Genomic DNA, 57,671 nt, shown 5'->3' on the forward strand with positions numbered 1-57,671 from the left:
GGCACTGAAGCCGCGCGCAAGCGTATCGAGCGCGTACTGTGGAATGACCCGGGCACCGGCGTCATGCGCCACGCCGATGCGGGTTATGACATCGCCAAAGATTGTGCAAACGAGCAGGGCCTCGACCTGCCGATGCTGAAATAGGAGCGGACTCTTTCCGCGATTGCTGTGTCAGATCCGTCCTCGAATCCTCATGTATCACCTATACACTGTGGTTCTCCGGGCGGATCTTCCTTGCACTCGCGAAAATATCCTCGCTCCTTCAGAGAGAAAGCTGAATTGAGCGCAGCCAATTGCTGCAGCTACAAGAAACAAGCAAGATAGTACGAGAACGGAAAGATGTTCAAACTAGAAATCAACCCGGGCCAGCTGAGCCTCGCCGACCTGCGCCGCGTTGCACGCGAGCCGGTGCACCTGACCCTGGCCCAATCTGCAGTGGCGGATATCGAAGCCTCCGCCCGCACCGTGTCCCGCGTATTGGAAGAAGGCCGCACGGTCTACGGTATCAACACCGGTTTTGGCCTGCTCGCCAATACCCGTATCGAGCAGAAAGACCTGGAAACGCTGCAGCGCGCCATCGTGCTATCGCATGCGGCCGGTACCGGCAATTTTATGGACGAAGCCAGCGCACGCCTGCTGATGGTGCTCAAGATCAACTCCCTCGCGCGCGGCTATTCGGGTATCCGTCTGGAGGTCATCGAGGCACTGATGGCGCTGGTCAACGCAGAGGTCTACCCGGCTATTCCGGAAAAAGGTTCCGTCGGCGCTTCCGGTGACCTGGCGCCGCTGGCGCACATGAGTGTGGTACTGCTGGGCGAAGGTGAGGTGATCATCAAGGGCCAGCGCAAGCCGGCCAAGCAGGGCCTCGCCATGGCGGGCCTGTCGCCCATCACCCTGGCACCCAAGGAAGGCCTGGCGCTGCTCAACGGTACCCAGTGCTCCACCGCGTTCGCACTGATGGGCCTGTTCGGGGCCGAAGACCTGTTCTCCGCAGCGCTGGTCACCGGTGCCTTCTCCGTGGAAGCCGCCAAGGGTTCGCGCCGGCCGTTCGACGACCGCATCCATTTTGTGCGCGGCCATTCCGAGCAGCGCGAAGTCGCCAGCGTTTATCGCGACCTGCTGGGCGAGAGTGAAATCGGCGCGTCGCACGTGGAATGCGTCAAGGTGCAGGACCCCTACTCGCTGCGCTGCCAGCCGCAGGTGATGGGTGCCTGCCTGCAACAGATCCGCCACGCGGCCAGGGTCCTCGAAACCGAAGCCAACGGTGTGTCCGACAACCCGCTGGTTTTCGCCGAAGACAACGACATCATTTCCGGCGGCAACTTCCATGCGGAGCCGGTGGCCATGGTGGCGGACAACCTGGCGATTGCGATTGCGGAAATCGGTTCATTGTCCGAACGTCGCATGGCACTGCTGATCGACAACAACCTGTCCGGCCTGCCACCGTTCCTCGTGGATAATGGCGGGGTCAACTCCGGCTTTATGATTGCGCAGGTGACCTCCGCGGCCCTCGCCAGCGAAAACAAGACGTTTGCGCATCCGGCCTCGGTGGATTCACTGCCGACCTCCGCCAACCAGGAAGACCATGTTTCCATGGCGACTTTCGCGGCAAGACGCCTGCGCGACATGAACGACAACACCTGCGGCATCCTCGCGGTGGAGATGCTGGCAGCCTGCCAGGGCCTCGACTTCCGCGCACCGCTGCAGACTTCGGAAAAATTGGAAAAGGCCAAGGCGCAGCTGCGCGAGCTGGTGCCCTTCTACGATAAGGACCGCTACTTCGCGCCGGACATCGAGGCTGCCAAGTCACTACTGGAGCGCGGCGCCTACAATTCCTGGATGCCAGAAACCCTGTTGCCGAGTTTCTAAAAGCCTCGTGTTATCATCCCGCCTTTCATGCCCACCTGAAGAGTGACGCATAGCGAGGCGGCATGACCGGCTCCGCATTTCAAAACCGTCGCGCACATGGACGTGCGCGCCGGAGCGACAGGGATGTCTTTATGCGTTTTTGAAATGCGGAACCGGTTATCGCTGCCGTGTTTCGAAGACTGGAAGTAAACCCTCGCGATGGACCTCACTACCACCCAGATATTACTCGCCGCTTCGGCCGTTGCGCTTGGCGCGCTGGTGCAGAGCCTGGTGGGCTTCGGCCAGGCGCTGGTGGCGGCACCGCTGCTGTTTCTGGTGCACCCGCAACTGGTACCGGGCCCGATTCTTGCATCTTCACTGGTCGTGGCCATGCTCAACACCTGGTACAACCGCAGCGGCCTGCGCTTTCGCGAGCTGGGTGCCGCGATTATTGGCATGGTGCCGGGCAGTATCGTGGGTGCGCTGTTACTGAAATTGCTGCCGCAACAGGCGTTATCGATTTTTTTCGCGGGCACCATCCTGCTGGCAGTGGCGATCAGTATCAGCCATCTGCATATCACGCCCACGCGCAACAAAATGTTCGCCGCCGGTTGCGTGGCCGGCATCATGGGCACCACCTCGGCCATCAATGGTCCGCCCATGGCACTGATGCTGCAGCATGAGCAGGCCGGCCGGCTGCGCGCCAACCTGGCCGGTTTCTTTACCGCGGCGAATATCGTCGGCCTGACAACTTTGAGCAGTAGTGGCCTGATGCAGGCGGAGCACTGGCAGGCCGGTGGCTATATGGCGCTCGGTGGCATTATCGGCTTCACCGCGGCTTACAAACTGCGCGGGCATTTCCGGCCGGAGTGGCTGCGCCCGGCCCTTTTGTTCCTGTGCAGCATGGCGGCTTGCGTGGTGCTGCTCCGGGCATTCTCTGCCTGAGCCCTCCCTACCGGGACAGGCCCGGACTGGCGCAAATCTTCGCACGCGGCACGCTTTTCAACTACCCTGAGTACAGAACAACACAAGGGGTAAACGCAGTGCGAAAGTTGATTTGCATTTTGCACATTGCGGCCTTGGTAACAGGAGTTACCGCCTGTTCCACAACGGCAACAAGCGCGCCGGAGGGAGACTCACGAATTCCGGAAAGTATCACTTACAATGGCCACCAGTTCCGCTGTATTTCCCAGGAACTGGAGACCAAGACGCTGGTGCGCTGCGTACGCGCGGACCTGGTGGGGGCAGCGGCTAGCGGACCCTGACAAACTGGGCTCGTGAGCAGCCTGGTGAAGAATAATTTCGAATGGCTTTGCGCCCCGCGCCGCCTGAGAAATTATTTATCACCAGGCTGCCTGAGTAATCGCTCGACACAAGGACATTCAAAATTACTGTGCGCCCGACAAAGAGAATCCACCAAGCGCGGGCCGCAAAGCCACCTTCGAAGTTATCGGACCTGAACCACGCGCAGTGTATCCGTGCTGCCACCAATGTCCTGGTTGTATCCACGTGAGACCAGCACATAGTCGCCGCGCTCTATCACACCCTGCTCCTTGAGTATCGCAATCGCGCGCTCGTCCCGCTCAACTCCGCTTAGCCTTTCATTCTGGAAGAGTACCGGGCCGACGCCGCGGTACAACGCCACCCGGCCGCAGGTGCGTGCGTGCCTGGCAAACGCATAGATTGGCATGCCCGAACGTACCCGCGACATCAACAATGCGGTGTTACCAGTTTCGGTCTGGCAGATGATCGCGCGTACCCGCGGAAAATGATTGGCGACATACATCGCGGCCATGGCGATGGACTCGTCGCCCGCTTCGAAATCCGAATTGATGCGGTGGGTGGACTTCTTCGCGATATGATGTTTTTCCGCACCGGTAATCACGTCAGCCATGCTGCGTACTGTTTCCACCGGGTAGCGGCCCGCTGCAGTTTCCGCAGACAACATGACGGCGTCGGTGCCATCGAGCACGGCGTTGGCGACATCGCAGACTTCGGCGCGGGTGGGCACCGGACTCTCGATCATTGACTCCATCATCTGGGTCGCGGTGATCACGACCCGGTTGAGGGAGCGAGCGCGCTTGATCAGGTCTTTCTGCACCCCCATGAGGGCGGCATCGCCGATCTCCACGGCGAGGTCGCCGCGTGCAACCATGATCACGTCAGAGGCGAGGATCAGTTCATTCAGGTGATCCGGATCTGCCACGGCTTCGGCGCGCTCTACTTTTGCCACCAGGTGCGCATTGCCGCCGGCCTGTTGCAACAATGCGCGAGCACACTGCATATCAGCCGCGTCGCGGGGAAAGGAAACCGCGAGATAATCGAGGTCCAGTTCCGCCGCAAGCTTGATGTCCTGCAGGTCCTTGTCCGTCAGTGCGGGCGCGGTAAGGCCGCCACCGAGGCGGTTGATGCCCTTGTTGTTGGACAGACGCCCGCCCACCAGCACCCGCGTATGCAGCGCGCGCCCCTGTATGGATTCCACGCTGAGGCGCAGGCGCCCGTCGTCCAGCAAAAGCGTGTCGCCGGGGCGACAGTCGCGGTACAGGTCCTTGTAATCCACCGAAACCTGATGCTCATCACCCTGTCCCGGCACCGCCTCCGGGTCCAGAACAAAATCCTCTCCCTCCTGCAGTTGCACCGCGCCTTCAAGGAATTTCCCCACCCGGATCTTGGGCCCCTGCAGGTCGCCGAGTATTGCGACATAACGACCCGCCTTGGCAGCGGCGCTGCGCACGGCAACCGCGCGCTGGCGGTGGTCGTCGGGCGTACCGTGGGAAAAGTTCAGGCGCACCACATCGACACCGGCCTCGATCAGTTTGTCGAGAATATCGGGTCTGTCCGAGGCCGGGCCGAGAGTCGCAACAATCTTGGTTCTTCGCATCATGCTCGCTGGATCCAGGTACCGCGGGAAAAACCCTCCCGCCTCCTCTGAGCCTAGCCAGCAGACAGCACAACAACCGACAGATACGCGCCACATAGACGGCGCTTCAATCAGCTTGGCGCCGCGCTCGACACTGCAACGAGTTGTGCGTCTAGGCTTTACAGCAGGGCGCATGACTTGTCCGAGAGTCGCGCCGTATCGCATTTACCGATGTTGGTCAGGGAGGATTCGGCCATGGTAAACCCCCGCATTCTGATACTACCGCTACTGGCAGCCTGGCTTGGTGGCTGTTCAACTAACGGGCCAGCCGATGCATTCGTCAACCAGCTGCCCGGCAGCAATACCGAAGTGTGCGGGCAAAAGTGGGCACTGGACCTGCTGCGCGTCGATGGCGACGCCATCAAACCGGAGCAACCCGGCAGCTTCACATTCCTGTGCAACGACGAGGGTCTCGCCATGGGCAAGAGCGGTCTCAACAGTTACCGCGGCAATCTCGAGCTCACCCCCAGTGGCCAGGTGCTGTGGAATACCGACAGCTTTGTTTCGACCAAGATGGCAGGGCCGCCGCAGCTGATGGACCAGGAGAGCGCCTACCTGCGGGCCCTGGCACGCACGCAGGAGGCTTACCTCAAGGCGAATGGCGGGCGCCTGGTGCTCCGGGACGCATCCGGCAACAACTATATTGAATACATCCGCTCGCCCTGAAACGGGCGGGCAAATTTCGCGCACCCTGCCGCAGGCGCCTGTTCCTCTGGGTCACAGGCGTTTTACTATGGGTTATCCACAGGTTCATCCACCGTTTTGGTGGGTAACCCGGGGCGGCTGGCAGGGAGCCCCGATGAACACAGTTACCGCATCCCGGCTTGAAGACCCGAAGGCAGACCGATTGTACATTTGGCCAATTCTGAAATCGCCCCGGCAAATCTGTGCGCTGTTGCTTATTGTCACGCTCGGGGGCTGTGGCACACAGGGTGGCACGGCGACGCAGGCGCGTCCGGCCACACTGGCGGATGTCTGTGAACGACACTGGCTGCTCGAGGACCTGAGCCTCCCGGATCACGAATTGCGCCTTGGCTGGCGTAAGCTGATGCGCGACAGGCCGCATTTCTACTGCAACAGCAAGGGCCAGGTGAAAGGCAGTGATGGTGCCAGCCCGATTGTGGGCAAGCTGGCAATACCCGCCAGTGGCACCCTGGAATGGCTGGCGCTGCCCAAAGCAAGCCGTATCAGCGGGGATGAAACCGACGGCAAGCTGCCACGCAGTTTTCGCCACCAGCTGGGCGCCAGCACCATTGTCAGTATCAGCGGGGAAAAGCTGGTTTTACACAGCCGCGATGGGCATCAGCTGGTGTTCCGCGCACGCAAGGACTAGCTGCGCAAATTTGGAGCGACTTTCTACAGCCCCCAGCGGGCGCGGCTTCGGCGGCACTTTCAACCTGTTATCCACAAGCTAATCCACGGCATCGGTGGGTAACCCTGCACAGTGGATAAGTCCGCGTTCACTTCAGGCGTTTCTGGTGACGCTCCAGGGTTTCCAGCTTCTTCTTGTCACTCTTGCGCAACAGCACGTAGGTCGCACCCATGCCGCCATGCTGTTTCTGCGCAGAATGGAATGCCAGCACTTCTTCCAGCTGCGGCAGCCAGTGGTTGATACAGCTCTTGAGGAGCGCCGGGTTCTGCCTGCCCTCGCCCTTGCCGTGGGTGATCAGGGCGCAGCGGATATCCGCATCCAGGCAATCCCGCACAAACTCGAACAGTGCTTTACGCGCGCGGTCGACGCTGTGGTTGTGCAGGTCGAGGCGCGCATCGACGGTGTACTTGCCAAGGCGCAGGTTGCGGTAGACACCGTTCTGTACGCCATCGCGCTTGAATTCGATTGGGTCGCGCGGGTCCACCTGCTCAACGAATTCACCGGATAGCGGGTTGAGCTCCTGCTCGGTCATGGCGGTGGCGGCCTCGCGCCTGGCCTTGAGGCTCGCTTTTTCCGGTGCCTCTTTTTTGAGGTCGACACGGCGCTCCGGGCGAATGCGCTTTACGCCCCCCATTTCGCCCATGGCGGCCTTGAACAGATCGGATTCGTTGTCACTCACTTCCTCTACCTCTTATTTGCGAGCGTTTCATTATCCCTGCGCATGTACTTGTTTCCGGCCAGTCCCTGCAGCCTTGAGCGCGGTGGCGGGGAGTCAATGTCAAAACATTTGCCGGTGGGCCATCATGCCAGACGCACAGCGGCCCTAGAGGCAGTTTTGACATTGACAACCGGCGACCGCGTGCGCAGCTATGGATAATCCTTGATCACTCATCCAGAAACAGGTCGATCGCCAGCTTGTCAGCGTTGTCCGGGTTGTGGGCATAACCCCGGAAATCGGTGACACCGGCCTGCTTCAGCACTGCCTCATCGATCAGCTGCTGCCCGGTCAGGGCGCGCGCATCGCTGCTCAATACCTCATAGGCAGCATCCGCCATCACCGGTGGCTTGCGGCTCTGCTCGAATAGCTCGCGGCCGCCAACTGCAAACTCTATGGCGGCGGTGGCAACAATCGTCTGCGGCCACAGGGTATTCACTGCGATGCCCGCCTCGCGAAACTCCTCCGCCATGCCCATGGACAGGATCGTCATACCGAACTTTGACAACGCGTAAGGCGCGAACGGGCCCAGCCACTTGGGCTGCAGGTTGATCGGCGGCGACAGGCTGAGGATGTGGGGGTTGGCGGCCTCGCGCAGGTAGGGCAGTGCCAGGTGTGCCGTCAGGTAGACTGCACGACTGTTGATATCCTGCATCAGGTCGTAGCGCTTTGGCGGGGTGGCCTCCACACTGGTGAGGCTGATGGCGCCGGCATTGTTGACCACTGCATCGATGCCGCCGAATGTCTGCGCAGCCTTCTCCAGGGCCGCCCGCACCTGTTCCTCATCGCGTACGTCCACCTGCAACGGCAATGCCTTGCCGCCGGCGGCCTCTACTTCCTCCGCCACACTGAATATCGTGCCCGGTAGCTTCGGATGCGGCTCTGCCGACTTGGCGGCAATCACGATGTTGGCACCATCATGCGCACACTTGAGGGCAATGGCGCGGCCGATACCGCGGCTGGCGCCGGTAATGAAGACGGTCTTGCCCTCGAGGGCACCGCTATTGGCTGTCTGGGTATCGTTCATTGGTCACTCCGCTGCGGCGGCGGGATGATCCGCGACCGCCGGCTGGTAGATATCCACAAATCGCTGCGGCATGCGCCGTGGGCGCCCGCTGGACAATTCTATACACACGAGATCCCATTGCCCGCGCAATACCGTAACGGCATCTTCCGCACGGATGATCTGGAAGCGCCGACGGATATTGAGGCGGCCATCACAGTGCACCAGCCAGGTGCCCAGCAACAGCCTGTCCCCCGCCCGGGTGGCCTGCAGATAGTCATACTCGCCGCGACGAATAGCCATGCCCCGGTCACGCGCCTGATATTCCTCGACATCAATTCCCAGTGCCACCGAGTGGCCCCAGCCAACCTGCTGGCACCAGCGCACATATTCGGCGTTATTGGTGTGCTGCAAACCGTCGACATGCTGCGGCTCCACCACCACCGTTTCTATATAAGGGGACGGCAGGTCCCAGGCAAATTCCACGCTGGACAATAAATCACCCGTTTTTGTGTGTTCCGAGCGGAAATTATCACAATTTGGCCATTCAGGTGCATCCGGATCGGGAGGCTGGCGCGTCATAGGAGGTAAGCAAACTCTTCCAGGCAGGATTGACGGAATACAACTATGTGGAAAACCACCGCTCTCGCCCTCTCTCTGGCAGGCGCCCTGGCAACGGCGCCGGCAGCCATGGCGCACCCGAACGACATCAGTATCAATGGCGAGTCCTGCGAGATCGATATCAAGTACGCAGTAGAGATCGGCCCCGACTTCGCAACCGTGTCTGACGGTGCACTGGAGCTGTACGCAATCCAGCCCGGCAGCGAGCTGGTGGTAGATGGCCGACCGGTCGCGCTTACCGAGCGCCAGCAGATCCAGCTCGAGCGCTTCCGCCGCGCCCTGCACAAGGGCAGTCGCGAGCTGGTGGAAATTGCCCTGGACGCCGTGGATGTGGCCATAGCGGGCGTCGCCATTGCGCTGGCGATCCTCTCAGACGACGAATCCATCGCCAAAGACATGCAGGCCGCCGCGGACCGGATCAACCTGCAGGCCAAGGCGCGCTTCTACGGCAACAATGAGGTCTACCGCTTCAGCGACGCCGGTATCGAGGACTTTATCGAAGAGCATGTCGAAGGTGATTTCGAGAAAGAAGTTGAGAAACTGGCCATGCGCGCCGCAGGTGACATGAGCTGGGAAATCCTGAAAGCGATCTTCACCGGCGGGCGCAATATCGAGCGTCGTGCAGAAAAGCTGGAAAGGGAGCTGGAGCGCGATGTGGAAGAACGCGCAGAAGTGCTTGAAGAGCGGGCAGATGGCTTGTGTGAGCAGCTGGAACAGATCAACGAACTGGAAACCAAGCTACACCAGTCGATCCCCCAACTGGCCAAGTATGACCTGCTCATCGTAAGGAATTGATCCTCTAGATCGATATCCCCCCACGGAAAAAACCGGCCCGAAAGGGCCGGTGGATTCCCGCTTCGCGCATCAATCCTCTGCCGTTTGCGGCCCGATGACCCCGCTGACTTTGACAATCTTGTCTGCCGGGAACCCGCCCATCTTCGCGTGCTTCGCGATGATTTCCTTGTTGGGCGCAGTGTAAACACAATAGAACTTGCCTTCGGTGACATAGCTCTGCTGCCATTGAATCTCAGGGCCGAGCGATTCCAAGATAGCCCGCGATTTCTGCGAGATCGCTTTCAGTTCAGCAGGCGTCATTTTCTCTGCGCCTGGAATATTGCGCTCAATAATGTACTGGCTCGCTGGTTCCGCGAACGCAAGGCCTGAAGTCATCATCAGAGCCAGAATCAAGGTTACGGTACGCATGTCTTTTTTCTCCCAATCCGGTGAATGCACGAGCGATTGCCCGCGTCGCAACCAATAAAGGACAGAATGCATGGATCGGGCAATGAACCGGGGCTGATCTTTACCTGAACAGGAGAATCGTTTTAAATCAGGAAGTTAGGACGAGACCTGAACTGCGCTCGAGGTACCTGCAGACAGCCCCACTCCACCTGCGGACCCGGAAATGGCCATACTGCGTTTCGATGAATTCGAACTCGATACAGATACACCTACCCTGAAGCGCCGGGGAAAGCCCACGCACGCACAGGACTTACCGTTGCGCCTGCTGATCCTGCTCGCCTCCCAACCCGGACAGCTACTGACACGGGAAGCACTGTTCGAGCAGTTCTGGCCACAAGACCAGACCGGTATTCTGGACGACAACCTGAATACGCTGGTCCGAAAACTGCGTGCCCTGCTGAATGATGACGCACGCAACCCCCGCTTTATCGCCACAGTGCCCCGCCGCGGCTATCGCTTTATCGCACCCGTCATGACGGATGATACTGCGGCGCCACCCGCCCCTGATGACACGACGTCAGCCCGGCAACCGGCCCGAAGGCTGACCGGCGCGCTGGGCACGATCGCCTTCGCTACGCTCAGCGCAATCCTGGCTGCGTTGCTCTGGCAGTATCTTCCCGACAACCGCACCAACCAGAGAATCACCGTTGCGGTGCTGCCCTTCAACAACGCGCAGGGCAGCAATACCCGGGACTACTTCAGCGACGGGCTTGCGGAAGACATACTGGACCGCCTGTCCGGTTTCCAGGGCCTGCGGGTGGTCTCCAGAACCTCGTCTTTTTCTGCCGCCGGCACCCAACAGGATGCGAAGGCAATCGGCCAGCTGCTGGGTGCCGCGACCCTGGTGGAGGGCAGCGTCCGTCGCAACCAGGACCGGGTGACGATCAATGTGCGCCTCATAGAGACCACCAACGGCTTCCAGACCTGGTCACGACAATACCAGCGCCAGCTCAGCGACCTCAGTGCGGTGCAGGAACAGGTTGCACTGGAGATTGCCTCCGCGCTCGCCGATGAAATCACCCCCCGGCAGCCAGCCGTCAGCGCAACAGTTGCGATAGATCCCGCTGCCTACGATGCCTACCTGAAGGGGCGCTTTTTCTGGCACAAGCGCTCTGAGCAGGACCTGAAAATGGCCGCAGAGTTGTTTGAGCAGGCCATCGAACTGACCCCGGACTATGCCCCGGCCTGGGCCGGCCTGGCTGATGCGCTCGCGGTACTGGGCTTTTACGACTATCTCCCGCCCAAGGAAGCGTTTACGCGCGCCAAGGGTGCGGCCACCCGCGCCCTGCAGCTGGACCCGAAAAGCGCTTCCGCAGAGGCAAACCTGGGCTATGTCACCCTCTACTACGACTGGGATTTCGAACAGGCTGAAGCGCACTTCAGGCAGTCGATCGAGCTGAGCCCGGATTACTCCAAAGCCCACCAGTGGTATGCGAACCTGCTGGTTGCGGCCGGGCGCTTCGAGGAGGCCGAACGGGAGATGCGGATCGCCTCCCAACTCGACCCCCTTTCGCTGATCGCCAATGCTGCGCTCGGCTGGGTGCAGTACCACGCTGGTCGCACCGACGATGCCCTGGCGCAATTCCGCCTGACCGAGGAACTGGATCCGGAATTCGAGCTTCTCTATTTGTGGCGTGGCCTGACGAGGGAGTCGCGGGGGGAATATGACCGCGCAATCGAAGACTTGAACCGGGCAGCAACACTCTCCGGTCGCAGTGCAATCAGCGTTGCCGCGCTGGCTCGCGTACAGGCACTGACAGGGCATCACAGTGAAGCCGACGCATTACTGGCGGAACTGCAGCAGAGCGGGGGATACCTGCCTGCCTACGAAATTGCCAAGGCGCATTTCGCACTGGGCCGCACGCCGGACGGGCTGCAATGGCTTGAACGCGCCCTCTCCGAGCGCTCGCACTCGATGGTCTTTATCCGGGTGGACCCGCAGCTGAGCGATAGCCGCCAGAGCGGGGAATTCGAGGCATTAGTGACACAGGTCTTCGATGCGGAGTAATCCTTAATAGGTATAATCGGGCACTGATGACAATAACTGCGCCGACCCCACAGGTACGGATTGCAACACAGAGGGTTTAAAACATGTCACAAGCACAGAAATATTCATTGCCAATGCGCGTCATGCACTGGCTTATTGCGGCCATGATCCTCAGCCTGATCGCCGTCGGCTGGTATATGGAAGGACTGGATCGTTCCGTCGAGGCCAAGTTTGCCGTGTTCTACCCGTTGCACAAATCATTTGGCGCACTGGTGTTGCTGCTGGTGCTGGCGCGGGTGGTGATCAAGGTGTTTTCTGCCAAGCCGGTTTTACCTGACTATGTGGAAGGGCTCGCGCGGAAGGCCGCGGTAGCCTCACATCACCTGATGTACATGCTGATGCTCGCCATCCCGCTGTCCGGTTACCTGATGTCCAACGCCGGCGGACGCGCGGTCAAGATGTTCGGCCTGGAGCTCCCGACCCTGGTTGAAAAGAACAAGGAACTGGGGGGCCTGATGCACGAGATTCACGTGACCATCCCCTATGTACTGCTGGCACTCATCGCCGTGCACATTGGTGCCGCCATCAAGCACCACTGGTTCGACGACAGCAAGCGCAGCTTTATCAAGCGCATGGCCTGAAGCCTTAGCACACTAGGTTGAATTGCAAAAAAGCCGGGCAATGCCCGGCTTTTTTTCCTGCGTCAAAAATACAGATCATTTATTGGCGCGATGCTCAATCAGGGTATCCACCACTGACGGATCCGCCAGAGTGGAAGTATCTCCGAGATTGTCGAGTTCGTTGCAGGCAATCTTCCTCAGGATACGACGCATGATCTTGCCGGAGCGCGTCTTCGGCAGACCGGGCGCCCATTGGATCACATCCGGCTTGGCAATCGGCCCTATCTCCGTATTGCACATGGCGATAAGTTCCTTGCGCAGCTCCTCGCTCGGCTCGAAACCTTCCTTCAGCATCACATAACAGTAGATACCCTGGCCCTTGATATCGTGCGGGTACCCGACTACAGCGGCCTCGGCGGTTGCCGGGTGCAGTACGATCGCGCTTTCGATTTCCGCCGTGCCCAGGCGATGGCCGGAAACATTCAATACGTCATCGATACGCCCGGTGATCCAGTAGTCACCATCGGCATCGCGGCGCGCGCCGTCACCGGTGAAGTAATAGCCCTTGAAGGTGGAGAAGTAGGTATCCACCATGCGCTGGTGGTCACCGTAGACGCTGCGGATCATGCTCGGCCAGCTCGCCTTCATCGCCAGCGCGCCCTCACCGGCGCCCTCAATTTCCTCGCCCTTTTCGTCCAGCAGCACTGGCTGCACACCAAAGAACGGCTTGGTGGCACAACCCGGCTTCAGGTTGTGTGCCCCCGGCAGCGGCGTGATCATGTGTGCACCGGTTTCTGTCTGCCACCAGGTATCGACAATCGGGCAGCGCCCATCACCAACCACCGAGTAATACCACTCCCACGCCTCCGGGTTGATCGGCTCGCCCACACTGCCCAGCAGCTTCAGTGAGCTGCGATCGGAATTGGTCACGTGGTGGTCGCCCATGCCCATCAGTGCGCGAATCGCGGTGGGGGCCGTATAGAAAGTGTTTACCTGGTGCTTGTCGATCACCTGCCAGCAGCGCGATGCATCGGGGTAGGTTGGCACGCCCTCGAACATCAGGGTGACAGCGCCATTGGCCAGCGGGCCGTAAACAATATAGCTGTGCCCGGTTACCCAGCCCACGTCTGCGGTACACCAGAAAATATCGCCTTCCTTGTAGTCGAAGGTGTACTTGAAGCTCATGGCTGCCATCAGCAGGTAGCCGCCGGTGGTGTGCAGCACACCCTTGGGCTTGCCGGTGGAGCCGGAGGTGTAGAGGATAAACAGCGGATCCTCTGCGCCCATGGATTCCGGGGCGCACTCAGTAGACTGCTTGTCTACCAGCTCGTGATACCAGATATCGCGGTCTGCGTGCCAGCCGATATCGCCGCCGGTACGCTTGACCACCAGCACACTGTGCACGTTCGGGCAGGTCGCCAGCGCCTTGTCGACATTCTGCTTCAGGGGAATGGTGCGGCCGCCGCGCACGCCCTCATCGGCGGTAATCACCAGGGTGCAGTCAGAATCCAGGATGCGGTTATTCAGCGCGTCCGGTGAAAAGCCGCCGAACACCACCGAGTGGACCGCACCCACCCGCGCACAGGCCAGCATCGCGTAGGCAGCTTGCGGGATCATCGGCATATAGATACAGACGCGATCACCTTTCTTGATGCCGCGCTCGCGCAGTGCGTTGGCGAGCCTGTTCACCTCGTCACTGAGCTGCTGGTAGGTAATGGTCTCGCTGTCCGCCGGATCGTCACCTTCCCAGATGATCGCGGTCTGGTTGGCGCGCTGCGGCAGGTGGCGATCGATGCAGTTCACCGTGACGTTGAGCTGGCCATCGGCAAACCAGGCACAATGGCCGCGGTTGAGGTCCTCTTCCACCACCTGCGTAAACGGCTTGTCCCACTGCAGGAAACTGTTGGCCTGCTCTGTCCAGAACGCCTGCGGCTGCTCTACCGACTGGCGGTACATCTCATCGTATTTGCTGGCGGAAATGTGGGCACTGGACGCGACCTGCTCGGATACCGGGCGCGTTAAGACCTCGGACATGGTGATCTCCCTTGGAATTATTGTTTTTCCTGTATTCGGCCGACTTTATACCGTGCCGGCACGCAAGTGACAACGCTGTCAAAAATTGTCCTGTTTCATCATACCGAGTCGCGCCGCCCCCCTCTAGCGAAAAACGCGCCGCGTCCGGCGGTGTGCTATCTCACTCAGGAAACTGCGCACTCAATCCAGATAGGCAGCGAACAGCTGGCGTTTTTCAATCTCCTGCACCAGCCAGCGCAGGCCCTTGCCGGCGCGCTCGCGCTCCCAGGCGCAATGCAGGGTGACCGGCTTCGGGCGCTGCACCGGCAGAACTACCAGCGCACCGCTTTCCAGTTGCGCACGGATACGCCGCTGCGGCAGCGTCCCGAAACCCAGCCCCTGCTCTATGGCCTGCTGTTTCGCGGCGTAATGATCCACGAGGATGCGCCGCCGCACCCGGTACAGGCCGACAGACACCGGCGCCAGGCGTCGGGCACTGTCTCGCAACACGATCTGGGCGTGCTCGGCAAAGGCATGTTCATCCAGCTGTTCTGCAGCCAGGCCGGCAAGAGGGTGGTGTGGTGCGCACACCAGCGGCAAGGTGATGCGACCGAGTACGCTGCGCTGCACCTTCAGGCCCGGCGGCCCCTCCCGGGCCACGCCAATGATCAGGTCCGCGCGCTGGTCCATCAGTGACTCCCAGCTGCCATTCAACACTTCCTCGCGCAGCTCCAGCTCCACCTGTGGATGCGCTTCGGAGAATTCCGCCAGCAGTGGCCACAGGGGGCCCATTGGCAACAGCGCCTCTACAACAACCCGCAGCGCCGGCTCCCAGCCGCTGGCGGCCTGCTTCGCGCGATAGGCGAGCAAATCCGCGGCCTGCAGCAGTTCGCGGCCCTGCTCCAGCAGCATGCGCCCGGTCGGCGTCATACGGGCGCGCTGGCCGGAGCGGTCAAATAGCGCCACCCCCAGGTTTTCCTCCAGCTGGCGCACTGTATAGGACAGTGCCGAGGGCACCTTATGGAGTTCCTGGGCGGCAGCCGCAAAGCTGCCACGCCGGTCGATCGCGTCCAGTACCTGCAGGGCTTCCAGGGTAATCATCGGTTATTCAAATTTTTTGTTGCTGAAGATCAAAATATACCGTTTTTACCGCTCAGGGCCAGTGTATATATTCGCCCTATCAATCAAATATTGTGAACAGGTAGGCCGACATGCACGCTCTTGTCCTTCGCACCAGTATCCTGGGCGATTATTCCAACTCCAACCGCCTGCTCGACGACTGGCTGCAGGCCAGACGCCCGCAGCAGGTCACCCAGCGCAACCTCGCCGCGGAGCCGATTCCGCACCTCGATGGCGAGCGCTTCGACGCGCTCAATGCGGCCAGCAGCAACCCGGTACAGGCGCTGTCCGAGCAGCTGATCGGAGAAATTGAAGCTGCAGATGAAATCGTGATCGGCGTGCCCATGTACAACTTTGGCGTACCGTCCCAGCTGAAAAGCTGGATGGATCACCTGGCCCGCGCCGGCCGCACATTCCAGTACACCCCAGAGGGGCCTGTGGGCCTGTTGCAGGACAAGCCGGTAACCATAATGGCCACCCGCGGCGGTGCCTACGCCAATACCGAAAACGACAACCAGTCGCCCTTTATCCGCCAGTTCCTGCAGTTCATCGGCCTTAAAAGCGTGCGCTTTGTGTACGCAGAGACGCTAGCCACCGACCAGCGCGAGCCGGCACTGGAGCGCGCAAAAGCGGAACTCGCCGCCTGACACCCGTCGCCGCCACCGGTATAATGTGATCACATTTTATGGAGGTGAGAGCATGACCAAGAAATTACTGCGTATCGTCGAGGGCCAGGGCGAGCGTGAATCCGGACCGGTGGCCGCGGAAAAGCTCGTCAGCGGCAATCCAATGCAACTGACCGAGCACTTCTTCACCAATGCCAAGGGCAACTTCTTCTGCGGCATCTGGTCTTCAGATGCCGGGAAGTGGAACATCAGCTACACCGAGGATGAGTTCTGCTACCTGATTGAGGGTGAGGCGGTGATCACGGATGCCGATGGCCACGCCGAAACTATTCGCGCGGGCGATGCATTCTGCATGCCGGCGGGCTTTGAGGGCACTTGGGAAAGTATTGGCACCGCGAAGAAGTTTTACGCGATTTACGAGGAATAAGATCGAGCTATCAGGCGGGCAAGGGAAAGTGTTTGCAGCAACATTTGCGCCCCTGCGCTGTTGCAAAAACACTTACCGGCGCCCGCCTCGTAGAGTTTACGGGCCCCGTTGGTAAGCGCATTTGAGACGGTAGCACGCTGCAAGGCCTCTGCATGCGCTTCCCCGGCCGGGCCCATCCTGAATCGACGGAATTTAGAGCGGCAGCGCCTCGGTGCTATCGGTTTGGACCGGGATGGTATTGGTCGAACGCACGACCTGGTTGCGCTCGTCGAGGTAGACAAGCTTTGGCTTGTAAGTTTCGGCTTCTGCTTCGCTGAATGACGCGTAGGAACCGATAATCACGCGATCCCCCACCTGCACCTTGCGCGCCGCCGCTCCATTCAGGGAAATGGTACCCGAGCCGCGCTCCGCGAGAATTACATAGGTAGTAAAGCGCTCGCCGTTGCTGACATTGTAAATATCGATTTTTTCGAATTCGCGCAGGCCCGCAAGCTCGACAAGATCCTGATCGATCGCACAGGAACCGTCATACCAGAGCTCCGCCTGGGTTACCGCAGCCATGTGCAACTTGCACTTCAGCATTTCAATTTGCATAGACATCTCCGCAAAAAACCGGTTTGGTCGGGCACTCATCAGTGCCTTCTGAACTCAACTGGCAGCAACTGCCGGCAACTCCAGGGAAAGGTTGTCAATCAATCGTGCGCCGGATGTAAACATCGCGCCCAGCACGGTGATCTCGCGATCGTCATGGGCCGCGCATTGCAGCGTGCGGCTGTTGCGCACGGAAAAATAATCCACACGGAAGCCCGCCTGCTCGATACGCGCTTTCGCCTCGCGCTCGATCCGGGCGAAGTCGCGCTCGCCCTCTTCGATCTGCCGCTTCGCCAGCTGTAGCGATTCGTACAGCACCGTCACCCGCGGACGCTCCTCATCGGTAATGAAACCGTTACGGGAACTCATCGCAAGACCATCACCTTCACGGTGCACTGGCGCGGCGACAATCTGCACCGGCATGCACAGGTCTTCCACCATGCGCCGGATAACAGCCAACTGCTGGAAATCCTTGATCCCGAAAACCGCACTATCCGGCTGGACGATATTGAACAGTTTGGTCACCACGGTGGTGACCCCTTCGAAATGGCCGGGGCGGCTGGCACCGCACAAAACGTCAGTCATGGTCGGACATACGACACGGGTCTGGTTATCCATGCCATTGGGGTAGACCTCGGACTCCTCCGGGCAAAACAGGAAGTCGCATTCCACGGTACGCAACTTGCCGGTGTCCGCTTCCAGCGTGCGCGGGTACTTGTCCCAGTCCTCGTTCAGGCCGAACTGCAGCCTGTTTACAAAGATGGAGACCACCACCACATCGCACTCGCTGGCCGCGATGCGCACCAGCTCCAGGTGCGCGTCGTGCAGGTTGCCCATGGTCGGCACGAAACCGATGCGCTTGCCTGCGCGGCGCACTTCAGCCAAAGCTGCGCGCAATGTATCGATATGGTGAAAAACCTGCATGGCACCCTCTAGATTCGAACTTGTGGTCAGTACCCGTGCACGCGCCTGATCAAAAATTAACCAGCCGCAGGGACGGATAATACCGGCGAAATTCGCCGGGAACAATAAGACGCCGGCGAATGTACCGCATTCACGCGCATAGACAAGAAAATTTTCCCATGGCTGAACGGTCCTCGAATTTATATTCGGTTAACGCCTGACCGAGATTCGAAATGTGGTCGATCCGATGCACTCTACAATGAAAAAGGTGCAACAAATTTCCCGCCACATTAAGGCCCGGTTCAGTGCAGCACCAGGATAATCGGTAGCCATAACAGCTGACGTTGTGCGGGAGGAGAGAAGTATGTCCGGTTTTAACAACGGCCAGGCAAAGAAAAACGGCCTGTGGAAATTGACCACAGCTGCGGCGGTGTCCGCATTTTTTTTCTGGCCTGGCATGACACTGGCCGACCGGGTCTCTGACCCGGTTCAGCAGCTCAGTACAGATCCCGGTTACGGCCATCGGATGCACGTGCATCCCGGCAACGTGGTAACACCGCGCCACCGTCATCGTGCCAAGCCACTGCACTACAACCACCATCGACCTAACGTGCGCCCGGGCCATCATTACAGGGACTATTACGGCTATCAGGCGCGCCATCGGGCCTACCCGCGCAGATACCACCGCCCGCCACAGCATTATGGCCGCGGTCTATACCACCGCCCCAGCCACTATCACTACGGCTACTACCATCGCCGGCTGCCGCCTTCCTATGTGACTTTCAGGATCGGTAACCGCCCGCTGTATTACAGCGCCGGCATTTATTACCGTCCCCACTACAGCGGCTTTGTCGTGGCGCGCCCACCCTACGGCTTGACCGTGCGCCGCCTGCCTGACGGCGCTGCACGCCTGCGCTGGCGCAATGGTTACTACTACGTGGCCTACGGCACCTTCTACAAGTGGGACCGTCACAAGCGCGGTTACCGCGTGGTGGTGAACCCGGGCTTCGATCGCGCGGGCGCATTCCGCTAGCCGCAGCCCCCGCAAATCCGTATCCGGTATCAGTAGATACCACCTTGGGTACAGTATCTGATACGCGGCAGGGAGGCCGCGCCTGATTTTTCTTATCGCCTTAAGCTGCAGCATATTCCGTTGCCGCAGGAGGCGAACATGTCCGGACCAAAACTGAGCCCGAGGGGCTGCGTAACACTTCTGCTTTTTCTTTTCTTGCCTCTGGTTTCCGAGTGCGCCGGCAACAGAAGCCATCACAACAGCAGTGTGATGGACTACCTGTACCCGCACGGCAATACCACCGTGACTGAGGCAAAAAAGCCACAGCTACAATTGCCGCTCGCCTTTACCTACTGGTCAGTGATCGGTGCCTATGTGGTACGCGGCGAAAAAAACGATACCCGCACGATGCTCGACACGGCAGTGTTCGACATGAACAGCAACCGGATGCTGTTCCGTGCTCCGGGAGTAAGCGCAGTTAAGGGGCGCGCCACCCCGGTCAATCTTTCCGAGGCACTACGCGAAGACAGCCTTGAGGGCTTCCAGCACGCCGCTGACGACATGACTGTAAACCTGCAGCAGCAGTTACGGCAGTTTACCCAGAGCCTGCGCGACAACCCTGACAGTGCCGACATCCAGTTCAGGCCCGGTTATGCGGGTGGCGCCGGCCACTGGCTGTTGCTGGTGGCCGGGGTGGTACTGGCGGGAATGCGCAGCGCTCAGAGCTGGCGCATGGGACGGCCCGGCCGGCCCCACTCGACATGGAATTTCTTGCCGCGCGGCTTGTCCACGCGCTCGAAGGTGTGTGCGCCGAAATAGTCCCGCTGGCCCTGCAGCAGGTTGGCCGGTAACGTTTCACAGCGATACGAATCGTAGTAGGCCAGCGCGCTGCTGAAAGCGCCACAGGGAATGCCGAGCAGGGTTGCATTAGCAATCGACTTGCGCCAGTTGGCCTGGTACTTGTTGATCTGTTCTGCGAAGAAGCTGTCCAGCAACAGGTTATGCAGGTCTTCCTGGCGCTGGTAGGCCTCGGTGATGGACTGCAGGAAAGCCGCGCGGATGATGCAACCGGCGCGCCAGATTTTCGCGATGCTGCCAAAGTCCAGCTGCCAGCCGTGTTCATCGGACGCCATCTGCATCAGCTGGAAGCCCTGCGCATAGGCGCAGATCTTGGAACAGTAGAGCCCGTCATGCAGGCTCTGGATAACCGCGTCCCTGTCCGCCACCAGCGCCTGGTCGATTGCGGGACCCTGCAACAGTTTCGATGCAAGCACCCGGTCCTCTTTCAGGGTCGAGAGAGAGCGCGCGTATACGGCCTGGGCAATGGTCGGCGCCGGACTGCCAATCTCGAGACTGCTCACCGCGGTCCACAGGCCGGTGCCCTTCTGGCCGGCCTTGTCCAGGATCAGGTCAACCAGCGGGGCATTGGTGTCACTGTCGACCTCGCGCAGTACCTCGGCAGAGATCTCGATCAGGTAGCTTTCCAGCACACCCTTGTTCCATTCCGCAAATACGTCGCTGATTTCGGCAGGGCTCATATCGAGGCCGGCACGCATCAGGTGGTAAGCCTCGCAGATCAACTGCATGTCGGCATACTCGATGCCGTTGTGGACCATCTTCACATAGTGGCCGGCGCCGCTGGGACCGATATAGGCCGCACAGGGCTCGCCCTCCTTCACCGGGTTGCCCGGCTCGAAACGCTCGATCGCCTTACCGGTGGCCGGGTCCACCTTGGCCGCAATGGCCTCCCACACCGGCTCGATGCGCGCCCAGGCATAGGGGTCGCCGGACGGCATCAGGGATGGTCCGAAACGCGCCCCCACCTCGCCGCCGGATACGGCGGTGGAGAAAAAGAAAAACTGGCCGCGGTACTGCTTTTCGCGCCGCACCGTGTCGGTCCACAGGCTGTTGCCGGTATCGACGATGATATCGTCTGCCTTGATGCCGGCGTCCACTAGCTTGTGGCAGACATCGTCAACAATGTCGCCGGCCGGGATCGACAGCACGATCATGTGGGGCACGGTCAGGCGCGACAGCAGCTCGGTGTAGGAGCTGCAGCCGACAATACGCCCGCCCTTGCCGGACTCCGCCTTGTCCTGCGCCATCGCGTCCTCGATTTTCTGGTGGTCGAGGTCGAATGCGGCGATACGATAGCCGTTGTCTGCGAGATTCAGGGCCAGATTCTTGCCCATGACGCCGAGGCCGATCAGGCCGATGTCGCACTTTTCAGCAGCAGCTTCAGTCTGTGACACAAAAAATTCCTTGGGTATTGTCGCGGGCCGCAGCGGGCCGCAACTTCAAATGGGTTACTAAAAATAAAGCACATCCGCGCGATGTAGCTGCAATGCCACATCGCCGCAGAGATTTGTTGAGGTAGCTGGATTATTCGTCCGGGTAGAATTCCGGCGCCAGGTCGTCGAAGCGGGTGTATTTGCCGATAAAAGCCGCCCGACAAGTGCCGATCTCGCCATTACGCTGCTTGCCGATGATCAACTCGGCCATGCCCTTGTCGGGACTGTCCTCGTTGTAATACTCATCGCGGTAGATGAACAGAATGACATCCGCATCCTGCTCGATCGCACCGGATTCACGCAGGTCGGAGTTCATGGGGCGCTTGTTGGGCCGCTGCTCCACGCCGCGGTTGAGCTGCGACAGGGCAATTACGGGGCAGTTGTATTCCTTCGCCAGGCCCTTGAGGGAGCGGGAAATCTCGGAGATTTCCTGGGTACGGCCCTCGGTGCTGCCGGCAATCTGCATCAGCTGCAGGTAATCCACCATGATCATGGCGGGCATGGAACGCTTCTCGGCCTCCTCGCGGGGCAGGTTCGGGTCTTCCGACATCAGCTTGTTGATGTGGTCCCGCACCACGCGCTTGGTGCGCGCGCGCATCTCGCTCGGGCTCAGTCCGGGGGTGTCATCGATATACAGGCCCTTGCCCTTCATCTTCTGCACCGCGGCTGTCAGCTTGGGCCAATCGTCATCCTGCAGCTTACCGTTACGGATGCGACCCTGATCGATCTTGCCAATGGAGGACAGCATACGCATCACCAGGCTGTCAGACGGCATCTCCATACTGAACACCAGCGTCGGCTTGTCCTGTTTGAGCATGGCGCTCTCGATGAAGTTCAGTGCCAGCGCGGTCTTGCCCATCGAGGGACGCGCCGCCAGGATGATGAGCTCACCGGGCTGCCAGCCGGACGTGCGACCGTCCAGGTCCCTGAGACCGGTGCTTAGGCCGGTGATATCGCCCTCTGCCTTGAACAGCTCGTCGATGCGTTCGACAGTCTGCTTCAGCAGCGAATCCACCCCTGAGAAGCCACCCTCCTTGGGGCGAATTTCGGCGATCTCCGCAACCTTGCGCTCCGCCAGTTGCAGCAAGTCATCCGAGCCAAGGCCACCGGGGTTGAAGCTGGACTTGCTGATCTCGTTTGCCGCAGAGATGAGCTGGCGCAGGGTCGAGCGCTCGCGCACGATCTTGGCATAGGCCGCAATGTTGGCCGCAGAAGGGGTGTTTTCGGCGAGTTCCGCCAGGTAGGCAATACCGCCCACGCTCGCCAGCAGCTCGCGCTGGCCCAGGGCTTCCGACAGGGTGACGATATCCAGCGGCTGCTCGTCGCCGGCCAGCTCCTGCATCACCTCGAAAATCTGGCGATGGTTGCCGGAGAAGAAATCAGACGCCTTGAGCTGCTCCGCCACCATGTCGAGGCGGCCGGAATCCAGCATCAGGCCACCCAGCACGGACTGCTCGGCCTCAATAGAGTGTGGCAGGGCCGACTCGGTCGATGTGTCTTCTTCCAACAGGAGTTCTTCTGTCATAGCGCTATATCGGATAACTGGATCGGATAACTGGGTTCCAGCGGGCACACACAAGGGCCCGGGGCACAAAAAAGGCGCAGATCCGTAGGAATCTGCGCCTGATTGTACCGCGCTTGGCCGTCCGGGGGCAGGCCCCGGTGCGACCACGCGTATCAGACCGTTCCGATTACTCGGCGACGATGCTGACCTTGACGGTAGCGTGCACGTCAGTGTGCAGCTGTACGTCGATTTCGTACTCGCCCACTTCGCGCAGGGTGCCTTCCGGCAGCTTCACTTCAGCCTTGGCAACTTCTTCGCCGGCAGCGGTAATCGCCTCTGCCAGGTCACGTGCGCCGATGGAGCCGAACAGCTTGCCTTCGTCACCAGCCACTGCAGTGATGGTCACTTCCAGTGCAGCCAGCTTCTCAGCGCGAGCTTCTGCAGCTGCCAGCTTCTCAGCGGCAGCCTTTTCCAGCTCAGCGCGACGCGCTTCGAATTCAGCAACATTTGCTGCAGTTGCCGGAACCGCCTTGCCCTGAGGAATCAGGAAGTTGCGGCCAAAACCGGATTTAACGGAAACGCGGTCACCAACGCCACCGAGCTTACCTACTTTATCGAGCAGAATAACTTCCATCTCGTAAACCCTCTCTTTGAGTTCTTGAGCGAACCGACCGCGGAGCTATTGCTCCGTTTTGCGGGTCAGTCCGCGAAAATCTTTCCAGCTATCTATCAATGCCATACCGCACAGAAACCCGGTTACCGGAAGCGTCTGTATCACCAGGAAGATGTACAGCGCCACCAGTGGGCCACCGCCCCAGCCGCGATGCTTCACGAGCCAGTGCGCCAGGCCCAGGCCCGCAACCAGCAGCGGCAATGCCGCCAGCAGGCCCCAGGAAGCCAGCCCCGGTTCGGTCGCCAGGCAATACACCCAGGCCAGCATGCAAATGCCGGCGAGCAGCGGATTGAGGCGCAGCTTGCGCAGTTCCCCACCCAGACCGCCCGGGTTGTACAGCAATGCCTGCCACCAGCGCCCCAGCACGAGTGCCAGGGTAGAGGCCAGCGCCGTCGCCCAGGCCAGCACTCCCGCAAGGGAGGTCAGACTGAACAGCGACTCCAGGTCGACAGAGTCGGCTTCCGCACCGAGCGTCTCGCGCGCATCCTCGATGGCCTGCGCGGACAGCCTGGTAAGCACTTCGGGCTCGGTACCAATCGCCAGCAAGCCGCATACAGCGGAGGCGACGGCAATACCGACCAGCGCGGTCTGCCAGGACACGGAGCTGCGCAACAGCATGGCTCCGATCAGGACAATCCCGAGCTGCATGGCACCCAGCCACACTGCAGCGGCCGGCGTTTCCATGAAGACCCCGAAGAGGATGATCGGGGCCAGCGCCCATAAAAAGATCATCAACCCTTCTGTCATGCCGCGACGCAGTGTTACCAGCGCCACGGTTGCCGGGCTCAATAACGGAATACCCAGCATGGCGACTATCGCCGCCTGCAGGCGCCCGCGCATTAAAAATTCAGCAACGGCACGCACTGTTAAATAGCTTCTTTCGTATCAACCAAACAGGATGCCTTACTTCTCGTGGGCATCGGTGTACGGCAGCAGTGCCAGGTAGCGCGCGCGCTTGATCGCAGAGGACAGCTGGCGCTGGTACTTGGCCTTGGTACCGGTGATACGGCTCGGGACAATCTTGCCGGTTTCAGAAACGTAAGCCTTCAGGGTGTCCAGATCTTTGTAATCGATCTGCTTTACGCCTTCAGCGGTGAAACGACAGAACTTGCGACGACGGAAAAAACGTGCCATGACTACAGCTCCTCTTATTCAGCGTCGGAAGCCGGAGCTTCGCTTGCAGGCTTGTCTTCTTTCGTCGCTTCTTTCTCGCGACGCTCCATACGCTCGGCACGTGCTGCCTTGCGCTCACGGTTTTCCTTCTCCGCCTTCATGATCGGGCTCTCTTCGCTCACGGCCTCATCCATACGGATAACCATGTTGCGCAGAACCGCGTCGTTGTAACGGAAGTTGGTGGTCAGCTCGGCCAGTGCTTCCTCGGTAGCCTCTACATTCATCAGGATGTAGTGAGCCTTGTGGATCTTGTTGATCGGGTAAGCCAGGTGACGGCGGCCCCAGTCTTCAAGACGGTGAACAGTACCGCCGTTTTCGGTGATAGCGCTGGTATAGCGTTCAACCATACCTGGCACCTGCTCGCTCTGGTCCGGGTGAACCAGGAATACGATTTCGTAATGACGCATAGTAGCTCCTTACGGGTTATAAAGCCTCCCGCCCAATGCGGTGAGGCAAGGAGAACACCCTGGGGTCGTCACCTGCCGGCTGCGTAACCGGCGCAGTGCTACCTCGATCCCGGGGTGCAATTAGGGCGCAGTATTCTATGCAGGTGCGGCACTGGTTGCAAGTTGAACAGCAACCGTCCGCGACTGCCGGTTCAGCTGCGGCGCTGGCGCTGTGCCTCGAACAGGCAGACGCCGGTGGCCACCGACACGTTGAGGCTGCTGACACTGCCCTGCATGGGAATCTTGACGAGGTAGTCACAGTGCTCGCGGGTCAGACGCCGCATGCCCTTGCCTTCCGCGCCCATGACCAGCGCCATAGGGCCGGCAAGGTCTGCCGCGTAGATGTCTTTTTCGGCCTCACCGGCGGTACCGGTAATCCAGACGCCACCCTCCTGCAGCTTCTGCATGGTGCGCGCGAGATTGGTGACTGTGATGTAGGGCACCACCTCTGCCGCGCCGCAGGCGACCTTGCGTGCCACCGGGGTCAGGCTGGCGGAATTGTCCTTGGGCGCGATCACCGCATGCACCCCGGCGGCATCCGCGGTACGCAGGCAGGCACCCAGGTTGTGCGGGTCGGTGACGCCGTCGAGGATCAGCAGGAATGGCGCCTCACCCAGCGCGCCGAGCATTTCCCACAGGTACTTTTCATCGTACACCCGGGTCTCGCCGATGCAGACCGCCACCACACCCTGGTGGTTGCCGTCAGCCAGGTCGTCCAGTGACTGGCGCGAGGCGAAGCGCACCGGCACCTGATTCTGCTCCGCCATCTTGGTGATTTTCTGGATACGCTGGTCCGCCCGCCCGCGCAGCAGGTGCAGCTGCGCCACACGCTGGGGGCTGCTCTTCAGCAGTGCCTGCACCGCGTGCAGACCGAATACGATTTCCTGGTTCGCCATGGGTTACTTCTTCGGCTTTTTCTTCTTGCCGGATTTGGTTTTCTTGGCCGCCTTCTTAGTGGTCGCCTTGGCTTTATCCGCTTTCATGGCGGCCTTGCGCGCGGCCACTGCCGGGCGCTTTCCACCCTTGCGCGGCGGGGTCTTTTTCGGCCGCGCCCATTTCTTCTCGCGCTGCTCGGCCTTGCGCGACTGGGACATGGCCTCGTCCAGCTCGGCCGGTGTAGCGCCTTCAGCAGCACTCACCTTCTGCTCTGCCGGTTTTTCCTGCGCTTTTTTCTGCACATCTTCCCGCACCTTTTCCGGTACTTGGTCCTGCACCTTGCGCTTGCGCGGCTGCGACTTACTTTCGGAAGCGTTTTGCAATTTGCCTGAGGCCCCGGACCAAGGATCCGAGGCCACGGCTTTTTTTGCTTTTTTGCCACCGTCTTGCTGGCGGCGCTTCTGTTCGTACTCTTCCGCCAGCTGCAATGCGCGCGGCGATACCGAAACTTTCTTGCGCGCCGGCTTTACCTCGCGCAACTCGAAATCAACCTTGCGCTCATCCAGGTCCACCCGCACAACCTGCACTGCCACCTCGTCTCCCAGATGGAAAACTTTTCGGCTTCGCTCGCCGACGAGGCGCTGATGCGCCTGCTCAAACCGGTAATAGTCTTTTGGCAGGGAGGTCACATGCACCAGCCCTTCCACATACAGGTCTTTCAGCTCCACGAACAGGCCAAAGTTGGTCACCGCGCTGACCACGCCGGTGAACTCCTCACCCACATGGCTCTGCAGGTACTCGCACTTGAGCCAGTTGACCACATCGCGGGTGGCTTCGTCCGCACGGCGCTCGGTGCTCGAGCAGTGTTCGCCCAGTTGCAGCATGGCCGCCATGTCATAGGGATAGATACCGCCCTTATCCAGGTCACGCGCACCCTTGACCGGGCGCAACTGTGCCGCCAGGCTTTTCTTTGCCCCGCCGCGCAGCAGCGAGCGGATGGCACGGTGCACCAGCAGGTCCGGATAGCGCCGGATCGGCGAAGTGAAATGCGCATAAGCCTCATAGGCCAGGCCGAAGTGGCCCTTGTTGTCCGGCTGGTACACCGCCTGGTTCATGGAGCGCAGCAGCATGGTCTGGATGATATGCGCATCCGCGCGACCGTCAGACTGGGCCAGCAACAATAGGAAATCCATGGGTTCCGGCGATTCGCCGCCGCCAAGGCTCAGGCCGAGCTCGCCCAGGTACTCGCGCAGGTTAGCGATCTTTTCCTGCTTGGGCGCATCGTGCACGCGGTAGAGCGCCGGCAGCTCGCTCGCCAGCAGCAGGTTGGCCGCGCACACATTGGCGGCCAGCATGCATTCCTCGATCAGCTTGTGCGCATCGTTGCGTGCCACCGGCACGATCTTGTCGATCTTGCGCTGCTCGTCGAACAGGATGCGCGTTTCGGTAGTCTCGAAGTCCATCGCACCGCGGTGCTCGCGCGCATCGCGCAGGACCTTGTAGAGGTCGTGCAGGCAGTCCAGAGGGCCCAGCAGCTTGTGATGCGCCTTGCGCACACCGCTGTTGCGATCGCCACGTTCCTCGATCAGTTGCCCCACCGTGGTATAGGTCAGGCGCGCATGCGAACGCATTACACCTTCAAAGAACTGGTAGCCAGTCAGATGGCCGCGCGCATCAATGCGAATCTCCACCGCCATACACAGGCGATCGACTTCCGGGTTGAGGGAGCAAAGGCCGTTGGAAAGTTTTTCCGGTAGCATCGGCACCACGAAATCGGGGAAGTAGACCGAGGTGCCACGCTCCTCCGCCTCGCGGTCGAGGGGATTGCCAATCTGTACATAATGGGAGACATCGGCGATGGCGACGATCAGCTTCCAGCCATCATCCAGTTGCTCGCAATAGACGGCGTCGTCAAAGTCCCGCGCATCCTCACCGTCAATGGTCACCAGCGGCAACGCCCGCAGGTCAATGCGCTGCTGCTTGTCCGTCTCCTGCACCTCATCCGGGATATCCGCCGCTTCCGCGGTCACATCCGAAGGCCAGTCGTGCGGGATGCCATAATTGCGCATCGCCACATCGATCTCCATGCCCGGCGACAGGTGCTCGCCGAGTACCTCGATGATCTGGCCCACGGGGAAACCGTCACGGCTTGGCTGCTGGGTGATCTCCACCACTACATACACGCCCTTTTCGGCGCCGCCCAGGTGTTCGGGCTCGACCAGTACGTTGTGGGTCAGGCGCGGGTTGTCCGGACGCACATAATAGATGCCGTGTTCCTTGATCAGGCGCCCGGCCAGCTGGCTGGTGTTGTGGCGCACCACGCGCACGATGGCGCCCTCGCGCTTGCCGCGATAACCGCCGGGCATTTCCCGCACCAGCACCTCGTCGCCGTCAAACACCTTGCGCATCTGCCGGTGGTGCAGATAGAGGTCTTCGCTGTCATCGCTGGTGGCAGCAAAGCCAAAGCCGTCACGGTGGCCGACCACTCGGGCACGGATGAGACCCATGCGATCGATCAGGCCGAAGTCACCAACGCGGTTGCTGGCGATCTGGCCGTCGCGCGACATGGCGATAAGGCGCCGGCGCACAGCCTCACGGCGCCCTTCGTCGTCGATCTCGAGCGCGTCCGCAATTTGCTCCCAGGCGACAGGGCCTGACTGCTGTTCGAGCATCTGCAGCAGGTACTCGCGGCTGGGAATGGGATTTTCGTAGCGCTCCGCCTCGCGACTGGCGTGCGGATCTGCGTCTACAGGGGGTTTTTGTTTTTTCAATGGGCTTCCAGAAAGATTAATGGCCGCCATCCTGGCGACACATGAGGGAATTATACGCGATGCGCCGTCCGGCGCCGATAAGGGCATGCCATTTCGCTGACGCACAGCGAGCTCTGTCTTGGCTGCAGGGAATTACAAATATGCTTGGAAATATATAAGACAAGAAAGAGAGAGATGGTGCCCAGGAGAAGAGCAAACGCGCAAGCGTTTGCGACGGCGGCAAAAACACTGCGCGCAGCGCAGATAAGTGCCGTCTTGATAGTCTTCTGGCCTTCTTACGAAGTCCGCACCGACCAAATAACAATTCACGATAGAAGTAAGGTGAATGGTGCCCAGGAGAAGACTTGAACTTCCACGACCGTTAGGTCACTAGCACCTGAAGCTAGCGCGTCTACCAATTCCGCCACCTGGGCACACAGCGGTGTGTACCGCTGAGGCAGCGCACTATAGCGATTTCTATTCCGGTGTCAAACATCCAGCCTGACCATTTGACCAAAAAATGAGAGAATACGCGTCCACTGACAGGGAGGAAAGGATTGTGGAACAGGACCAGAACGCCCCGCTACGGGAAGATGTGCGCCTGCTCGGGGCGGAGCTCGGTACGGTGCTGCAGGAACAGGCCGGTGAGGCACTGTTCAATACCGTCGAGACCATTCGTCAGGCCACAGTTGAAAGCCGCAGCCAGGGGGAGATGCCGGTCGGCCGCCTGCGTGAATTGCTGGATCCGCTGGACGACGAAACCCTGGTAGAGGTCGCGCGCGCGTTCAGCCAGTTCCTGAACCTTGCAAATATTGCCGAGCAGCGTCATCGCGAGCGCCTCCGCCGCCAGCACCAGCGCTTTCCCGGCGACCCGGATACGGATCGCGGCCTGCGCCAGGTACTGGCGGAGCTGAAAAACGCAGGTATCGACCAGACACAAATCATCGACGTCCTGCAGGCACTCTCCGTGGAGTTGGTGCTCACCGCACACCCCACGGAAGTGACGCGCCGCACCCTGATCCGCAAATACGACCGCATTGGTGACCTGCTGGCAAAGCGGGACCGCCCGGACCTGACCGATGAAGAAAGCGCCCACCTGCACAGGCTGCTACGCGAGCAGACCCTGTCGATCTGGAGCACCGATGAAATCCGGCGACAGCGCCCCACCCCCGTAGACGAGGCAAAATGGGGCTTCGCCACCATAGAGCAATCGTTGTGGCAGGCAGTACCGCGCGCAATGCGGGGCGTCGCAGAAGAACTGTCTGCCGCCGACATGCAGGCGCTGACCACGGACTGGGTACCCATCCGTTTTGCCTCCTGGATGGGCGGCGACCGCGACGGCAATCCCAACGTTACGGCAAAGGTCACCCGCGAAGTACTGCATCTGGCACGCTGGATGGCAGCCGACCTGTACCTGCGGGATGTGGAAAACCTGCTGGCCGACCTGTCCATGCACCGTGCCAGCGACGAACTGCTGGCGCGCACCGGCCCGAGCCACGAACCCTACCGACTGCTTCTGCGCGCAGTGCGCGACCGCCTGCGCAATACCCGCGCGCAAATGGAAGCACGGGTTGCCGGCCAGCCAGAACCCGCCGGGGATAATTACACCCATGGGTGGCAGCTGCGCGAGGACCTGGCGCTGCTGGACCGGTCCCTGCGTACCGTGGGCCTGGCCGCCATCGCCGATGGACAGCTGAAAGACACCCTGATCAGGCTCAACTGCTTTGGCATCACATTGTTGCGGCTGGATATCCGCCAGGAATCCACCCGGCATATGCAGGCGGTGGATGCCATTACCCGCTACCTGGACCTCGGTCGCTACGAGAAATGGAGCGAAGAAGAGAAGCAACAATTCCTGCTGGAAGAATTACAGAACCGCCGGCCACTGGTGGACCAGGGCTTTTTCGAGAGTGAGTACTGCAGCCCGGAAGTCCGCGAGATCCTCGATACCTGTGCGGTAATCGCGGAACAGGGTAGCGAAGGGCTCGGCGCCTACGTAATCTCCATGGCGAAAAAGCCCTCTGACGTACTGGCGGTGATGCTGCTACAGAAAGCGGCGGGGGTCAGCCAGCCCATGCGCGTGGTGCCCCTGTTCGAAACCCTGGACGACCTGAACAACGCACTGGATACCATGAGCGCGCTGCTGGCACTGCCGCTGTATCGCGAGCGCGTGGCCGGCGGCCAGGAAATCATGATTGGCTATTCCGACTCCGCCAAGGATGCGGGCTTCCTGGGGGCCGCGTGGGCGCAGTACCGGGCACAGGAACAACTCACCGCCATCTTTCGCGAGCACAGGGTCCCGCTCACCTTGTTCCACGGCCGTGGTGGCTCGCTGTCCCGCGGCGGCTCACCGACCCGGACCGCACTGCTATCGCAGCCGCCGGGCTCCATCGCCGGGCGTATCCGGGTGACGGAACAGGGCGAGGTCATTCGCTTCAAGTACGGCCGCCCGACTGTCGCGGCCTATAACCTGCAGCAATATATTGCCACCACGCTGGAGGCAACCCTGCTGCCGCCGGCACAACCAAAACCGGAATGGCGCTCTGAAATGGACCGCCTGACGCAGGCCTCGGTGCAGGCCTACCGCGAAGTGGTGCGCGATGACCCGGCGCTGGTCGCCTACCTGCGCACTGTCACTCCGGAAACGGAACTGAGCCGGTTGGCGCTCGGCAGCCGCCCGGCGCGGCGCAAGGCCAGTGGCGGCGTGGAATCCCTGCGCGCCATTCCCTGGGTGTTTGCCTGGACCCAAATGCGCCTGATGCTGCCCGCCTGGCTGGGCACCGGTAAGGCACTGGAAACCGGGCTGTCGGAAGCACCGGAGACCCTGCGCAGCATGAGCGACGAGTGGCCGTTCTTCCAGGCCGTGGTCGACATGCTGGAAATGGTGCTGGCCAAATCCGACCCGCGTGTGGCCGCGTGGTACGAGGAGCGCCTTACCGAGGACCCGGAACTGCAGCGACTGGGCGTGGAGCTGCGCAGCCGCCTGGCGCGAACCGTCGCCGCCCTCAGTCGCCTGACCGGACGCGAAAACCTGCTCGACAACAATCCGGCGATGCGCTGGTCCATTCGCGTGCGCGATCCCTATACGGACCCGCTGCACCTGCTGCAGGCCGAGCTGATGGCGCGCCTGCGCGACCGCCCGGAGGAACCGCTGCTTGAGAGCGCGTTGATGGTGACGATTGCCGGCATCGCCGCGGGCATGCGCAACACGGGTTAGGCAGAGGTGGGCTTTGCCGACAGCGGAAACGAAAAAGGCCGACTCAAATGAGTCGGCCTTTTTGCGAAGATGGTGCCCAGGAGAAGACTTGAACTTCCACGACCGTTAGGTCACTAGCACCTGAAGCTAGCGCGTCTACCAATTCCGCCACCTGGGCATGCAACGAGTGTGTCCCCGTTGAGGCCGCGAACTATAGGGAAGAGTTGTTGGCGTGTCAACGGTTTAAAAGCGGCCAATTAGTTCTGGCCCCTAAGCCAATTTATACCGGAGGCCGCCAGCCGGGGAGCTTCGCGGGAGGTATGATTGCACCGCGATGCTGTATGACCTGCGCCGCCATTTTATGCCCCTCTGCCGCTGCCTGCACTGGTGCATCGCCGGCGATACGCGCGGCGAGATAACCGGCATTGAACGAGTCTCCCGCCGCAGTGGTGTCCACCACATCTACCGGCTCGGCAGGTACCAGAACCCGGCTGTCGGCATCGGCCACCAGGCAACCATCGCCACCCATTTTCAACACCACCTCGCCGACGCCGTAACCCTGCAGCCGGGCAATGATGGAAGCGGCATCTGCATCGCCGAATACCTGCTGCTCGTCTTCAATGGTGGGCAACGCGATATCGGTCAACCGGTACATCTGCTCATAGGTTGTGCGCGCAATGCCCTCGCTCTCCCACAGCCGTGGCCGATAATTGCCATCGAAGATTACCCGCCCGCCTTTGCTGCGATACGCCTCGAGAAAGGAATACAGGCGCTGCCGCGCTGTGGGTGCATAAATGCCAAGGGTGATACCGGAAAGATACAGGTAGTCGCTTCGGAGCATGGCCTTCAACAGGGCATCGGCACCCGGAGCATCCAGCAGGCGCCTTGCCGGCGCACTGTCCCGCCAGTAATGGAAAGTGCGCTCACCGTGCTCATCTACCTCGATCATGTAAAGTCCGGGCACTTCGCCCGGCATACGCGCCACCAGGCCACAACCGACCCCTTCCATCTGCCACTGTTCGATCATCCAGTCGCTGAGCGGGTCATCACCGAGCGCGGTGGCATAGTCAACAGCGACGCCATACCGTGCAAGATAAACTGAGGTATTCAGCGTATCTCCGCCATAGGCAAGGGTGGCAGGCAACTGGTTGCCAGAGGCGATCCCGGTCCCCCGGTTGACCTCCAGCATGCACTCACCAAGAACTACAATTTTACCGGCCATCACCTGCCACCCTTATTTACCGCTACAAAAGACGAACTTTCTTTATGAGAACAGGAGTCCGCCATTGGTATCCATGTTGATACCGGTTACAAAAGTAGATTCTTCGGAGGCGAGGAAGGCAACCACATCTGCGATCTCGCTCGCCTTACCTTCGCGGCGCAGTGGCGTAGCACCGGCGACGTTGGTGCGCACTGCATCCTTGGTAAAGGTATCGTGGAAGGTTGTGCTGATCATTCCCGGGCACAAGGCATTAACACGAATATTTTTCGGGCCAAGCTCCTTGGCCATCGCCCGGGTAAAGGTCATTACCGCCCCTTTCGCCGTGGCGTAAGCAGCGGCACCGGGGCCACCACCATCACGACCGGCCTGGGAAGCGATATTAATAATAGAGCCACCATCCATCGCCGGCACCACTGCCTTGGTCAAAAGGAAAGTACTATTCAGGTTCAGCCTCACAACGTGGTCGAAAAACTCCTCGTCCATTTCATCAAGCGTCTTACGGGCAACAAGGCCACCAGCAACGTTTACCAGGACGTCCACAGTGGGACCATAGGCATTACTGGCCTCAGCCAGTACACGGTCAACATCGGCCTGCTTGGTCATGTCACCCTGAACAATGATCGCTTCACCACCGAGCTGCTTGATTTCCGCCAGCGTTTCTTCCGCCTGCGCAACGTTACTGAAGTAATTCACTACAACCTTGGCGCCCTCCGCCGCGAGCTTCAAGGAAATGGCCTTGCCGATATCGCGCGCACCACCACTGACGATTGCTACCTTGTTTTCAAGTTTCATGAGAACTCCTGCAGGATTTTTTAATTTCAGAATTTGTTTGTTTTCAGACATTGGATTCAGCCTGGATAAATCCAGCTTTATCAGTATTTTTTCTCTTTACCGGCTTGATACGGCCGCCAAGGAACAGCACCGATGCCAGCATCAGGGGCACAAGAGAGGCACCGAGAATAAAAAACGGCGGGTAATAAGTGCCATCATTGGTAATAACCGGAACCAGTTGAATCGCAGTAATTACGCTCAACACACCAACAGCGCCACTTATACCCGCCAAAGAAGCAACACTTTTTCCGGAAAAGTAGTCGCTTGGCAGAGTCTGAATATTGTTGATAGCCGCCTGGAAACCGAAAAGGATGATTGCGATCAGGCCGAGCGCCATTCCGGGGGTATCTGCCATCGTGGTGGCGAGCAGAGCCGGCAACATCAGCGCACCACCAAGCGCCACCGCAGATTTCCTGGCCCTGTTTACGCTCCAGCCGCTCTTCATCAAGCGGCCCGCAAACCAGCCTCCGAACAGCGCGCCCATGGCCGCACCGACGTAGGGAATCCATGCGGATGCCCCAATAGCCTTTACGTCAAAGCCAAACTTGTCGTTCAGGTAAAGCGGCAACCAGGCAACAAACAACCACCAGATTGGCTCGATAAAGAAGCGCGCGGCAATAACACTCCAGCTTTGGCGATGAGACAACAATTCGGAAAGTGTTGGCACATACTCGGGGGCATCGCTTTCCTCTTCCTCAACCTTCTGTCCAGTCAGGATGTATTCCCGCTCTTCGGCTGTAATCCATGGATGGGCATCTGGGCCACTCTTGTAAATAATCAGCCACGGTACCAGCCAGATAAAGCCGAGAGCTGCCACGACAATGAATGTCGCCTGCCAACCCAGGTATGCATACAGGAATGCCACCAGTGGCGGTGCGATAATGCTGCCCGCGGACGCACCCGCGCCGAAGATCCCCTGCGCCAGTGCGCGCTCGTGCACCGGGAACCATTCTGCATTCGCCTTGGTCGCGCCAGGCCAGTTGCCGGCTTCGCCGAAGCCGAGCAAGGTGCGGAAGACACTGAACGAAGCCACGGAAGTTGCGAACGCGTGCAGGGCAATCGATATGGACCACACGACAATGGACAGCATGAAACCAATGCGCGTACCAATCGCATCAAAAATTTTGCCAAATACCGCCTGACCGACAGCATAAGCGATAAGGAATACGCTCATGATGTTCGCGTAGTCATGGCCATCCATGCCCAGCTCATCGGCGATACCGGGCCACATGACCGAAAGCGCGGTCCGGTCGATGTAATTGATGATGGTCGCTATCGCGACCAGGGTAATCACCGTCCATCGTAAGTTTTTCATTATTGTTATCCTTCCAGGAAGTCTTGCCGACAGGGGCTGAAGGTATCGATCAGCACCCCGGCTTTTTTACAGGTCGCACCATGCAATAGATTTGGCGCAATATAGAAACTGTCACCAGCCGAAAGAAGTTGCACATCATTATCGACGGTAACCTCAAACTCTCCACTTTCTACGTAAGTAACCTGGGCGTGAGGGTGCTTGTGCAGATAGCCAACGCTGCCCTCTTCAAACCAGGCTTTCACCACCATCAACTCCTGGCCATAACCAAGAATTTGACGTTTGATGCCTTCGCCGAGATCTTCTACTTCGGCTTCAGCGGAATATACAAATGGCTTACTAGCAGGCATAAAACTCAACCTTTTTGGGGTAACTCGAACAACTGGTAGCGACCCTTGAGCGCGTAACGTGTGCCCTCTATTTCGAAAGCGCTTTCCTGGCCGGGCGTAGCACCTGCCTCACTATTGAATGCCAGCAGGTAGCGCGTGCCATCGGCAAACCCGAAGGACACGACATCGACACTACCGGATTTCTCATGCGACAGGCTCACAACCTGGCTTTCTGCTCCGATCGTGAATTCACGGGCCGGATTGTACTCACCGTGCGGCTCCAGCAGGCTGACGAAGGCATGCGCGCGGGCTTGTTGCTTTCTCTGGATAAAACTGTTTTCACTGCGTAAATTAAAATTCGGGTCGCTGCCTCCGAGCTGCGTAAAAAGAAGCTCGGTAGCACCATCATTCAACAGGGTTTTCGTATAGAAACGACCATTCCTGTTCAGCCAGGTAACTTTTGCAAGCCCCGCCTCTGGCTGAGCAACACCTTTCAGCCAGAGGTGCTGGTAGCCGTTTTTTTGGCCCAGGATCGGCAGGGTGGCTGCGTTGGCGACCACCTCAAAACTGGTATCAACAAGTTGCCCCTGATAGTGCAATGGCAAGTCATATTGACTGGGATTTTTTGAAGCAACATCAAACACATCGACCACCAGGGAGCGGTCATCGCTGAGCCGTAATAGCGCAAGCGTGCGTTTTAGCTGGACGTCACTGTATGCCGTATCGATTTTTGCGGCACTGATCGTCATCCGCTCATCATTCCCGAAGAAAATCAGCTCGGGGTGATGCTGATTACCTGTTTTGACATCGCCATTGAAATGCGATGTTTCATTGATCACAACGGTGTTATGGGCAACGGTTTGCTTTGCATAGGATTTGTTTTCTGGCAAATAGCGGCCACCAAATTTGGCCTCCACATTCAGGAACCGCGCCGCGCCGTAGTCGGACACAACTTCCTCCTGACTGTCGTAAAATTGCCAGCTCAGCTTGTCAAAATGCCCATGCCCCATGCCTTGCGCGGCCGGCTTAAATACCAGAGCCTGATCCGGCTGGCGCATTACCACCAGGGCACCCTCGTCGCCATTGCGACCGTCAGAAAATGCCTGGGATCTGAATGAATAGGGCGTTGCCTTCCCTGCATCCAGCGCCTGTGCCACGCGCAGACCATCGCCGGTCAATAGAATACTTTCCTGCTGCTGCGCGATATCTAGCAAGCCAGAGTCACGGGTCAACCCGTATGCAATCGTCACACCGAGCACCAGTTCTTCGGTATCGATACCCTTGCTGCGAATGGCATCATTGATCGGGAAAAACAGCTTGTTGTAGCTCAGCTGGATGGTGGTATCGATCGCCTTGAGCAACAGGCCGTCGCGATATTTGAAAATCTCACGCTGCGGCTCATTGTTGTCGATTGCCTTGGCAAAGGTTACGAATGGCATCAATGCATAGCGCTGATAGTAGGGGCCCTCGTTGTAATAGCCATCCGGTGAGAACAGGTCACTGATTTGCCGGAGGAAGCCACCCTTTCCGCTTTTGGACAGGTCAAGCAGCGCTTTTTCCACCCAATCCTGCTCTCCAAGGACATAGCCGGTCATACCTACAGCGGCAGTTGCCCAGGTTCCGTGGTTATGCACCTTGTTGAAGGTCGCGGGTGATTCCTCCGAGAGAAACAGCGCAACAGGACGCAACAGGTCCCGCTCGATTTTTTTCATCTCGGCATCGGAAAGCGTTTCACGAATCAGATCATAGGCCTGGATGGTGTAAACCAGCCAGACAGATTCATTCAAGCTCTGCCAGAACAGCTTGCCCGGGTTTTGCGCATTGGGCTTACGTTTCGGGTGCAGCGGCAGCGCTGGATACATATCGGAATATGTGAGCAGCATATCGCGTACGCGCTGCGCATACCTGGGATCCTCAGTAACTTGATAGAGAATGCCCGCGTCGTACATCAACTTGTAATTCTGCTTATGACGCTCGTGAGTAAAACCGCCACCGCCATCCTTTGGCAGCGGCACATTGATTGGCAGTCCAAGCCGCTTATCTACTGAGCCCTTGCTGGCCTGAAAAGCGTCCCGGAATCGCCCTTCCTCCTTGACGGCTGAGCGCATGGCAAGCACATCATCCAGATTGACCACCAGATTGGGGCCACCTGCCTGCGCGAATGGGGTCATCGCCAGCACCAGCACGGTCGCTATTGTGGCGAGAGTCAAATGCAAGACTTTCATATCGGTATTAGCCAGTCCCGTTACTTACTGGACACTGTTATCTGCCAGCACCGCGGTGTGCGGGCCCGACGCCCGCAACTCCACCACTTCCGGCAGATCGGTTTTGTGGAACTGATTACTGGAAATGCGGGTCTTTGGCTCACCAACTGTGTGCTCAACCTTGATAACCTGCGACGCTTCGAAGTGATTATTCTCGATCCTGGCTAGCTGTACCCCATGCAGTTTGAGCAGTGCAGCAGGCTTGTTGCGCTTGCCGAGGCCGGAAGAAAAAACCTTGTTGTCGGAGAACTCCAGGTGCGGACCGAAAGTGCTTTCGTCCGTACCGCCCCGGTAGAGATTCACCAGAGCACCATGAACGCCCCTGAATTCATTGCCTTTCAGTGTCACATACTCGGCGTTGTAAATACCCAGGTCGTCACGTTCTTTGTCGAGTCGTATCAGGTCACCGCTGATGTTTTCAAAGCGACTGTTTTCAACGGTAAACGACGTAGCAAACGCGCGACTTCCGGAATCGAAAAAATGAAAGGAGTGATTTACGTCCAGATGCTCCACCCGGGTATTGCGCATGGCAAAACGGTAGTTCTCAAGCATGCCCCAGCGCGCGGTACGTATAAGGGAGTTCCCTGCGGAGTCGGGCGCCTGCTTTCCGGAAAGCACCAGACCATCCAGCTCAAGACTGCCGCCATCAGCAATTTCAAACAGGGTCCCGCGCTCAGGCAATAGCGTAACCTTGCCCCGGTTCCGCGCGCGGATAGTAAGGGTTTTATTCAGACTTACTGTTTTGCGTACCGTATAGATGCCATCATCCAGCACCAGTACATCTCCGGCGGATGCGGCTTTGGCGGCATCGAATAGCGCATCTTCAGCCCAGGTGACTTTCACAGTATCACCCGATCCGAAAGGCACAATCGGGTCAGCTTTCGGGTACCATGCCGGCCCAACCTGAGCGCGTGTTACAGGAGATAGTTCACGGCTAGCACCCACGGATGCTTTTGCATCTGCGTCTGGATAAAGCAACCCGTTCTCTGCCCGGGTCAAGGTGACAGATTGTTGATCCAACCCCTTTTGCACATTGACATCCAGGCCATCACCAACAAGTGGTGAAGAGACGTTACCCGCAAAGTGGATGCCGGAAATATCATCAAATACTGAAAACGGCGATTGCTTGTCTTCCTGGAAGATCAGGTTGCCGGCAAATCGGCTATCAAGCGGTACTGCGGAGCGCTCATCATCACTACCTGCCGCCAGGTGGATGTGATCGACATTGATAAAGCTGTTATGCGATATGTCGGCGTTGACAACACGATGGTAGCGGTTGATCGGTGAGTTCGGCACACCGTTCATTACAGTGAATCCACTGCCGAAACGAAAACCGGTCAAACCTTCCAGATAGTTGTTCCGAATGACCTGGTCACGATTGATTACGCGAATACCACCCGTGTGGTCCACGCCATTTCCAAAAAACACATTGCCTTCCACCAGGTTACCGTTGCCATGGCGCAGAGTCAGGGTGCCCCGGGACTCAAAGAAGGTATTATTCAGAATCCGGTTTTTACCGGATTTCACCGATATGATCTCCACTTCCCCATCACAGCGATCGAAGAAGTTGTTCTCGACCAGGGTATAGGAGTCTGTCAGGGAGTAGTGACTCGTTCCGATACGGAGAGTCTCGCCACCATTGGAGCCCAGCATGGGACGGGGCCCGAAGTAATTGTGATCGATACGATGGTGGTTTTCCTGACTGGCCTCACTATCGAGACGCACCGCCATGGTCACACCCTTATTACGCTTACCTACCAGATGATTGTGGTCGAATCGATTATTGCGGCCATACATGGCCACCCAGTAATCCGACTCGAAGCGCTCCGGGTTACTGTAGTTGTCGATCACCACCTCAGTAACACGGGAGTTATTCGCCAAGTGCTGCTTATTGCGACGAAACTCGATGACCGAGCTGCTCGGCGTAAAGCCATCCTTGAACACGAGACCGGATACCACCAGGTGGTTACCGCCGAGGCGCAGATTTGATTGACCAGTCAGGAAGACCTTGCCTTTTTCCTCGGCCGTCAGGGTGATGGGGCGACCCTCTTCCCCTTCTCCACGAAAGACCATTTCAAAGTCTTTCCAGGTGCCGTTGGCAAGCACAATGGTATCGCCCGGCTCTGCGGCCTTCACCGCATCGCGATAAGCCTTCTGGGTATTGACCAGCACTTCCGCTGAGAGAGCTTGCTGGGCCACCAGCAACATCGCAAGTGACAGCACCGTTTGTCTTATTAGAGTTTTCATAAACTTCGGGCTCTGGCGGTTATACGGACGTGCCATGCAAGATACAATGGCCCATCCTTGTCGTTATGTCTGGCAGCGTAAATCGGACAAACCGGATTGTCAACCAATTGGACATACCAATACTTGAGGCGCGCAGAGATAAAATGACAGGAAACGCAGTAATGCCCGTGAAAAAGCAAAAATAAGCCCGTTTGGTCTGACCAAAAAACGTATTTTTTCGGGAAACTGGTTGACTAGGTGGTTGGCTGATGCGAGTTTACGCTCCGTCGAACAATTATATTCGTGTCTTTTTACTGGGGGCCAACCATTGGCCAGACCAATATAAGGTGTTCACACAGTACCGCAGGCATGATGAGACTGCCGGGCAATATCCACGCGCAAACAACCCTGGGGGTAAAGATGCGTAATAAAAATAATAACGATGCAACTGCTGTCGTCGTACGAGAAGGACAATTCCGTAAAACGCTATTGGTTAGCGCCATCGCAGCCGTTTCCTTTATGGGTTCCGCCCACGCACAGGAAGCCGCGAAACAGGCGGAGACAGCAGGGGTTATTGAAGAGGTTAACGTAACCGGCACTCGTAAGACTGTTCAGAACACCATTGAGATGAAGCGCAATGCCACCACCATCGTCGACGGCCTGTCTGCCGATGAGATTGGTGAGCTGCCTGCGCTATCCATCGGTGAGGCACTGGAAACCGTAACAGGTGCTTCTTCCCACCGGGAAAACGGTGGTGCCACCGAAATCTCCATTCGCGGCCTGGGCCCGTTCCTCGGTTCAGCCACATTCAACGGCCGCGAAGCCACCAATGGCAGCGGTGACCGCTCCGTGAACTTCTCCCAGTTCCCATCGGAACTGATGAGCAAGCTCGCGATTTACAAGACTCAGGACGCCAGCCTGATCGAGGGCGGTGTTGCCGGCCAGATTGCTCTGGAAACCCTGAAGCCGCTGGATTACGGCAAGCAGCGCTTCCAGTTCGATGCCAAGGGCAACTGGAACCCGGACCAGCAGAATATAAAAGATTCTACTGAGGGCGATATTGGCTTTCGCGGTACCGCCAGCTATGTAGACCAGTTCACCTTCGACAATGGCGCGGCCCTGGGCATCTCCCTGGGCGTACAGAAAAGTGAAATTTCACAGCCGGAAGCGGAAATGCGGTCCTCAAGCCCTACCGGCAGCTCGCGCTATGCCTGTATTAATGACCCCTCCGCAACCTGGGAAGGTTTTTACGGCCCCAGCGGCGACTGTGAAGACCAGCGCGCGGATGCGCCTTATGACCCGGATGGCGATGGCGATTTCTCCGAGAGCAACCAAGGCTACGTCACTGCGGTAAACCCGGAAACGGGCCTTGCCTACAGTGATGGCCTGGACTATGCATTTGTCTCCAGCTCCAACGGCTACCGCCAGAACGACACCTCGGACACCCGTGATGCGGTATTCGTTGCCCTCCAGTTCCAGCCCAATGAGAAACTGGATATCAACCTGGACCTGCAGCAATCAGAGCGCACTCAGGCAGAGCAGCGTCACGACCTCAACTTCGCCAACCAGAAGCGCAACACCCCCGGCGTGACGGCACAGAGCCTGATCGTGTCCGACAACGGTGCGATTTACCAGTGGGCCGGCGAAACTGCGATCGAGTCCAACAGTGAAGTTTACTCCCGTGCAGAGGAGTATCTCGGTTACGGCCTGAACGTTGACTTCCAGGTAACCGATGCACTGTCTATCTCTGCGGACTACGGCTTCTCGGAAACCACACGTGAAGAACTGCAGGTTTCCCTGCGCACCCAGTCTGACAACGATGACATCTTCAATGAGGACACTACTGCCGGCTACCGTCCGCTGGTGGAGTGGAACATGGGCTCCGGCGTGCGCCAGTACACCGTGTACGACTTCGACGTAACCGATCACACCCTGTTCTCGGACGAGTACCGTGTGCGTATCGATTCCGACGTTGATCGCAGGAATACCGTTGAGGCCTTCCGTACCGACTTCAATCTTGAGCTGGATAACGAGACCATCACCGCGATCAAGGGCGGCATGCGCCTCTCCGAACTCGAGTACCTGAATCTTGGCGGCACCCGCTTCACCACAGACAACCTCGATGACAGCTCCGAGGAAGAGCGCGCGCTGATTCTCGCGATCAACGAGGCCTGCCGCAACAACGCTTTCCCGGAAAGCGGCTTCTTGTCCGAACCGGCCAGCGGCAACCTGATTACCAATATCGACTCCTCCACCGGCCAGGCGACTTCGGGTACCGGCAACGGCTGGGCGACCTTCGACACCATGTGTGTCACCAACATGATCCTCGACGCACAGGGTTATGAGTTCGCCTACCCGGAGCAGTTCCGCAAGGACCCGGGTACAACCGATGTCACCGAGACCACCACCGCGGCCTACGTGATGGCGGACTTCGAAAGTGCCATTGCCGACACCCCGGTGCGCGGTAACTTCGGTGTGCGCGTAGTGCAGACGGAAGTGGATTCTGTTGCCTACCGCACCGCGTACGAAATTGTCGAAGATGGCGGCGGCTTCCTGTCCATGCAGCAGGTGGATGGTGCAGACTACGAGCGCGTTTCTGAAGATCACAGCTATACCGAGGTACTGCCTAGCTTCAACCTGGTAGCCGACCTCACGGACAACCTGATCCTGCGCACCGGCGTGTTCCGCGGTCTCTCGCGCGCCGATCCGAGCGACATGGGCTATAACCGCTCCTTCTCGCTGAATGGCGGCGCCGACATCACGGACCCGAACGACCTGATCAGTAACGTATCCGGCTCAGGCAACCCGCGATTCGATCCGCTGACATCCTGGAACTTCGACGCCAGTATCGAATGGTATCCGAACGACGACTCCATGCTGGCAGTGGGCCTCTACCACAAAAAGTTCACTGGCGGTTTCGAGCAGGTTCGTACTTCCGAGAGCTTTACCGTTGATGGCGAAACAGTTTCGGCTGACTTCACCATGACCCAGACCAATGAAGACACCAACGACCTGAACGGCATCGAGATCACCGGTACCCACCGCTTCTCATACCTGCCGGGCTTACTGAGCGGGCTGGGTACAAAGATCAGCTACAACTATGCCGATTCCGACTTTGAGTTTGAGGACAGCAACTACGGTTCCATCACCGTTCTGGCGGACGATGGCAGCGTTTACTCACAGACCAAAGGTATCGTCGCACCGGGCAACGTCCCCGGATTCTCCGAGCACGTTTTCTCCGGCCAGCTGTACTATCAGATCGGCAAGCTGGACACCAGCCTGATCTACAAGTACCGCAGCGAGTATTTCCAGCCCTACACCAGCAACGGCACGCGCCTGCGTTTCGTTGGCGATGTGGGCGTCTGGGAAGCACGTGCTTCTTACGAGCTGACCGACAATGTGAAGCTGAGCCTCGAGGCCATCAACCTGTTTGATGAGCCCAAGAAGCAGTACTTCTACACCAGGGATACACTGGGTGAACTGAATAGCTACGGTCCCCGTGTATTCATGGGCCTGAAAGCGAAGTTCTGATCTCTCTTTGGCGGTGTTGCGCCGCCTGTTTTATCCCACAAAAAAACCCGCTGCAAAGCGGGTTTTTTTGTGCCTGAAAAATATGATTCAGTCGTCGAGGCGCTCGATGGAGAAACGCTTGCGGCGCTCGCTCACCTCACGCCGCACCACTTCAACCGCCCGGGCTTCCGATGCTTCGTGCAGTGCGTCAATGGTACGACCAAAGTGACGTCGCATGGCCTGTCGCGCCGCCTGCGTGTCGTGCTTTTCCAGTGCCTTAAGGATGGCCAGATGCTCTGCGAGGCGCTTCTGCCCGTTTTTCTTACACACAGATTTGTGTACCGCAACAATCTCGGGGTCGTGCTCCTGAATATCCCAGAGGCTGCAAATGGTATGAATCAACACACGGTTGTGCGTAGCCTGCGCAATAACTTCATGGAACTTGCGATCAGCCACTTCAGAAGTCAGGTTACCCTCTTCATTCTCCCGCACCATTTCATGATAGGCGGCACGCAGCTGGTTCAATTGCTCATCGGTAATCATCGTGGCCGCGAGCGCGGCGGCTTCACCCTCAAAAAGGATGCGCGCTTCGGTCAACTCGAACGGGCTGAACTCCTGTCCGCTCGGCAGTACGTCTGGCCGTTCCGTGACGTATACGCCGGAGCCGGTCTTGACGATAACGCGCCCCATCACTTCCAGCGCAATGATCGCTTCGCGAATACTCGGACGACTAACATCAAACCGCTCGGATAATTCGCGCTCGGACGGCAATCTGGAGCCGACCGGGTACTCGCCACTGTCGAGCATCACCAGCATCTTTTCCACCACCAGCTGGTAAAGGCGCCGGCCGCCATGTGTTGGGTTACTCACCATAATAAATTCCAGACTCTACCTACTGCGGACAACGAGAGTACGGCCAGGTACCTGCGGTTATCCGTTCCGGTGGAATTCTACCACAATTGGTCTTACAGCGAAGAAAATTGGTCTAACCCGTGCGCGGCTCACCGATTTTCACAGGCATCAACGACAGGCATAAAAAAGCCCGCCGGAGAGGCGGGCTGGAAAGTACATCTACCACAATACAACCACAAAAAAAGCGTTACATCGGGTAAGGACTGGATTCCGGAAGGGGAATCCGGGCGCGCTTAACTGGGTACGCGCCCATTGGCAATTTGCCAAGAAACATCTAACGACAAGTCAGAATTCAGGCTTCGCTCAGGTCATCCCAGGCGATTGCCGCCAGCAGAGCCAGCGCAACAGTAAAAGTAGCGATCACAAGACACCTCCATTTGTGTTCACGGATCAAATTAGACTGATTGCATCTTTCGGGTGAGGAACAAATTCTTTTCTCTAAAAGCCTTCAGGTGCGGAAGGAATACTATTCCTTTGGTATACATGCTTCAAATGACTTAATTTCAAATATGAAATGACTTTTATTCATAGTATATTCAGACGCCAACCTGATTGTGTTAGCCGAGCCTGAGCCGTGGAAGACCAGACCCTGATTCGCACCGACCTCAACCTGCTGGTGGCACTGCAGGTACTGCTGGAAGAGGGCACCGTTTCCAGAGCCGCCGAGCGCCTGTTTGTTACCCAGTCCGCCATGAGCAAGACCCTGGCGCGGCTGCGCGAGCTGTTCGATGATCCGCTGTTCACCCGCGCCGGGCGCCAGATGGTACCAACGCCTAAGGCCCTGGAGCTGGGTGAGCAACTCAAGCCCTTACTGGAGCAGACCCGCCGCCTGGTGGCCCCGCGCCAGTTTGACCCCGGCCAGTTTCGCGGCGAGCTGAGTGTGGCGGTGGCGGAATTTATCGGCATGATGTTGATGCCGCGCCTGATGGCGCGGCTGGAAAAGCGCGCGCCCTTCCTGCGCATCCGCGCGCTGAGCCGGGTCGAAGGCCAGCTGGGCAAGCTTGCCAGTGGCGAGCTGGATGTAGCCATCCAGTTGACCCGCTCCCACTATGGTCCCGAATACCGTGCCCGACCCGTCGGGGCCATGCCGCCTTCCATCCTCGTGCGCGAGGGACACCCGCTGGTTGGTCGTGAGGACGTGAGCTGGGACATGATGGAGGCCTACCCCAGGGTGGTGCTCTACATCCCGGATTCCCGTTACCTGCAGGTGGCCTTGCAGGACAAGAATTTTGTGCGCTTCCGGGACAGCCGCAGGGGTATTTTTGAAACGACGCACCTGATGACGGCGCTGGAGGTGGTGCGCAAGTCCGACTACCTGATGGCCGCACCGCCGTACATCGCCCACGACACCCACCTAGGCAGTGGCCTGGCCACGCTACCCTGGCCGGAGAAACAGAGCCTCAACCTGCACTATATGCTGGTGCGCCACCAGCGCAGTGACAGCTCCGCCATTCACCGCTGGCTGGAACAGGAAATCCTCGACCTGCTACAGGAGGACCGGGAGGAGCTGCGCGGCTTTGGCTTTATCTGCTAAAGGGGTTTCGTCTGCTAACGGGGTTCTACCTGGCGGCGCCCGCTAGGGCACCACGTACAGCAGGATGGCGAAGAAATGGAGCACTGCGCCGGCCAGCACGAACAGGTGCCAGATGGCATGGTGGAAGCGCAGGCTGCGCCAGAGATAGAAACCAATACCGCCGGTGTAGCAGAGACCGCCCGCGGCAAGCAACAGCAGGCCACCCGGCGGGAAGCTGTCGATCAGAGGCCGCGCAGCCACCACTACAACCCACCCCATAACCACAGACAGGCCAATGGAAAGCGAGCGGAAACGCTTAAGGCTGGTGCACTGGATAATCACCCCGAATAGCGCCAGCGCCCAGACCACCCCGAAGATCGACCAGCCCCAGGGTCCGCGCAGCGTCACCAGCGTGATGGGCGTGTAGGTACCGGCGATAAGCAGGAAGATCGCAGCGTGGTCGAGGCTGCGCAGCACCTGTTTCACGCGTGGTTGACTGACCGCGTGATACAGGGTGGAGGACAGGAAACACAGGATCAGGGTAGCCGCGAAAATGGCGCAACCGGTGATATGCCACGCATCGCCGTTGGCCGCCGCAAAGCCACACAGCACCCCCAGCCCGGCAATGGCCAGCAGGGTGCCTATGCCATGGGTGAGGCTGTTGGCGATTTCCTCGGCGAAAGTATAACGGGCAGCAGTACTCATGTCGTGACCAATATGTTTTGGCTGGTCACACATCTTCGCAAGTGACCGCAGCCCCCGCAAGGGCGGAATGCGCCCACCCGGTCGTCCCGGGTGGTGTCAGTTTGCTGCGGTGGCTTCCTGCGCCAGTGTTTCGAGCACGCTGTCGAGCCCCTCGCGCCAGTCCGGCATGGGTCGCCCCAGGTAGGCCTCCAGGCGAGACAGGTCCAGCACCGAGTAGGCGGGGCGTTTTGCCGGGGTGGGGAAATCCGCGGTGGTGATCCGGTTAACCGCAGGTGCCGCCTCGAGCATGCCGCGAGCCTCGGCGCGCTGGAAAATTTCTTGCGCAAATTCGAACCAGCTGCAGGTGCCATTGCTGCTGCAGTGGTAGATACCCCAGGGCAGCTCGCCCCTGTCCGAATAGTCCTGCACCAGGTGTGCGATCACCCCCGCAATATCGCCCGCGAACGTCGGGTTGCCAAGCTGGTCGCCAACCACGCCCAGTTGGTCGCGCTCGCGACCGAGGCGCAACATGGTTTTGACGAAGTTATTACCGTGGGCGCTGAAGACCCAGCTGGTGCGCAGGATGACATGACGCGGATTGGCCGCCTGCAACTGCTGCTCGCCCTCGAGCTTGCTCCGCCCGTAGACACCCTGCGGGTCGGTGGGATCCGGTTCGCGGTATGGCTCGCTGCCGTCGCCGCGGAAAACGTAATCGGTGGAGACGTGGATACAGGGAATGTCGAGTTCGGCACACGCGCCTGCCATGGCGGCCACACTGTCGCGGTTGACGGCGAAGGCCAGCGCCTGCTCCGATTCCGCCCTGTCCACGGCGGTGTAGGCGCAGGCATTCACGACGATATCCGGGCGCTCACGCATCACCGCCTGCGCAACCTGCTCAGGCTGACTGAAGTCCGCTGCGGCACGATCAAGCGCCACAAGCTGGTGATTGCCAAGTGCTGCCAGGCAGGCGTTGCCCAACTGGCCGGTTTTTCCAAACAACAGGATTTTCACGGGGAGACTGCCCTTCAATTTTTTCGAGGGGCAATCTTGCCAGATTCCGGGGCGGCCGTCAGGCGGAGGGCTCGCCACTGAGCTGTTCCAGACCGCGGCGATAGCCCTGCGCGTCCTCGAGGATCTCCAGCAGGTATTCGCCATACCCACTCTTGCGCAAAGGGTCCGCGAGGTAGCGGAGCTGGTCGGCACAGATCCAGCCAGCACGCCATGCGACTTCCTCCGGGCAGGCGATCTTCAGGCTCTGGCGCCGCTCCACGGTCTGCACAAACTGGCCCGCATCGATCAGGGCATCGTGGGTGCCGGTATCCAGCCAGGCCGCGCCGCGACTCATCATCTCGACGTTGAGTTCACCGGCGTCGAGATAGATGCGATTGAGATCGGTGATCTCCAGCTCGCCGCGGTCGGAGGGCTTCACCGACCGGGCAAACTCCACCACCCGCTCATCGTAAAAATACAGGCCGGTCACCGCGTAGCGGGATTTCGGGTTGCGCGGTTTTTCCTCGATGTCGTATGCCTTGCCGGCATCGTCGAAGGCCACCACCCCGAAGCGCTCGGGGTCGCGCACCGGGTAGGCGAATACGGTCGCCCCACCCTGCAGCGCAGCCGCGCGGCGGAGGGCGCCGGTCATGCCCTGGCCGAAAAACAGGTTGTCACCGAGCACCAGTGCGCAGCGATCGCCATCGATAAACTCCTCCCCGATCAGGAACGCCTGCGCAAGCCCGTCCGGGCTTTCCTGCACCGCGTACTGGAGCGACAACCCCCACTGGCGCCCGTCGCCCAGCATGCGCGAAAAGCGCGGCGTATCTTCCGGTGTGGAAATCACCAGGATCTCGCGGATACCCGCCAGCATCAGCGTGGTCAGCGGGTAGTAGATCATCGGTTTGTCGTAGACCGGCAACAGCTGCTTGCACACGCCCAGTGTGATCGGGTGCAGTCGGGTGCCGGAACCACCGGCCAGTATGATGCCCTTCATTTCTCAACCTCGGCTTGCACGCTGTCACCACTGGCCTTGATGCGCAGCCCAAGGCGCTGGCCCCGATAGTGCCCCTGCTGGATGGGCCGCCACCAGTGTTCATTCTGCAGATACCAGGCCACGGTCTGGTGAATACCGCTGGCAAACGACTGCCGCGGTGCCCAGCCCAGCTCTTCCAGGATCTTGCTCGTATCGATGGCGTAGCGGCGGTCGTGGCCGGGGCGATCGTCGACAAATCCGATAAGCTCCGCATAGTCAGAAACGCCGGGTGGCTTGTCCGGCACCAGCGACTCCAGCGCCGCGCAGATTTCCTGCACCACCTCGAGATTGGTGCGTTCACTCTCGCCGCCGATGGCATAGGTTTCGCCCACCATCCCCTGCGTGGCAGCGAGATACAGCGCCTGCACATGGTCTTCGACATACAGCCAGTCGCGCACCTGGCTACCGTCGCCGTACACGGGGATTTTCCTGCCGGCAATCGCATTCAGGATGGCCAGCGGAATCAGCTTTTCCGGGAACTGGAACGGGCCATAGTTGTTCGAGCAGTTACAGATGATCGCGGGCAGGCCGTAAGTTCGCTGCCAGGCGCGCACCAGGTGATCCGAGGAAGCTTTGCTGGCGGAATAGGGTGAGCTCGGCGCGTAAGGGGAGGTCTCCGAAAAGCGGCCCTCCGCACCCAGGTCACCGAATACCTCATCGGTGGAGACATGCAGGAACCGGAACGCGCTGCGTGTTGCCAGCGGCAGGTTGCGCCAGTATGCGCGGGTGGCCTCCAGCAAGTTGTAGGTGCCCACGATATTGGTCTGGATAAAATCCGCGGGGCCATCAATGGAGCGATCCACGTGGCTCTCCGCCGCCAGATGCATGATGACATCCGGCCGGAACGCCTGAATTTCACGCGACAGGTTAACGCTGTCACGGATATCGACCTGCGCAAAACTGTAGCGCGGGTTGTCCGCACAGGTAATGGAATCGGGGTTTCCAGCGTAGGTGAGCGCGTCAATGTTGAGCACCCGGTTGGGCGTCTCATTGACCAGGAAACGGACCAGCGCGCTGCCGATAAAACCGGCGCCGCCAGTGACAAGAATATTCACGCCTTTTCGCCTGTTGTTATGGTATCAGGAGTGAATCAGTTTAGTCGCTGGCAAGCATTACAGAGACGCGGCGGCGGGAATAGGCCCGGGTACTTTGGGAGTACTGCGAGGGTACTGAATAAGTACCCGGGCACTGCAGGAATCAGGTGGAAAAATCAGACCGTGGCGTTGTGGATACCCATCTCACACAGCGCGGATGACTCGCGCACGATGGTTTCGACACGGTCCGGGCCAGTGGAAATGATATCCACCGGACAGCCACACAGTTCCTCGATACGGCGGATATAGGCCAGCGCGTTTTCCGGCAGGTCGGCTTCGCGCTGCACGCCGAAAGTGGACTCGCTCCAGCCCGGCATGGTTTCGTAAACCGGATCCACTTCCTCCCAGCCCTGCGCGTCGAACGGCACGGAAATTTCCTCACCTTTCGCGTTGCAGTAACCGACGCAGATCTTGATCTCCTTCAGGCCATCGAGCACGTCGAGCTTGGTCAGGCAGATGCCGGACAGGCTGTTGATGCGGATGGCGTGGCGCACGGCAACCGCATCGAACCAGCCGGTGCGGCGCTTGCGCCCGGTGGTTGCGCCGAATTCGTTGCCCTTCACACCCAGGTGCTGGCCGATCTCGTCGTCCAGTTCGGTCGGGAAGGGACCGCTGCCAACACGGGTGGTGTAGGCCTTGGTAATGCCGAGCACGTAGTCGATGTACATCGGGCCCATGCCGGAACCGGTAGCGGTACCGCCAGCGGTGGTATTGGAGGAGGTCACGAACGGGTAGGTGCCGTGGTCGATATCCAACAGCGAGCCCTGGGCGCCCTCGAACAGGATGTGCTCGCCGGATTCACGCGCGCTGTGCAGGACGTCGGTGACATCGACGATCATCGGCAGCAGTTCCTCGCGCCATTTTTGCGCCGCGGCGATGGTTTCGTTTACGTCGACTGCATCCGTTTTGTAATAGTTGACCAGAGAGAAGTTGTGGAACTCGAGCAGTTTTTCCAGCTGCAGCTTGAAATTGTCCCAGTGCATCAGGTCACCGAGGCGCAGGCCGCGTCGCGCCACCTTATCCTCGTAAGCCGGACCGATACCGCGGCCGGTGGTGCCAATCGCGTCCTTGCCGCGGGCGCGCTCGCGCGCCTGGTCGAGCGCGATATGCACCGGCAGGATCAGCGGACAGGCCGGCGACAGGCGCAGGCGCTCGCGCACCGGCACGCCCTGCTCTTCGAGGCCGCCCATCTCGGTCAGGAGTGCTTCCGGTGACAACACCACACCATTGCCGATCAGGCAGGTCACGCCCTCGCGCAGGATACCGGATGGGATCAGGTGCAATACCGTCTTCTGGCCGTTGATCACCAGGGTGTGGCCAGCGTTGTGGCCGCCCTGGAAGCGTGCAACGTAGGACACCTGCTCTGTCAGCAGGTCGACGATCTTGCCCTTGCCCTCGTCACCCCATTGGGTGCCCAGCACTACTACGTTTTTGCCCATTGTCAGCAAAGTCTCTCAGTTCAGTCATTAATGTTAGGTGCCCAGCCGGACGGCTGCCCACCAGGTACTTCTTTAGTCGCCGGTTGCCACTTACAGGGGCACCAGCTGCCACTTTCCGTCTTCACGCACCAGCTGGCGGTCGCAGCGCTGGCGCAGCTCGGGATCGTCGCCGAGCTCACTAATAACGCGCTCGCCGGACTGGCGCAGCTCTGCCACCAGCGCCCAGAGGTCCGGGTCCGCTTCGACAGGCGCGAGGATAATGCCCGGCTCGGAGAATGCAACCGTACCGAGGCTGCCGAGCAGGCTTAAATCGGTACTGAAGCCGGTGGCCGGGCGGGCGCGGCCAAATACCGCGCCGATGCCGTCGTAGCGCCCTCCGTTGGCGACCGCATGTCCATGGCCCGGCGTGTAGGCGGCAAATACCAGCCCGCTCTCGTAGTCATAGCCGCGCAATTCACCCAGGTCGAAGAACAGGCGGGTCTGCGGGTAACGCTGTGCGATCACCTCGGCTACCCGGGTCAGCTCCTGCAACGCCTCGCTGACCTGTGACGGTGCACCGGCCAGGGCTGCGGCCGCATCGGCGAGCATCTCCCGGCCGCCGTGCAGGCCGGGCAGCGCCAGCAGCCAGGTGCGCAGGTCCGCATCGGCGACGTTCTGCTCCAGCCAGCTGCCCAGCTCGGTCTGCACCTTGTCCTGCACCAGGCGGAACAGCGCCGCTTCGCGCTCCTCGTCCAGCCCCGCGCGGGCAATGATGCTGCGGAAGATGGCGACGTGGCCGAGGTCCAGGTGCACCTCGTCGATGCCGGCCGCCGCCAGGGTTTCCAGCATCAGGGAGATGATCTCGATATCGGCGTCGAGGCTGCCGTTGCCGTACAGCTCCGCACCGGTCTGGATGGGTGCGCGGCTGCCGTGAGGCGTGCGCGGACGGGTGTGCAGCACATGGCCGGCATAGCAGAGGCGGTTGGCGCCACTGCGGGGGAAACTGTGTGCATCGATACGCGCGGTCTGCGGCGTGATATCGGCGCGGATTCCCATCATCCGCCCGGAGATCTGGTCGGTTACCCGAAACGTCGACAGCTCGATGTCGCGCCCGAGCCCGATCAGCAATGAATCCGCAAATTCCACCATCGGCGGGATAACCAGGTCGTAGCCCCAGCTGTGGTAGAGGTCCAGCAGGCGCCGGCGCAGGGTCTCGATGCGACTGGCGTCTGCAGGCAGTATTTCAGTGATGCCGTCTGGCAGCATCCAGCGTTCGGCCAGAGTCATGTCTAGCGAGCCTTCCTTCTAGTTCAACAAACCCAGCAGGACGACGCCCGCGATCATACAGGCAAGCCCTGCCATTCGCAGGGTACGTGCTTCCACACCCGCGAGCTGTATCACCAGCGCGCGCCAGCGCCCCGGGTACAGAAATGGCAAAAATCCCTCAATTACCAGCATCAGGGCAAATGCCCGGGCCAGTTCCTCCCACATGGCGCCCTCCCAGCGTCGTGCGGCCAACAATCCCTGTAAACAAAAAAACCGGGCGCAGAGGTTTCTGCGTCCGGTTTGCGTGATTCTACCACTATGTTTCTGGGCGTGGCGAATTTTTGTGCGACGGTTTCGTCTGAAACCAAATCGTTAGTCGGCCTTGCCCTCCGCGTCCTTCAGGTAGCGGAAGAACTGGCTTTCCGGGTCGATCAGCATCACATCACCCTTGTTGGAAAAGGTATTGCGATAGGCCGTGAGGCTGCGGGTAAAGCGGTAGAACTCGGCGTCCTTATTGTAGGCCTCGGCATAGATATTGGCCGCCTGGGCGTCACCCTGACCGCGCAGCTCTTCTGACTTACGATAGCCTTCGGACTCGATCACTACCTTCTGTCGGTCCGCCTCCGCACGGATGATGGTCGCGCGCTCGTTACCCTTCGCACGGTGGTCGCGTGCCTCGCGCTCACGCTCAGTGGTCATCCGCGCATACACCGATTCAGACACCTCTTCTGGCAGGTCGATACGCTTCACCCGCACATCGATTACCTCGATGCCCAGCTTCGGCTTCACCACCTTGTTCAGGGATTCGGTCAGCTCCACCATCAACTCGTCACGCTCGCCACTCACCACTTCATGCAGGGTGCGCCGGCCGAACTGGTTGCGCAGGCCCTCGTTCACTCGCTGCGCAAGCAGACGCTCCGCCACGGCAGGGTCACCACCGGTGGAGGTGTAATAGGTCGGCACATCCAGGATGCGCCACTTTGCGTAGGAGTCGACCATCATCGCTTTCTTCTCGATGGTCAGATAGCGCTGCGGACGCGAGTCCATGGTCAGGATACGCGCATCGAACTTGCGTATTTCGTGCATCAGCGGCACCTTGAAGTGCAGGCCCGGCTTGATGTCATCTTTCACCACGCGACCGAACTGCAGCATCACCGCGCGCTCTTTCTCGTCGACGATAAATGCACTGTTGCCAATCACCAGCAGCGCCAGCAGCACCACCAGCAACGGAATCATAAGCTTGTTACTGTTCATTGGCGTACCTCCCGGCGACGATTACTGGCGGCTTCCTGGCGCAGGCGATTGATCACTCGGTCGGTCACCTCCTGCACGACATCCTGCGATGCATCACTGCCCTGCGCGATTCGCTTGCCCTGCTGGTCCATGATCTTGTCCAGCGGCAGGTACATCATGTTGTTACCCCCCTCGACGTCCACCATCACCTTGGAGGTATTGCTCATGACTTCCTGCACCGTATCCAGGTAGAGGCGTTCGCGGGTTACTTCCGGCGCCTTCTGGTACTCGGACAGCAGGCTGGTGAAGCGGCTCGCATCACCCCTGGCCCGCGCCACCACTTCGGATTTGTATGCGGTGGCTTCCTCGATCAGCTTCTGCGCACGGCCGCGCGCTTCCGGAATCACCTGGTTGGCGTAGGCCTGGGCCTCGTTCTTGACCCGCTGCTCGTCCTCACGCGCCTTGATCACGTCATCGAATGCCGCCTGCACTTGCTGCGGCGCACGGGTGCGCTGGATGTTGACCTGCTGCACCGCGATACCGGTTTCGTACAGGTCGAGGTACTTCTGCAGGCGCTCCTTCACCTCGATGGAAACCTGCTCACGGCCCTCGGTGAGCACATCGTCCATGCTGCTCGAACCCACCACATGTCGCAGGGCCGAATCGGTCGCATGCTTGAGGCTGTCCTTGGGATTGCTGACCCGCAGGGTGTAGGCCACCAGGTCGGCGATGACATACTGTACCGCCAGGTCCACCTCAACGATGTTCTCGTCTTCGGTAAGCATCAGGCCAGAGGTCGGATGGGTGCGCAGGGCGGTGACATTCTCGATGTGCACCTGATCAATAAACTTCGGATTCCAGTGCAGGCCTGGCCCGACAGTTTCCTTGTACACGCCCAGGCGCAGAACCACACCGCGCTCCTGTTCATTGACCTGGTACACGCCCAGGAAGGCATAGATCAGCGCCGCCAGGAACAGGATCAGCATCCAGGGAATGCTTGCCCCACCCTCGCCGGACGAGCCGGAGCCGCCAAACAGCCCACCCAGCTTGTCCTGAAATTTGCGAATTACGTCATCAAGGTCCGGCGGACCATCGTTGTTGCGGTTGCCGCGGCCACCCCAGGGATCGTTGTTATTACCACCCGGCTCGTTCCAGGCCATCAGATACTCCATCAATTATCGTTGTGTGCACAAACGCAGTCAGGCAAAGCGTACCAGTTGCAAATGCGCGGATAGATTGCCGCAAGATTCTAGCACTGAACGCAACCCAGTTGCGTACCGACAAACGGCGTAAGGATATTTTGGTGCGATTTGCGGCCACAGAATGCCGTTCCCGGTTTCGGCTGCCGACAAATGACGCCTAACTCGCCGGCCGCCACAGCGGCGAATCCACCGCGCAGGCCGGATAGGGTGCCATCAGGCGCAGTAATTCCGTTTTCGGCATACAGATCTGCAGCTCGCATTCGCCATTTTCCAGGTAGCGTTCATCCTGCACAGCGTGACACTCAAACAGCTGCGCGCGAAGCTTCGAATGTTGCGGCTTCAGCGTGAGCAGGCCCTGCACCATCTGCTCCCCGAGTCGCTCCGCAATTGCCTCCAGCAACAGGTCCACGCCCTCACCGGTACGTGCACTCAACCAAACGGCAACCGGCTCACCGGCCTCGTTGCGATCGATATGGGGCGCCACATCCTGCAGCAGATCGATCTTGTTGTAGACCATCAGCTGCGGAATCTCGTGCGCATCGATCTCCTCGAGTACGGCGCGCACCTCATCGATGATGTGCAGGCGATCCTCTGCGGCACCATCAACCACATGCAGCAACAGCGTGGCATTGGCGGCCTCTTCCAGGGTCGCGCGGAATGCCTGCACCAGCCTGTGCGGCAGGTGCGAGATAAATCCCACGGTGTCAGCCAGCACCGCCGCACCCACATTGGGCAGGTCGATCCGACGCATGGTGGGGTCGAGCGTCGCAAACAGCTGGTCCTTGACGTAAACACCCGCCTTGGTGATGCGGTTGAACAGGGTCGATTTACCGGCGTTGGTGTATCCGACCAGGGAAAGGGTCGGCAGTTCCGCACGTTCACGCGAGCGGCGGCCCTGCTGGCGCTGGCCGCGCACCTTCTGCAGGCGCTTCTCGATATTGTCGATGCGCGCGCGCAGCAGGCGGCGGTCGGTTTCCAGCTGGGTCTCACCGGGACCGCGCAGGCCGATACCGCCCTTCTGCCGCTCCAGGTGGGTCCAGCCGCGCACCAGGCGGGTGGACATATGGCGCAACTGCGCCAGTTCCACCTGCAACTTGCCCTCGTGGGTACGCGCGCGCTGGGCAAAGATATCCAGGATCAGTCCGGTACGGTCCAGCACCCGGCACTTGAGCTCGTGCTCGAGGTTGCGCTCCTGGCTGGGCGACAGGGTGTGGTCGAAGATCACCAGCTCCGCTTCATGGCCCTTGACCATGGTGCGGATCTCCTCGAGCTTGCCCTTGCCAACAAAGGTTTTCGGGTCCGGGGTGGCGCGCCGGCCAAATACAAACGCGACGGGATCGGCGCCGGCAGAGATGGCCAGCTCCTCAAATTCACGCGGATCTTCCGGGCTGCTGATGCTGCTGAAATCCAGGTGGACCAGTACGGCGAGCTCGCCGGATTCGGGGCGATCAAAAAACAACGCTTGCGCTCATTGGTTGGACAGGGGTGGGGATGCGGGCGGGCAATATACACAGCAAAACCCCGGGAGACAATGCTACCGGGGCTTGCGTCAAGACCGGCCGCCGGCGGTTTCGCCGGCGGCAAAAAGATAAATCAGGCGGTCGGTTCTGCACCAGGCTCCTGTGCCCCACCCGGTCCGGTCGGGTTAATCATCGGGACGCGCACGGCGCGCGACGGCACCACTGTAGAGATGGCGTGCTTGTATACCATCTGGCTGACGGTGTTCTTTAGCAGCACCACGAACTGGTCGAAGGATTCAACCTGGCCCTGCAGCTTGATGCCGTTGACGAGATAGATGGATACGGGAATACGCTCTTTGCGCAGAACGTTGAGGTAAGGGTCTTGTAAGCTATGCCCTTTTGACATTTTTTTCTCCTTGTCAAAATCCGTGTCCAGCAAGGCATCGCGTTCGCGAACCCCGCAAACAACTACGACAGCCTTTGATGAACACAAGCGTGTAAACCGGAGGACCCAACTCGGGCTCCGAAAACTGACTGATACGGGCGCATTTGTGTGCCCTGTCCACGTTATGGCTGCTCAGGCGATAAATTGCAAGGCTTGGCGCAACATTTCACCTGTTTTGCGAGGCGCGCCTGATTTTTCCTGGGAGTCAATCCAGTGCAGTTCCGGCCAGCCGCGCAGCCAGGTCAGCTGCCGCTTGGCGAGCTGGCGGGTGGCTGCCTCCGCCCGTGGCACCAGCTCCTGCAGCGGGAACTCCCCTTGCAGGTATTGCCATGCCTGGCGGTATCCAACAGAGCGAATTGCCGGGAGGTCGCCGTGCAGGTCGCCGCGCGCCATCAGGCCGCGCACCTCGTCGAGAAATCCCGCCGCGATCATTTTTTCGAAGCGCAACGCGATACGCTGGTGCAGCAACGCGCGATCGTGCGGCGCCATGGCAATCTGCACCAGCTGGTAGTCGTCGCCGATACCAGCGGAAGCCTGCTCGGCGCGCCACTCGGTCATGGGCTTGCCACTGATCAGGTAAACCTCCAGCGCGCGCTCAATGCGGGCAGAGTGATTGGGATGCAGGCGCGCGGCAGACTCCGGGTCGACCTTCGCCAGTTCCGCATGCAGTGCCGGCCAGCCCTCCCGTTCCGCACGGGCCTCGAGTTCCGCGCGGATCGCGGGGTCGCCCTGCGGCAGCTCTGTCATCCCCTCGAGCAGCGCGCGGAAGTACAGCATGGTGCCGCCCACCAGCAGC

51 protein-coding genes and 2 tRNA genes (2 of these 53 running past the window's edge) are annotated in these 57,671 nt (G+C 59.6%); 15 read left to right on the forward strand and 38 right to left on the reverse strand.

The features are described from left to right. The 3 genes from hutU to QSJ80_RS00775 all read left to right on the forward strand — a co-directional run. Positions 1 to 144, forward strand: the end of a protein-coding gene (hutU, locus tag QSJ80_RS00765) for a urocanate hydratase (RefSeq protein ID WP_285762359.1). Its footprint begins 1,524 nt before the window's first position; the window shows 144 of its 1,668 coding nt (coding positions 1,525-1,668); its start codon lies off the left edge, out of view; the stop codon is at positions 142 to 144. 195 nt (positions 145 to 339) lie between these two features. Then, positions 340 to 1,869: a histidine ammonia-lyase gene (hutH, locus tag QSJ80_RS00770; RefSeq protein ID WP_285762360.1), complete on the forward strand. Its 1,530-nt coding sequence runs from the start codon at positions 340 to 342 to the stop codon at positions 1,867 to 1,869. A 198-nt stretch (positions 1,870 to 2,067) separates the two neighbouring features. Next, entirely contained in the window at positions 2,068 to 2,793 is a 726-nt protein-coding gene (locus QSJ80_RS00775; RefSeq protein WP_285762361.1) for a sulfite exporter TauE/SafE family protein, read from the forward strand. Positions 2,794 to 3,295: 502 nt separating this feature from the next. Here QSJ80_RS00775 and pyk read toward each other — a convergent pair. Next, a complete protein-coding gene (gene pyk / locus QSJ80_RS00780) occupies positions 3,296 to 4,732 on the reverse strand; it encodes a pyruvate kinase (protein ID WP_285762362.1) in 1,437 nt (478 codons plus the stop codon). Between the two features lie 231 nt (positions 4,733 to 4,963). Here pyk and QSJ80_RS00785 point away from each other — a divergent pair, with 231 nt between their 5' ends. Beyond that, the gene (locus QSJ80_RS00785; RefSeq protein WP_285762363.1) at positions 4,964 to 5,434 is read left to right on the forward strand and encodes an META domain-containing protein; all 471 of its coding nucleotides are present in this window, start codon (positions 4,964 to 4,966) and stop codon (positions 5,432 to 5,434) included. Between the two features lie 133 nt (positions 5,435 to 5,567). Continuing rightward, the gene (locus QSJ80_RS00790; protein ID WP_285762364.1) at positions 5,568 to 6,101 is read left to right on the forward strand and encodes a hypothetical protein; all 534 of its coding nucleotides are present in this window, start codon (positions 5,568 to 5,570) and stop codon (positions 6,099 to 6,101) included. A 127-nt stretch (positions 6,102 to 6,228) separates the two neighbouring features. On the opposite strand, the gene smrA is transcribed toward QSJ80_RS00790, so the two are convergent. The 3 genes from smrA to QSJ80_RS00805 all read right to left on the reverse strand — a co-directional run bounded on the left by smrA (position 6,229) and on the right by QSJ80_RS00805 (position 8,344). Next, a complete protein-coding gene (gene smrA / locus QSJ80_RS00795) occupies positions 6,229 to 6,819 on the reverse strand; it encodes a DNA endonuclease SmrA (protein WP_285762365.1) in 591 nt (196 codons plus the stop codon). Positions 6,820 to 7,024: 205 nt separating this feature from the next. Next, positions 7,025 to 7,882: an SDR family oxidoreductase gene (locus QSJ80_RS00800; protein ID WP_285762366.1), complete on the reverse strand. Its 858-nt coding sequence runs from the start codon at positions 7,880 to 7,882 to the stop codon at positions 7,025 to 7,027. A 3-nt stretch (positions 7,883 to 7,885) separates the two neighbouring features. Next, positions 7,886 to 8,344, reverse strand: a complete 459-nt coding sequence (locus tag QSJ80_RS00805; RefSeq protein ID WP_285762879.1) for an acyl-CoA thioesterase — start codon at positions 8,342 to 8,344, stop codon at positions 7,886 to 7,888. 141 nt (positions 8,345 to 8,485) lie between these two features. Here QSJ80_RS00805 and QSJ80_RS00810 point away from each other — a divergent pair, with 141 nt between their 5' ends. Beyond that, entirely contained in the window at positions 8,486 to 9,274 is a 789-nt protein-coding gene (locus QSJ80_RS00810; protein WP_285762367.1) for a DUF2884 family protein, read from the forward strand. A 69-nt stretch (positions 9,275 to 9,343) separates the two neighbouring features. On the opposite strand, the gene QSJ80_RS00815 is transcribed toward QSJ80_RS00810, so the two are convergent. Next, on the reverse strand, positions 9,344 to 9,682 hold the full coding sequence (locus QSJ80_RS00815; RefSeq protein WP_285762368.1) for a DUF4242 domain-containing protein: 339 nt from the start codon (positions 9,680 to 9,682) through the stop codon (positions 9,344 to 9,346). Positions 9,683 to 9,884: 202 nt separating this feature from the next. On the opposite strand from QSJ80_RS00815, the gene QSJ80_RS00820 reads away from it, so the two are divergent. Then, positions 9,885 to 11,729, forward strand: coding sequence for a winged helix-turn-helix domain-containing tetratricopeptide repeat protein (locus tag QSJ80_RS00820; RefSeq protein WP_285762369.1), 1,845 nt, complete (start codon positions 9,885 to 9,887; stop codon positions 11,727 to 11,729). Positions 11,730 to 11,812: 83 nt separating this feature from the next. Then, positions 11,813 to 12,349 (forward strand): cytochrome b, encoded by a 537-nt coding sequence (locus QSJ80_RS00825; protein ID WP_285762370.1) that lies wholly within the window; start codon positions 11,813 to 11,815, stop codon positions 12,347 to 12,349. A gap of 75 nt (positions 12,350 to 12,424) precedes the next feature. Here the strand turns inward: QSJ80_RS00825 and acs are convergent, their stop codons facing one another. Further along, positions 12,425 to 14,362 (reverse strand): acetate--CoA ligase, encoded by a 1,938-nt coding sequence (gene acs / locus QSJ80_RS00830; protein ID WP_285762371.1) that lies wholly within the window; start codon positions 14,360 to 14,362, stop codon positions 12,425 to 12,427. 180 nt (positions 14,363 to 14,542) lie between these two features. Then, positions 14,543 to 15,442, reverse strand: a complete 900-nt coding sequence (locus QSJ80_RS00835) for a LysR substrate-binding domain-containing protein (protein WP_285762372.1) — start codon at positions 15,440 to 15,442, stop codon at positions 14,543 to 14,545. 110 nt (positions 15,443 to 15,552) lie between these two features. Here QSJ80_RS00835 and QSJ80_RS00840 point away from each other — a divergent pair, with 110 nt between their 5' ends. Further along, positions 15,553 to 16,107 (forward strand): FMN-dependent NADH-azoreductase, encoded by a 555-nt coding sequence (locus tag QSJ80_RS00840; RefSeq protein ID WP_285762373.1) that lies wholly within the window; start codon positions 15,553 to 15,555, stop codon positions 16,105 to 16,107. Positions 16,108 to 16,159: 52 nt separating this feature from the next. Further along, positions 16,160 to 16,513, forward strand: coding sequence for a cupin domain-containing protein (locus tag QSJ80_RS00845; protein ID WP_285762374.1), 354 nt, complete (start codon positions 16,160 to 16,162; stop codon positions 16,511 to 16,513). A 192-nt stretch (positions 16,514 to 16,705) separates the two neighbouring features. On the opposite strand, the gene panD is transcribed toward QSJ80_RS00845, so the two are convergent. Together panD and panC are read right to left on the reverse strand one after the other, a co-directional pair. Then, positions 16,706 to 17,107: an aspartate 1-decarboxylase gene (gene panD / locus QSJ80_RS00850; protein ID WP_285762375.1), complete on the reverse strand. Its 402-nt coding sequence runs from the start codon at positions 17,105 to 17,107 to the stop codon at positions 16,706 to 16,708. Between the two features lie 54 nt (positions 17,108 to 17,161). Then, positions 17,162 to 18,028, reverse strand: coding sequence for a pantoate--beta-alanine ligase (gene panC, locus QSJ80_RS00855; protein ID WP_285762376.1), 867 nt, complete (start codon positions 18,026 to 18,028; stop codon positions 17,162 to 17,164). Positions 18,029 to 18,371: 343 nt separating this feature from the next. Between panC and QSJ80_RS00860 the strand changes: the two genes are divergently transcribed. Both QSJ80_RS00860 and QSJ80_RS00865 read left to right on the forward strand, forming a co-directional pair. After that, positions 18,372 to 19,040 carry a DUF6515 family protein gene (locus QSJ80_RS00860; RefSeq protein WP_285762377.1) on the forward strand — a complete coding sequence of 223 codons (669 nt, stop codon included), beginning with the start codon at positions 18,372 to 18,374 and terminating at the stop codon, positions 19,038 to 19,040. Between the two features lie 138 nt (positions 19,041 to 19,178). Continuing rightward, the gene (locus tag QSJ80_RS00865; protein ID WP_285762378.1) at positions 19,179 to 19,838 is read left to right on the forward strand and encodes a hypothetical protein; all 660 of its coding nucleotides are present in this window, start codon (positions 19,179 to 19,181) and stop codon (positions 19,836 to 19,838) included. Here the strand turns inward: QSJ80_RS00865 and gnd are convergent. The 9 genes from gnd to QSJ80_RS00910 form a co-directional block, all read right to left on the reverse strand. Further along, positions 19,739 to 21,271, reverse strand: a complete 1,533-nt coding sequence (gnd, locus tag QSJ80_RS00870) for an NADP-dependent phosphogluconate dehydrogenase (RefSeq protein WP_285762379.1) — start codon at positions 21,269 to 21,271, stop codon at positions 19,739 to 19,741. The genes QSJ80_RS00865 and gnd overlap by 100 nt on opposite strands. Before the next feature lie 130 nt (positions 21,272 to 21,401). After that, complete coding sequence (gene dnaB, locus QSJ80_RS00875; protein ID WP_285762380.1) at positions 21,402 to 22,835, reverse strand: replicative DNA helicase; 1,434 nt, start codon at positions 22,833 to 22,835, stop codon at positions 21,402 to 21,404. A 166-nt stretch (positions 22,836 to 23,001) separates the two neighbouring features. Further along, positions 23,002 to 23,448: a 50S ribosomal protein L9 gene (rplI, locus tag QSJ80_RS00880; protein ID WP_285762381.1), complete on the reverse strand. Its 447-nt coding sequence runs from the start codon at positions 23,446 to 23,448 to the stop codon at positions 23,002 to 23,004. Positions 23,449 to 23,493: 45 nt separating this feature from the next. Then, positions 23,494 to 24,327, reverse strand: a complete 834-nt coding sequence (locus QSJ80_RS00885) for a hypothetical protein (protein ID WP_285762382.1) — start codon at positions 24,325 to 24,327, stop codon at positions 23,494 to 23,496. Between the two features lie 63 nt (positions 24,328 to 24,390). After that, complete coding sequence (rpsR, locus tag QSJ80_RS00890) at positions 24,391 to 24,621, reverse strand: 30S ribosomal protein S18 (RefSeq protein WP_285762383.1); 231 nt, start codon at positions 24,619 to 24,621, stop codon at positions 24,391 to 24,393. Between the two features lie 14 nt (positions 24,622 to 24,635). After that, complete coding sequence (gene rpsF / locus QSJ80_RS00895; protein ID WP_285762384.1) at positions 24,636 to 25,067, reverse strand: 30S ribosomal protein S6; 432 nt, start codon at positions 25,065 to 25,067, stop codon at positions 24,636 to 24,638. 191 nt (positions 25,068 to 25,258) lie between these two features. Beyond that, positions 25,259 to 26,002, reverse strand: a complete 744-nt coding sequence (gene rlmB / locus QSJ80_RS00900) for a 23S rRNA (guanosine(2251)-2'-O)-methyltransferase RlmB (RefSeq protein ID WP_285762385.1) — start codon at positions 26,000 to 26,002, stop codon at positions 25,259 to 25,261. Between the two features lie 3 nt (positions 26,003 to 26,005). After that, positions 26,006 to 28,753 carry a ribonuclease R gene (rnr, locus tag QSJ80_RS00905; RefSeq protein WP_285762386.1) on the reverse strand — a complete coding sequence of 916 codons (2,748 nt, stop codon included), beginning with the start codon at positions 28,751 to 28,753 and terminating at the stop codon, positions 26,006 to 26,008. A gap of 326 nt (positions 28,754 to 29,079) precedes the next feature. Next, positions 29,080 to 29,166 (reverse strand) — tRNA-Leu (locus tag QSJ80_RS00910). A gap of 125 nt (positions 29,167 to 29,291) precedes the next feature. On the opposite strand from QSJ80_RS00910, the gene ppc reads away from it, so the two are divergent. Then, the gene (ppc, locus tag QSJ80_RS00915; RefSeq protein WP_352176007.1) at positions 29,292 to 31,949 is read left to right on the forward strand and encodes a phosphoenolpyruvate carboxylase; all 2,658 of its coding nucleotides are present in this window, start codon (positions 29,292 to 29,294) and stop codon (positions 31,947 to 31,949) included. A gap of 70 nt (positions 31,950 to 32,019) precedes the next feature. On the opposite strand, the gene QSJ80_RS00920 is transcribed toward ppc, so the two are convergent. From QSJ80_RS00920 to QSJ80_RS00950, 7 genes are all read right to left on the reverse strand, one after another. Further along, positions 32,020 to 32,106: transfer RNA gene (locus tag QSJ80_RS00920), tRNA-Leu, on the reverse strand. Between the two features lie 102 nt (positions 32,107 to 32,208). Then, positions 32,209 to 33,150 (reverse strand): sugar kinase, encoded by a 942-nt coding sequence (locus QSJ80_RS00925; RefSeq protein ID WP_285762388.1) that lies wholly within the window; start codon positions 33,148 to 33,150, stop codon positions 32,209 to 32,211. 42 nt (positions 33,151 to 33,192) lie between these two features. Further along, on the reverse strand, positions 33,193 to 33,942 hold the full coding sequence (locus QSJ80_RS00930; protein WP_285762389.1) for an SDR family NAD(P)-dependent oxidoreductase: 750 nt from the start codon (positions 33,940 to 33,942) through the stop codon (positions 33,193 to 33,195). Between the two features lie 43 nt (positions 33,943 to 33,985). Beyond that, positions 33,986 to 35,296 (reverse strand): MFS transporter, encoded by a 1,311-nt coding sequence (locus QSJ80_RS00935; protein ID WP_285762390.1) that lies wholly within the window; start codon positions 35,294 to 35,296, stop codon positions 33,986 to 33,988. 5 nt (positions 35,297 to 35,301) lie between these two features. Continuing rightward, positions 35,302 to 35,643, reverse strand: coding sequence for a cupin domain-containing protein (locus QSJ80_RS00940; protein ID WP_285762391.1), 342 nt, complete (start codon positions 35,641 to 35,643; stop codon positions 35,302 to 35,304). 5 nt (positions 35,644 to 35,648) lie between these two features. Further along, entirely contained in the window at positions 35,649 to 37,847 is a 2,199-nt protein-coding gene (locus QSJ80_RS00945; protein WP_285762392.1) for a heparinase II/III domain-containing protein, read from the reverse strand. A gap of 24 nt (positions 37,848 to 37,871) precedes the next feature. Continuing rightward, positions 37,872 to 40,133, reverse strand: a complete 2,262-nt coding sequence (locus tag QSJ80_RS00950) for a chondroitinase-B domain-containing protein (protein WP_285762393.1) — start codon at positions 40,131 to 40,133, stop codon at positions 37,872 to 37,874. A 399-nt stretch (positions 40,134 to 40,532) separates the two neighbouring features. Between QSJ80_RS00950 and QSJ80_RS00955 the strand changes: the two genes are divergently transcribed. Then, positions 40,533 to 43,643, forward strand: coding sequence for a TonB-dependent receptor (locus QSJ80_RS00955; RefSeq protein WP_285762394.1), 3,111 nt, complete (start codon positions 40,533 to 40,535; stop codon positions 43,641 to 43,643). A gap of 87 nt (positions 43,644 to 43,730) precedes the next feature. Here the strand turns inward: QSJ80_RS00955 and QSJ80_RS00960 are convergent, their stop codons facing one another. After that, a complete protein-coding gene (locus tag QSJ80_RS00960) occupies positions 43,731 to 44,495 on the reverse strand; it encodes a FadR/GntR family transcriptional regulator (RefSeq protein ID WP_285762395.1) in 765 nt (254 codons plus the stop codon). A 613-nt stretch (positions 44,496 to 45,108) separates the two neighbouring features. Between QSJ80_RS00960 and QSJ80_RS00965 the strand changes: the two genes are divergently transcribed. After that, entirely contained in the window at positions 45,109 to 46,068 is a 960-nt protein-coding gene (locus QSJ80_RS00965; protein ID WP_285762396.1) for a LysR family transcriptional regulator, read from the forward strand. Between the two features lie 42 nt (positions 46,069 to 46,110). Here the strand turns inward: QSJ80_RS00965 and trhA are convergent, their stop codons facing one another. The 12 genes from trhA to miaA all read right to left on the reverse strand — a co-directional run. Further along, positions 46,111 to 46,752, reverse strand: coding sequence for a PAQR family membrane homeostasis protein TrhA (gene trhA, locus QSJ80_RS00970; protein WP_285762397.1), 642 nt, complete (start codon positions 46,750 to 46,752; stop codon positions 46,111 to 46,113). Between the two features lie 96 nt (positions 46,753 to 46,848). Continuing rightward, a complete protein-coding gene (rfbD, locus tag QSJ80_RS00975) occupies positions 46,849 to 47,742 on the reverse strand; it encodes a dTDP-4-dehydrorhamnose reductase (RefSeq protein ID WP_285762398.1) in 894 nt (297 codons plus the stop codon). 58 nt (positions 47,743 to 47,800) lie between these two features. Beyond that, entirely contained in the window at positions 47,801 to 48,718 is a 918-nt protein-coding gene (rfbA, locus tag QSJ80_RS00980) for a glucose-1-phosphate thymidylyltransferase RfbA (protein WP_285762399.1), read from the reverse strand. Continuing rightward, positions 48,715 to 49,812, reverse strand: coding sequence for a dTDP-glucose 4,6-dehydratase (rfbB, locus tag QSJ80_RS00985; protein ID WP_285762400.1), 1,098 nt, complete (start codon positions 49,810 to 49,812; stop codon positions 48,715 to 48,717). Before rfbB ends, rfbA begins: the two co-directional genes overlap by 4 nt. A gap of 155 nt (positions 49,813 to 49,967) precedes the next feature. Continuing rightward, positions 49,968 to 51,290, reverse strand: a complete 1,323-nt coding sequence (locus tag QSJ80_RS00990) for an adenylosuccinate synthase (RefSeq protein ID WP_285762401.1) — start codon at positions 51,288 to 51,290, stop codon at positions 49,968 to 49,970. Between the two features lie 90 nt (positions 51,291 to 51,380). After that, the gene (locus QSJ80_RS00995) at positions 51,381 to 52,556 is read right to left on the reverse strand and encodes an ATP phosphoribosyltransferase regulatory subunit (protein WP_285762402.1); all 1,176 of its coding nucleotides are present in this window, start codon (positions 52,554 to 52,556) and stop codon (positions 51,381 to 51,383) included. An 18-nt stretch (positions 52,557 to 52,574) separates the two neighbouring features. After that, positions 52,575 to 52,760, reverse strand: a complete 186-nt coding sequence (locus QSJ80_RS01000) for a DUF2065 domain-containing protein (RefSeq protein WP_285762403.1) — start codon at positions 52,758 to 52,760, stop codon at positions 52,575 to 52,577. 147 nt (positions 52,761 to 52,907) lie between these two features. Further along, the gene (gene hflC / locus QSJ80_RS01005) at positions 52,908 to 53,789 is read right to left on the reverse strand and encodes a protease modulator HflC (RefSeq protein ID WP_285762404.1); all 882 of its coding nucleotides are present in this window, start codon (positions 53,787 to 53,789) and stop codon (positions 52,908 to 52,910) included. Next, positions 53,786 to 54,928: an FtsH protease activity modulator HflK gene (gene hflK / locus QSJ80_RS01010; protein ID WP_285762405.1), complete on the reverse strand. Its 1,143-nt coding sequence runs from the start codon at positions 54,926 to 54,928 to the stop codon at positions 53,786 to 53,788. Before hflK ends, hflC begins: the two co-directional genes overlap by 4 nt. 199 nt (positions 54,929 to 55,127) lie before the next feature. Beyond that, positions 55,128 to 56,429, reverse strand: a complete 1,302-nt coding sequence (gene hflX / locus QSJ80_RS01015) for a ribosome rescue GTPase HflX (protein WP_285762406.1) — start codon at positions 56,427 to 56,429, stop codon at positions 55,128 to 55,130. 134 nt (positions 56,430 to 56,563) lie between these two features. Further along, positions 56,564 to 56,836, reverse strand: a complete 273-nt coding sequence (gene hfq / locus QSJ80_RS01020; RefSeq protein ID WP_285762880.1) for an RNA chaperone Hfq — start codon at positions 56,834 to 56,836, stop codon at positions 56,564 to 56,566. A 171-nt stretch (positions 56,837 to 57,007) separates the two neighbouring features. Next, positions 57,008 to 57,671, reverse strand: the 3' portion of a protein-coding gene (gene miaA / locus QSJ80_RS01025; protein ID WP_285762407.1) for a tRNA (adenosine(37)-N6)-dimethylallyltransferase MiaA. The gene runs 290 nt beyond the window's last position; only the last 664 of its 954 coding nucleotides appear in the window; its start codon lies beyond the right edge, outside the window; it ends in the stop codon at positions 57,008 to 57,010.

Source organism: Biformimicrobium ophioploci (assembly GCF_030270605.1).
GTDB lineage: Bacteria > Pseudomonadota > Gammaproteobacteria > Pseudomonadales > Cellvibrionaceae > Biformimicrobium > Biformimicrobium ophioploci.

Bases quoted from the DNA above. Each gene is read 5' to 3' on its own strand.
- hutH (WP_285762360.1), top strand. From the start codon at position 340: ATGTTCAAACTAGAAATCAACCCGGGCCAGCTGAGCCTCGCCGACCTG.
- QSJ80_RS00775 (WP_285762361.1), top strand. From the start codon at position 2,068: ATGGACCTCACTACCACCCAGATATTACTCGCCGCTTCGGCCGTTGCG.
- pyk (WP_285762362.1), bottom strand. From the start codon at position 4,732: ATGATGCGAAGAACCAAGATTGTTGCGACTCTCGGCCCGGCCTCGGAC.
- QSJ80_RS00785 (WP_285762363.1), top strand. From the start codon at position 4,964: ATGGTAAACCCCCGCATTCTGATACTACCGCTACTGGCAGCCTGGCTT.
- QSJ80_RS00790 (WP_285762364.1), top strand. From the start codon at position 5,568: ATGAACACAGTTACCGCATCCCGGCTTGAAGACCCGAAGGCAGACCGA.
- QSJ80_RS00800 (WP_285762366.1), bottom strand. From the start codon at position 7,882: ATGAACGATACCCAGACAGCCAATAGCGGTGCCCTCGAGGGCAAGACC.
- QSJ80_RS00810 (WP_285762367.1), top strand. From the start codon at position 8,486: ATGTGGAAAACCACCGCTCTCGCCCTCTCTCTGGCAGGCGCCCTGGCA.
- QSJ80_RS00815 (WP_285762368.1), bottom strand. From the start codon at position 9,682: ATGCGTACCGTAACCTTGATTCTGGCTCTGATGATGACTTCAGGCCTT.
- QSJ80_RS00820 (WP_285762369.1), top strand. From the start codon at position 9,885: ATGGCCATACTGCGTTTCGATGAATTCGAACTCGATACAGATACACCT.
- QSJ80_RS00825 (WP_285762370.1), top strand. From the start codon at position 11,813: ATGTCACAAGCACAGAAATATTCATTGCCAATGCGCGTCATGCACTGG.
- acs (WP_285762371.1), bottom strand. From the start codon at position 14,362: ATGTCCGAGGTCTTAACGCGCCCGGTATCCGAGCAGGTCGCGTCCAGT.
- QSJ80_RS00835 (WP_285762372.1), bottom strand. From the start codon at position 15,442: ATGATTACCCTGGAAGCCCTGCAGGTACTGGACGCGATCGACCGGCGT.
- QSJ80_RS00840 (WP_285762373.1), top strand. From the start codon at position 15,553: ATGCACGCTCTTGTCCTTCGCACCAGTATCCTGGGCGATTATTCCAAC.
- QSJ80_RS00845 (WP_285762374.1), top strand. From the start codon at position 16,160: ATGACCAAGAAATTACTGCGTATCGTCGAGGGCCAGGGCGAGCGTGAA.
- panD (WP_285762375.1), bottom strand. From the start codon at position 17,107: ATGCAAATTGAAATGCTGAAGTGCAAGTTGCACATGGCTGCGGTAACC.
- panC (WP_285762376.1), bottom strand. From the start codon at position 18,028: ATGCAGGTTTTTCACCATATCGATACATTGCGCGCAGCTTTGGCTGAA.
- QSJ80_RS00860 (WP_285762377.1), top strand. From the start codon at position 18,372: ATGTCCGGTTTTAACAACGGCCAGGCAAAGAAAAACGGCCTGTGGAAA.
- QSJ80_RS00865 (WP_285762378.1), top strand. From the start codon at position 19,179: ATGTCCGGACCAAAACTGAGCCCGAGGGGCTGCGTAACACTTCTGCTT.
- dnaB (WP_285762380.1), bottom strand. From the start codon at position 22,835: ATGACAGAAGAACTCCTGTTGGAAGAAGACACATCGACCGAGTCGGCC.
- rplI (WP_285762381.1), bottom strand. From the start codon at position 23,448: ATGGAAGTTATTCTGCTCGATAAAGTAGGTAAGCTCGGTGGCGTTGGT.
- QSJ80_RS00885 (WP_285762382.1), bottom strand. From the start codon at position 24,327: ATGCGCGGGCGCCTGCAGGCGGCGATAGTCGCCATGCTGGGTATTCCG.
- rpsR (WP_285762383.1), bottom strand. From the start codon at position 24,621: ATGGCACGTTTTTTCCGTCGTCGCAAGTTCTGTCGTTTCACCGCTGAA.
- rpsF (WP_285762384.1), bottom strand. From the start codon at position 25,067: ATGCGTCATTACGAAATCGTATTCCTGGTTCACCCGGACCAGAGCGAG.
- rlmB (WP_285762385.1), bottom strand. From the start codon at position 26,002: ATGGCGAACCAGGAAATCGTATTCGGTCTGCACGCGGTGCAGGCACTG.
- QSJ80_RS00925 (WP_285762388.1), bottom strand. From the start codon at position 33,150: ATGGCCGGTAAAATTGTAGTTCTTGGTGAGTGCATGCTGGAGGTCAAC.
- QSJ80_RS00930 (WP_285762389.1), bottom strand. From the start codon at position 33,942: ATGAAACTTGAAAACAAGGTAGCAATCGTCAGTGGTGGTGCGCGCGAT.
- QSJ80_RS00935 (WP_285762390.1), bottom strand. From the start codon at position 35,296: ATGAAAAACTTACGATGGACGGTGATTACCCTGGTCGCGATAGCGACC.
- QSJ80_RS00940 (WP_285762391.1), bottom strand. From the start codon at position 35,643: ATGCCTGCTAGTAAGCCATTTGTATATTCCGCTGAAGCCGAAGTAGAA.
- QSJ80_RS00945 (WP_285762392.1), bottom strand. From the start codon at position 37,847: ATGAAAGTCTTGCATTTGACTCTCGCCACAATAGCGACCGTGCTGGTG.
- QSJ80_RS00950 (WP_285762393.1), bottom strand. From the start codon at position 40,133: ATGAAAACTCTAATAAGACAAACGGTGCTGTCACTTGCGATGTTGCTG.
- QSJ80_RS00955 (WP_285762394.1), top strand. From the start codon at position 40,533: ATGCGTAATAAAAATAATAACGATGCAACTGCTGTCGTCGTACGAGAA.
- QSJ80_RS00960 (WP_285762395.1), bottom strand. From the start codon at position 44,495: ATGGTGAGTAACCCAACACATGGCGGCCGGCGCCTTTACCAGCTGGTG.
- trhA (WP_285762397.1), bottom strand. From the start codon at position 46,752: ATGAGTACTGCTGCCCGTTATACTTTCGCCGAGGAAATCGCCAACAGC.
- rfbA (WP_285762399.1), bottom strand. From the start codon at position 48,718: ATGAAGGGCATCATACTGGCCGGTGGTTCCGGCACCCGACTGCACCCG.
- QSJ80_RS00990 (WP_285762401.1), bottom strand. From the start codon at position 51,290: ATGGGCAAAAACGTAGTAGTGCTGGGCACCCAATGGGGTGACGAGGGC.
- QSJ80_RS00995 (WP_285762402.1), bottom strand. From the start codon at position 52,556: ATGACTCTGGCCGAACGCTGGATGCTGCCAGACGGCATCACTGAAATA.
- QSJ80_RS01000 (WP_285762403.1), bottom strand. From the start codon at position 52,760: ATGTGGGAGGAACTGGCCCGGGCATTTGCCCTGATGCTGGTAATTGAG.
- hflC (WP_285762404.1), bottom strand. From the start codon at position 53,789: ATGAACAGTAACAAGCTTATGATTCCGTTGCTGGTGGTGCTGCTGGCG.
- hflK (WP_285762405.1), bottom strand. From the start codon at position 54,928: ATGGCCTGGAACGAGCCGGGTGGTAATAACAACGATCCCTGGGGTGGC.
- hfq (WP_285762880.1), bottom strand. From the start codon at position 56,836: ATGTCAAAAGGGCATAGCTTACAAGACCCTTACCTCAACGTTCTGCGC.